This is a genomic window from Mesorhizobium xinjiangense, from assembly GCF_009749525.1.
Lineage (GTDB): Bacteria > Pseudomonadota > Alphaproteobacteria > Rhizobiales > Rhizobiaceae > Mangrovimarina > Mangrovimarina xinjiangensis.
The window spans coordinates 1-53,578 of sequence record NZ_WOAC01000025.1 but is presented as its reverse complement, the minus strand read 5'-3'; the positions used below and the strand labels follow the sequence as shown (position 1 = coordinate 53,578).

Here is a 53,578-nt window from a genome sequence, read left to right as displayed (position 1 = left end):
GATCCGCACCCGCGGCTTCAGCCCCAAGGCGGCGCGCTACGCCGGCATCAACGAAGCCCGGATCGTCGTTGTCACCATGATGATCTCCGGCGCGCTTGCCGGGATGATGGCGCTCAACCCGGTGATGGGAGACCAGCACCGCCTGCAGCTCGATTTCGTGACCGGTGCCGGCTTCGTCGGCATCGCGGTCGCCTTGATGGGGCGTTCGCACCCGGCCGGCATCGTGCCGGCGGCGGTCCTGTTCGGCATGCTCTATCAGGGCGGGGCGGAGATCTCCTTCGTCATGCCGGACATCTCGCGCGACATGATCGTCATTATCCAGGGTCTCGTCATCCTCTTCGCCGGGGCGCTCGAGCACATGTTCCGGCCGGCCGTGCAGACCATCATTGCAAGCCTCAGGCCGTCAGCCATGCGCCTCGGCCCGGCCAAGGGCGAGGGGGTGTAGGCATGGATTTCATCAATCTGATCGTCCAGCTTCTCGACGCCACGGTGCGCGTGTCGGTGCCGCTGCTGCTTGCCTGCCTGGCCGGCCTGTACTCCGAGCGCTCCGGCATTTTCGATATCGGTCTGGAAGGCAAGATGCTGGCCGGCGCCTTCGCCGGCGCGGCCACTGCGGCCGTATACGGCTCGGCCTGGCTCGGCGCGCTGGCCGCTATGGCAATCGCCGTCTTCCTGGCGCTCGTGCATGGCTTCGCCTCAATCACCCATCGCGGCAACCAGATCGTCTCCGGCGTGGCGATCAACTTCATCGCCGCCGGCTCCACCGTCATTCTCGGCCAGGCCTGGTTCCGGCAGGGCGGACGCACGCCGTCGCTGTCGGCCGATGCGCGCTTCAACCCCATTACTCTGCCGGGTGCGGAGGCATTGCGCGACGTGCCGGTTATCGGCCAGATCTATTCCGACATCATCTCCGGCCATTCGCTGCTTGTCTATCTCGCCTTCCTCATGGTGCCGTTCACCTGGTGGGTGCTGTTTCGCACCCGCTTCGGGCTGCGGCTGCGCGCTGTCGGCGAAAACCCGGCCGCCGTCGACACGGCCGGCATTTCGGTCACCTGGCTGCGCTATCGGGCGGTGATCTGCACCGGCGTCCTGACCGGACTTGCCGGAACCTATATGGCGGTGTCGCAGAATGCCGGCTTCGTCAAGGACATGACGGCCGGCAAGGGTTTCATCGCGCTTGCCGCGCTGATCTTCGCCAAGTGGCGGCCGGTGCCGGCGATGTTCGCCTGCCTGCTGTTCGGCTTCCTCGACGCCTTCGCTATCCGCTTCCAGGGCATCGCCGTGCCATTGATCGGCAAGGTGCCGGTGCAGCTCATGCAGGCGCTGCCCTATATCCTGACCGTGGTGCTTCTGGCCGGCTTCATCGGCCGGGCGATCCCGCCCAAGGCCGGCGGTGCGGCCTATGTGAAGGAGCGTTGAGGTTCAGATGCTTACCCCCTCCACCATGCTTCGCATGGTCCCCCTCCCCCGTAAACGGGGGAGGATCGAGCGGTGCCGTCGGCTCCTCCCCTGCGAAGCGGGGGAGGGGGACCGCCGAAGGCGGTGGAGGGGGCATGCGCTTGTACAGCAGGAAACATCAATCCATGTCGCATGACCTCTTCGAAGCTGCCCGCGCCGCAATGGAAAAGGCCCATGCGCCCTATTCCAGATTTCCCGTCGGCGCGGCGATCCGGACCACCGACGGCCGCATCTATGCCGGCGCCAATATGGAGGTCGCGTCCTATCCCGAAGGCTGGTGCGCCGAAACCACCGCGCTCGGCCACTATCTGATGGACGGCGGCGGCGAGATCGCCGAGGTGGCAGTGGTTGCCGAAAAAATGGCCAGGATCACGCCATGCGGCGGCTGCCGCCAGCGGCTGGCCGAATTCGGCCGTCCCGAGACCAGGCTGCATTTGTGCGACGACGCGGGCATAGTCGAAACGACGACGCTTGGCGCGCTGCTTCCCCATGGCTTCAGCGGAGAGACCCTGAAATGAAGGCGGCAGTTGACCGGCTTACCGAAGTGCTCGCCGGGCTGGCGCCCGAAACCGCGCTTGTCCTCGGCTCCGGTCTCGGCGGCCTCGTGGATGAGGTGGAGGGCGCCGTGCGCATCCCCTATGGCGAATTGCCGGGCTTTCCCGAAAGCGGCGTCACCGGCCATGCCGGCCAGGTCGTGGCAGGAAAGCTGGCCGGGACCCCGATCCTCATGCTGGCCGGCCGCTCGCATTATTACGAGCACGGCAATCCCGCCGCCATGCGGCCGGCGCTGGAGGCGATTGCCGGGCTGGGCGTGAAGAAGCTGCTGCTGACCAACGCCGCTGGATCATTGGACCCCGACATGCCGCCGGGATCGGTCATGCTGATCACCGATCATATCAACTTCTCCGGCACCAATCCGCTGTTCGGCGATCCGTCGGACCGCCGCTTCGTCGGGCTGACGGAAGCCTATGACGCGAAAATGCGCCGTGCCATCGAGGATGCCGCCGAGGCGACCGGCACGGCGCTGCACAAGGGCGTCTACATGTGGTTTTCCGGTCCCTCCTTCGAGACGCCGGCCGAAATCCGCATGGCGCGCATGATGGGCGCCGATGCGGTCGGCATGTCGACCGTGCCGGAGGTGATTCTCGCCCGCTTCTTCGGGCTCGAGGTCGCGGCCTGCTCGGTCATCACCAATCTGGCGGCCGGCATGACCGGCGCGGAGCTGTCGCATCAGGAGACCAAGGACATGGCGCCGCTGGGCGGGACGCGGCTCGCCGCGATCCTCAAGCGGGCAATCGGAGAGTTGTGATGTATGTGCGCAAGGAGGAGGGCGTCGCCGCCTCTTGCAAGGGGACATTGGCCACCTCTCGACTGGCACAAGTTCGGAAACGAACGAGAAGAAATGCCGGCATCGGGCAACAGGACGCAGGTCCCGTCTGATGCTTCCCCAGGAGATCATCCGCAGGAAGCGTGACGGCGAAGCCCTGAGCGATGCCGAGATCGCCGAATTCGTTGCCGGCATCACCTCCGGCGCGGTCTCGCAGGGCCAGGCGGCCGCCTTCGCCATGGCGGTCTTCTTCAACGGCATGGCCCGCGAGGAGGCTGTGGCGCTGACGCGCGCCATGCGCGACAGCGGCGAGACGCTTTCCTGGGACGATGTCGACGGCGCGGTGGTCGACAAGCACTCGACTGGCGGCGTCGGCGACAATGTCTCGCTCATGCTGGCGCCGATCGTGGCGGCCTGCGGCGCTTATGTGCCGATGATTTCGGGCCGCGGGCTCGGCCACACCGGCGGTACGCTCGACAAGATGGATTCGATTCCCGGCTATCGAAGCCAACCCGACACGGCGTTGTTTCGCCGCACGGTGAAGGAGGCCGGCTGCGCCATCATCGGCCAGACCGGCGAACTGGCGCCGGCCGACAAGCGTCTCTATGCCATCCGCGATGTCACGGCGACGGTCGAATCGATCCCGCTGATCACCGCCTCCATCCTGTCGAAGAAACTGGCCGCGGGCCTCCAGGCGCTGGTCCTCGACGTGAAGTCGGGCAATGGCGCCTTCATGAAGAAGCCGCGCGATGCGGCGGCCCTTGCGCGCAGCCTGGTCGAGGTTGCCAATGGCGCTGGGCTCAGGACATCGGCGCTTATTTCCGACATGAACGAGCCGCTCGCTTCGGCCGCCGGCAACGCGCTGGAAGTCGTCAACGCGGTGGACTTTCTCACCGGGCGGGCGCGCGACCGGCGGCTGGAAACGGTTACGCTGGCGCTGGCGGCCGAAATGATCAAGGCAGGCGGCCTCGCCGGCTCGCGCCGCGCAGCGGGGCAGATGGCGCGCGACGCGCTCGAAACCGGGCGGGCGGCGGAAGTCTTCGGCCGCATGGTCGCCTTGCTCGGCGGACCGGCCGATTTCGTCGAAAACTGCCGGACCTATCTCCCCGAGGCCCCCGTCATCGTGCCCGTATTGGCCGGACGCGACGGTTTCGTCACGGCGATTTCCTCGCGCGATATCGGCTTGGCCGTGGTGGCGCTCGGTGGGGGGCGCACCAATCCCGACGACTTGATTGACCCGGCGGTCGGCTTGAGCGGCCTTTTGCCGGTGGGCGCACAAACGCGTCGCGGGGAGCCGCTGGCCATGGTCCATGCCAAGAATGCATCCGATGCGGAGGCGGCGGCCGAGGCGGTGCGCGCCGCCTATCGGATCGGCGAGGCGAAGCCCACCGCGGTCGACCCGGTTCTGCGCCGTATCGGCGCGGAATGATCGCCTCTGTATCACTGCTCCAGGAGCAGCGTGTTGTCCGCAACCTCGAAGCGCGCCAGGCGTTTCAAAAAGCTCATGCCGATGAGCGTCGACGAAAGCGCCTCGTCCTCGAGCACGGCGGCGGGCACGTCTTTGACCGCGATGCGCCCGATCTCCACCCGGTCCAGCACGATGCCGGCGGCCATGGCCTGGCCGTTGGCCGTTCCGACGGCATATCTGAAATCGGCGTTCGACAGGGAAATGCCGAGACGCCGCGCCGTCGAGCGGTTCACAGCGACGAGCGTGGCGCCCGTGTCGACCATGGCCTCGACGCGCCGGCCGTTGAGCTTGAATTCGGCCAGGAAATGCCCGCTGGAACCCATCGCCAGTGCGACCTTGCGGCCGGCGGGCGGCGTCTTGTGGGCCGTGGCGTTCTGCCCGTATTCGGTGGAACCGTCCTCGTTGCGGCCGATGAGCGACGCCATGGCCGCGCGCAGCCAGTCGGGATTGGCCTCGTGGAGGGCGGGCACGGCGAGCGACAACCCGATCACTGCGCCCAGAAACGTCACATGTCGCACGGCTTTGGTCCTCGATCCGGACATGTCATGCCGCACGCATGATTGCCGCCGGCTTAAGCCGGCGGACGAATGTTTGCCGTGGTTACGCCGCGGTAAAGCGCTACTTGGTGCCGTACATGCGGTCGCCGGCGTCGCCGAGGCCCGGGACGATGTAGCCCTTCTCGTTGAGCCTTTCGTCGATCGCGGCGGTGAAGACCGGCACGTCCGGATGCGCTTTGGTGAAGCGCTCGATGCCTTCGGGCGCGGCCAGCAGGCACAGGAAGCGCAGACTGGTCGCGCCGCGCTCCTTCAGCTTGTCGACGGCGGCAATCGCCGAATTGGCCGTCGCCAGCATCGGGTCGACGACGATGATCAGCCGGTCGGCTAGGTCGCCGGGCGCCTTGAAGAAATATTCCACCGCCTCCAGCGTCTCATGGTCGCGGTAAAGGCCGACATGCGCCACGCGGGCCGCCGGCACCAGGTCGAGCAGGCCTTCGAGGAGGCCGTTGCCGGCCCTGAGCACCGAGGCGAAGACCAGCTTCTTGCCTTCAAGCGTCGGCGCCTGCATGGTCTGCATCGGCGTCTCGATGCTGCGCGTCGTCAGTTCCAGCTCGCGCGTGACTTCATATCCGAGCAGCAGCGAGATTTCCCGAAGCAGACGGCGGAAACTGGCCGTGGAAGTTTCCCGGTCGCGCATGAGGGTGAGCTTGTGTTGCACGAGCGGGTGATCGACGACGGTGACGCCCTTCATCTGCGCGTGGCTCCTTGTTTCGGGTTTGTCGATCTTCGGTATTTAGCCGCTTGCGCGACGTTGCGAAACCGCCCTCGGCCTCGAAAGCACAGCTTTGTCGCCCGCTGCCTACCGTGACAGGCGGGCAAGCAGCGCCTGCCTCGTCTTTTCGTCGATGAAGGCCGCCTCGATGGCCGTGCGCGTGATATCGCCAAGTGCCGTGTCGTCCATGCCGAAATGGCGTCTTGCCTCCTCGTATTCGCGCCTGATCGAGGTGCGGAAATAGGGCGGGTCGTCGGAGGACAGCGTCACCTTGCAGTCGGCCACCATGAGTTGCGGCAAGGGGTGATTCTCGAAGCCGTCGAATATCTGCAATGCCACATTGGAGCAGGGGCAGCATTCGAGCACGATGCCTTCCCCGGCTATTCTCCTGACGAGGTCGGGATTTTCGACGGCGCGCACGCCATGGCCGATGCGTGCGGGGCGCAAATGGTCGAGCGCCGCCGCCACGCTCTCCCATCCGGCCAGTTCGCCGGCATGCACGGTGATGCCGAGGCCGGCCTCGCGCGCAATGTCGAAAGCGTGTGCGTAGTCGCGCGGGTTGCCGTGGCGTTCTTCGCCTGCCATGCCGAAGCCGGTGACGAGCGGCTCGTCGCAGTCGGCGGCGAAGCGCGCCGCGGCTTCCACCGCTTCCGCGCCGAAATGGCGTACGCCGATGACGATCATGCGCGCCTCGATGCCGCTGGCGGCTTTCGCGCGGCGCACGCCTTCGGCGAGCCCGCCGAGATAGGCTCGCGGCGAGAGGCCGGAGCGCATGGCATGGTCCGGCGAGATGAAGATCTCCGAATAGATGGCTCCCTGGCCGGCCAGACTGGCGAGGTAGTGTTCGGCCAGGCGGGCATAGTCCTCTTCGGTGCGGAAAAGGCTTGCCGATGCGTCATAGGCGGCGAGAAAGCTGGTGAAATCGTGCCAGACGAACGCGCCGTCGCGGATGAAGGGCGACATGTCGGCGCCGTAGATCGCCGCCTGCTGCATCACCAGTTCGGTGTCTGCCGCTCCTTCGATATGGCAATGCAGTTCGGCCTTCGGCATCATTTCGTCTTTTCCTGCAACTGGAATATCACGGCGCGGCGGATAACCGCGCCGCGGACAATAGCGCCCGGCAATTCGATGGGCTATGGTCCGCGCGAAATTCGGGTCAAGGCAATGTCAAACGAGCGCACGACCGCCGGCGGCGGCATGGAGAATTCCTTCGGTTTCCGCAAGGTGGCGGAAGGCGACAAGCAGCCGCTCGTCGACGAGGTCTTCCACAAGGTCGCGCGGCGCTACGACGTCATGAACGATTTGATGTCGGGCGGCCTGCACCGGCTGTGGAAAGACGCCATGGTGTCCTGGCTCAACCCGCCCAAGCGCGCCGGCTGGCGCTCGCTCGATGTCGCCGGCGGCACCGGCGATATCGCCTTTCGCATCATCGAAGCCTCCGGCGGAAGAGCGCACACGACGGTGCCCGACATCAACGGCTCGATGCTGGGTGTCGGCCGCGATCGGGCCGCAAAGCGCGGCCTGACCGACAATGTCGAATTCGTTGAGGCGAATGCCGAGGACCTGCCGTTCGACGACGGCGCGTTCGACGCCTATACGATCGCCTTCGGCATCCGCAACGTGCCGCAGATCGACAAGGCGTTGAGCGAGGCCTACCGGGTGCTCAAGCCGGGCGGACGCTTTCTGTGCCTGGAGTTTTCTGAAGTCGATATGCCGGTTCTCGATCGCGTCTACGAGGCCTGGTCGTTCAACGCCATTCCGCGCATCGGCCAAATTGTCGCCGGCGAGGCGGAGCCCTACCGGTATCTGGTCGAATCGATCCGCAAATTCCCCGACCAGCGCAATTTCGCCGCCATGATCGAGGCGGCGGGCTTCGAGCGCGTGACCTGGCGCAATTTTTCGGGCGGCATTGCGGCACTGCATTCGGGTTGGAAGCTTTGAGGCGCTAGGTGATGAGTACGATCGGCGCCTATTTCCGGCTCGCGCGCGCCGGCTGGATCATGCTTCGCGAAGGCGTGGTTGCGGCCGTGCCGGGCGAACAATTGATCGGCCTGCCGAAGGCGGGCTGGCGCATCGCCAGGCTGATGACAAAGCGCCGTGCCAGCCAGGCCGACCGGTCCGAGCGCCTGTCGAAGGCCGTGGTCAGGCTGGGGCCGTCCTATGTCAAGCTCGGCCAGTTTCTGGCCACCCGGCCGGATGTGGTGGGCGCCGAGGTCGCGCTTGACCTGGCCAATCTCCAGGACCGCATGGAGAAGTTTCCCAAGGAACAGGCGATCCGGCAGATCGAGGAATCGCTCGGCCGGCCGGTGGACGACCTGTTCGCCAAGCTGGGCGAGCCGGTGGCCGCCGCCTCGATCGCCCAGGTGCATCCCGCCATCATTGCCGGCGACGCGGCGCACAAGGTCGCGGTCAAGGTGATCAGGCCGGGCGTGCGCCGGGCCTTCTTCCGCGATCTCGAGAGTTACTTCGTCGCCGCGCGGCTGCAGGAGCGCTTCATCCCCGCGACGCGGCGCCTGAGGCCGATCGAGGTGACCGAGACGCTGGCCCAGGTGACCAAGATCGAGATGGATCTGCGGCTGGAGGCGGCGGCGCTCTCGGAGATCGGCGAAAACACGAAGGACGATCCGGGCTTTCGCGTGCCGCGCGTCGACTGGGAGCGAACCGGCCGCGACGTGCTGACGCTGGAATGGATCGACGGCGTCAAGCTGTCCGATCTCGAGGGACTGCGCGCGGCCGGTCACGACTTCAAGCTGCTCGCCGCCAATCTGGTGCAATCCTTCCTGCGCCATACGCTGCGCGACGGCTTTTTCCATGCCGACATGCATCCCGGCAACCTGTTCGTCGAGCCGGATGGCACCATCGTCGGCGTCGATTTTGGCATTACGGGCCGGCTCGGCAAGAAGGAGCGCCGGTTCCTTGCTGAGATTCTCTACGGTTTCATCACGCGCGACTATCGCCGCGTGGCCGAGGTGCATTTCGAGGCCGGCTACGTGCCGCCGGTGCATGATATCGCGTCCTTTTCCCAGGCGATCCGCGCCATCGGCGAACCGATCCACGGCCAGCCAGCCGAGACGATCTCGATGGCCAGGCTGCTGACGCTGCTGTTCGAGGTCACGGAACTGTTCGACATGCATACGCGGCCCGAACTGGTGCTCTTGCAGAAGACCATGGTGGTGGTGGAGGGCGTGGCGCGCACGCTCGATCCGGCCTTCAACATGTGGCAGACCTCCGAGCCGGTGGTCGGCGACTGGATCGCGGCCAATCTGGGCCCGCGCGGCATGCTCATTGACGCGCGCGACGGCGTGAACGCGCTGATGTCGCTCGCCCGCCAGGCGCCCGATCTGGCCAAGCGCACCGAAAAGCTCACCCGCGAGATCGACGACATGGCTGAATTTGGCGTGCGCCTCGACGAGGCCACGACCCGCGCCATCGGACGCGCCGAGGCGCGCCACACACGCTCCGGCCGCATCGCGCTGTGGATCATCGCAGTGACGCTTGTGTTCATAGCCTGGCGGCTGTTCTGAGCGACAGGTGATGACTGTGTTGCAGTCATTGCTGTCATTGCATGCAGTTCGACTTCGGCTTATCTTTTCGAGGAGGAGAATGGCAATGGGCACGCTGACCATCCGCAATCTCGACGATGATGTGAAGCAGGCGCTTCGCGAACGCGCCGCCGTGCGGGGTGTGTCGATGGAAGAAGAAGCGCGGCGCACATTGGCGTCGAGCATAACTGCGGAAGCGGCTGGTGAGAAGCGCCGTAGGCCACGGCTGGAAGTCCTGCGAGAACTCGCGGTGAAGCCGAAGGAACCTTTCGATTTGAAGAAAATCAGCGACGAAATGTGGGATGAAGGGTCGCTTTGAGCTCCGTTGTGGTCGACACGTCCGCGTTGATCGCGGTGTTGAACCGTGAAGCCGATGCGGAGCGCTTCATACAGGCGTTTCACCTGTCCGAAGCCCTCGTCATCAGCATGGCAACGATTCTTGAAGCCCACTGCGTCGCATCACGCGATGCTTTGCCCCAAGGCCAAACGCGATTGAGGCGGCTGATTGTGGAGTTGAACCCTGAAGCGTCGCCTTTCGATGAGCTGCAATTGGTGTCTGCCCGGCAGGCCTACGCCCGTTATGGTCGCGGGTCTGGCCATCGCGCCAAGCTCAATATGGGCGATTGTTTCTCCTATGCTTTGGCAAAGACGCGCGGCCTGCCCCTTCTTTTCAAGGGCGGCGATTTCATCCATACCGATATCGAGCCGGCATTGACGCCGGGCTGAAACCGGCACGGAGCTTTGATGACCCTTTCCGGCAAGCGCATTCTTCTGATCATCGGCGGCGGCATCGCGGCCTATAAATCGCTCGATCTCATTCGCCGATTGCGCGAGCGCGGCGCGGCGGTGCGCTGCCTGATGACGGCCGCCGCGCAGCAATTCGTCACGCCGCTCTCGGTCGGCGCCCTGTCGGCCGACCATGTCTTCACCGATCTCTTCGACCGCGACGACGAGCACGACGTCGGCCATATCCGCCTGTCGCGCGAGGCTGATCTCGTCGTCGTTGCGCCGGCAACCGCCGACCTGATGGCCAAGCTGGCGCACGGGCTGGCCAATGACCTCGCTTCGAACGTGCTGCTGGCGGCGAACAAGCCGGTTCTGATCGCGCCCGCCATGAACCCGAAAATGTGGGAGCATCCGGCGACCCGGCGCAATGCCGAGCAGCTTGCCAGGGACGGCGTTCGTCTTGTCGGCCCGAATGCCGGCGAAATGGCCGAGAGCGGAGAGGCCGGCGAGGGCCGCATGGCCGAGCCGCTGGAGATCGTCGCGGCGATCGAAGCCATGCTCGACGACAATCCCGGTCCGCTGAGCGGCAAGACGATCATCGTCACCTCGGGACCGACGCACGAGCCGATCGATCCCGTGCGCTATATCGCCAACCGCTCGTCCGGCAAGCAGGGCCACGCCATCGCCGCCGCCCTGGCGCGCCTCGGTGCCGATGTGCGGCTTGTGTCGGGGCCGGTGGCGATCGCCGATCCGCAAGGAGTGAAGACCGTGCATGTCGAAAGCGCGGTTGAGATGCGCGACGCGGTGGAGCAGCTATTGCCGGCCGATGCGGCGATCTTCGTCGCCGCCGTGGCCGACTGGCGCGCCGAGAGCACCGCGGCACAAAAGATCAAGAAGGGGCCCGGCGAGGATGCTCCCGTCTTGCGCATGACGGAAAACCCGGACATTCTCGCCACCGTCGGCCATCACGCCAAGCGCCCGCGTCTCGTCATCGGCTTTGCCGCGGAGACGGATCACGTGGAGAAGAACGCTGCCGGCAAGCTGAAACGGAAGGGGGCGGATATCATCGTCGCCAACGATGTTTCCCACGGGAGCGGTATCGGTCCTTCCGGGGTTATGGGCGGCGACCGCAACAAGGTCGTCATCATATCGCGTGGGGGCGCGGAGGAATGGCCGGAAATGGACAAGCATGGGGTCGCCGAACGATTGGCGGCTCTGGTGGCGGAACGCCTGGAGAGCGCGGAAAGCTGAATTTCCTACAACCTTTCCTGTATGAACGGCGTTTATCCGGTGGGCGGCGGCCGCTGCCGCCGAGTGAGGGAGCCTGCCATGTCTGAATTGCCGTTTGACGAAGCGCCGGTCATCGAAACCGCACGGCTTCGCCTGCGCCATCACCGCATGGATGACCTCGATGCCTATGCCGCCTTGCTGGCCGATCCCGTCGTCACGCGATATGTCGGTGGGCGGCCTTTCACGCGCGAGGAGGCCTGGACGCGCATCATACGCTATATCGGCATGTGGAAGCTCCTGGGCTACGGTTTCTGGATCGTGGAGGAACGCGAAACGGAAAGGCTTGTCGGAGCGACCGGCTTTCACGAGCTCAAGCGCGACATTTCGCCGGCCTTCGAGGGCGAGCCCGAGGCCGGATGGATGTTCAGCCCGGACGTTCATGGCCGCGGCTATGCCAGCGAATGCGTTGCCGCGATCCATGAATGGGGCGACAGGAACTTTCCCGGTTCGACCACCGTCTGCATCATCCATCCCGAGAATGCCGCTTCCCTGCGCGTGGCCGAAAAGTTCGGCTATCGCGAAGTCGCGCGGACCGAGTATGCCGATGCGCCGACCGTTATCCTGCGCCGTCAGCGTCGGTCCGCGGCCGCCGCGGCGGGGTAGAAAGGCGCCGGCCTGGAGCGGGAACGGTCAGTCGGATGCGGTGCACGAAGCCGGCGGTGCGTCCTCGCCCTGCATCAGGTCGTAGAGATCGCCGGTATCGCCCTTGGTCCACCAGACATACCGGCCGCCGGCATATCTCGCCCCGGAGGCGGCGATCACATTGGAGGCGACGACGACCTCGCCCCCTGTCTCGAAGACGGCAAGGGAAACGGAGCCTGCATTGTGATAGGTCACGGTCAGTTCGCTGTCGGGACAGGCATAGGTGACGGTGCTCGTCTCCACATCGGCGTCGCCCGGCAGGTCGATCGTCAGCGCCGAGGCGGCGGCCGGTGAAGCCAGCACACTCAAAACGATGGCGGCAAGGGACAGTTGGCGCATGGGGGCTTCCTCATTCGTCATGGGGCTATCGGTCGGACCAGGCCTTCCGGCAGGCTGGCGCCGCCACTTTGCCACCAAAAGATGCAACCGGCCACCGGCATGCGCGTACGGGCCGGCGCCAGCTATGCCGGCGCCGGCAAGGGGGTCACCCGTTCTCAGGCGCCGGGCTGCTTGGTCTTCCTGAGATAGGGCAGGATCGTCTCGTATGAGCCGAACCGCGCCGTGGCGTCTTCGTTGGAAACGGCGGCCGTGATGATGACGTCTTCACCCTGCTTCCAGTCGGCAGGCGTCGCCACCTGGTGCTTGGCGGTCAGCTGGATCGAATCGATCGCCCGCAGGATCTCGGCGAAGTTGCGGCCCGTCGTCATCGGATAGGTGAGCACGAGCTTGATCTTCTTGTCCGGTCCGATGACGTAGACCGAGCGCACGGTCGCGTTGTCGGCCGGCGTGCGGCCTTCCGAGCTCTCGCCGGCATCCGCCGGAAGCATGTCGTACAGCTTGGCGATCTTCAGGTTGCGGTCGCCGATCAGCGGATAGTCGACCGTGTGTCCGGTCGCGACCCGGATATCGTCCTTCCACTTGTCGTGGCTTTCCACCGGATCGACCGAGATGCCGATGATCTTCACGCCGCGCTTTTCGAACTCGGGCGCGTAGCCCGCCATGACCCCGAGCTCGGTCGTGCAGACGGGGGTGAAGTTCTTGGGATGCGAGAACAGGACGGCCCAGCCGTCGCCGATCCATTCGTGGAAGTTGATCGTGCCCTGCGTCGTCTCGGCGGTGAAATCCGGTGCTGTGTCGTTGATGCGAAGGCCCATGACGCTTCTCCCTTCATGTCGCGCAGTCTTCTCTGCCGGCCATCATAGGCCCAACCCGCGACGGATTCGAGACTATTGATTGCGGAGCCGCCCCGTGCCGGGAACAGGGGTTCACCTGTCTCGGCTTGCCGCGCAATATTTGACTACGAACAATCGTCCCGGTGCGATCAATCGCCTCGCGCCAGCGTCAATAGGCGTAGATCCTTTGCAGACCGTCGAAGCCCTTGAAGGGGATCTCTGCGGCGAGCTCCGGCGCGACACAGAGATGACCCGCCGTCTCATGCGAGGCGACACGCTTGAGCGACAAGGTCGAGGCGGCCGACAGCATCCGCGCGGCATAGTTGATCGGTTGGCCGATCGCGGTGAAATCGAGCCGGTTGGCCCCGCCGATATTGCCGTAGTGAAAACGGCCGGCATGCAGCGCCGAGCGGAAGGCGACCTCCTGGCCGAGGGGTGTTTCGGCCAGCCGGCGCTCTCCTTCCACCAGTGTCGCGCTGGCCGCCCGCACGGCATCGTGCAACGTGGTGGCGCCGTTGTAAGGGAAGATGGCGAAGAAGCCGTCGCCGAGGAATTTCAGCACCTCGCCGCCATGCGCCTCGACCGGCGGCACGACGATGTCGAACGCGTCGTTGAGCAGCGACACGATCTGCGGGCCCGAGCGGCGGTTCGACAGTTCGGTGAAATCGATCAGGTCGGTGAACAGGATCACCGCCTCGATCTCTTCTCCGTCGCCGCGGTGGACACGGCCGTGCAGGATCTGGTCGCCGCTGTTGCGCCCGACATAGGTCGAAATGATCGTCGCCGCATTGAGCCTCAGCAGATAGGTCTCCGCCAGCCGCGCCAGCGGCCGCTGGATCAGGTCGATGGCAGCAATCGCCTCGATGCTGAAACCGTCCGGCTCCTTGGTCGAAAAGGTCACCGCATGAGCCTCGCCGTCAGAAAAGACCAGCGGCAACGCCATGTAGTCGGTGAATCCCTCATCCCTCAGCTCGCCGAGGATCATGAACTCCGTCAGCGCTTCCGGGTCCGTCAGCCGCCGCCGCACCGACACCTGCTGGCGCATGACCAGCGGCAGCGGATTGAGCTGGTAATCCTCGCGCGCAAACAGATCCACCGGCCCCTCGCTCTGCACCACGCCGTTTTCCGGCGTCCAGGCAAAGCGCAGGCCCGACATGTTGGGGTGCAACGTGTCGACGAAGAGCGCGAAGCGTCCGATCGGCACCCCCGCCGCCACGAGCCGGCGGCAGATGGCGTCGATGAAATCATGGGCATTGGCGCTCGGCCGGGCGCCATCGATCATCCAGGCGACGAGCCCGTCGATCGCTGCATGGTCTATGTCCTGCTGGACGGCGAATTGAGCCTGCGGTTCCGGAATACCCATGGTCTGCGCCGCCTTCTGGTTCACGTGGGGACGGCTGCTAGGTAGGTTGGCCGGCAAACGGAGGCAAGGCGCGAATTGTCCATATCCTGACAACGCTGTGTCAGGCGGCCTTCGCTTTCGCCAGAACCTGGTAGTCCTTGACCGCCGCGAAACGCACCGCCTGCCAGCGTTCCGCCTCGTAGTTGAGGCCGAACTCATGCGGCGCCAGGAACACCGGGTCGCCGTCGAGGTCGCGCGCGATGTCACCACGGTGCGCATCGATGAACCGCTGCAGCTCGCCCTTGTCGTCGGCCGAAACCCAGCGGCAGATATTGAACCGCGCGGCCTCGAAATCGACCGGCAGGCTGTACTCCACTCTCAGCCGTTCCTTGAGCACGTCGATCTGCAGCGCGCCGACGACGCCGACGATGGCCGGCGAGCCGTCTTCGGGAGAAAACAACTGCACGACGCCTTCCTCGGCCATCTGCTGCAGCGCCTCCTTGAGCTTCTTCGCCTTCATCGGGTCGCCGAGCCGCACGCGGCGCAGGATCTCGGGCGCGAAGTTGGGCACGCCGCGGAATACGATGTCCTCACCTTCCGTCAGCGTGTCGCCGATCCTCAGCGTGCCGTGATTGGGGATGCCCACCACATCGCCGGCATAGGCGGTGTCGGCCGTCACCCGCGTGCGCGCGAAGAAGAACTGCGGTGCTGAAAGGCTCATCGGCTTGGCCGTCCGTACGAGCTTGGCCTTCATGCCGCGCGAAAGCTGTCCCGAGCACACACGCACGAAGGCGATCCGGTCGCGGTGATTGGGATCCATATTGGCCTGGATCTTGAAGACGAAGGCAGTCATCTTGTCCTCGGTCGCCTCGACCTTGCGTGTGTCGGCCTCCTGAGCGCGCGGCGACGGTCCGAAAGTACCGAGCGCCTCGATCAGGTCGCGCACGCCGAAATTGCGCAGCGCCGAGCCGAAATAGACCGGGGTGAGATGACCTTCGCGGAAGGCCTCGAGATCGAATGGCCGGCAGGCGCCGCGCGCCAGCTCCATTTCCTCGATGAAATCGGGGCGCTCGTATTCCGGCAGCAGCCCGGCGACGCGGTTGGAGTCCGGGCCGTTAACCGGCGTGCGCTCGACCTCGTCGTCGCCGTGGCGCACCGCGTTATCGGCCAGGTGGTAGGTGCCGCAAAACGTCTTGCCGCGGCCGATCGGCCAGGTCACCGGCGCGGTGTCGAGGGCCAGCTTCTCCTCGATCTCGTCGAGGATCTCGAATGGATCGCGTGTTTCGCGGTCCATCTTGTTGACGAAGGTGACGATCGGGATGTCGCGCAGGCGGCAGACCTCGAACAGCTTGAGCGTGCGCGGTTCGATGCCCTTGGCCGCGTCGATCACCATGACTGCGGCATCGACGGCCGTCAGCGTGCGATAGGTGTCGTCGGCGAAATCCTCGTGGCCCGGCGTGTCGAGAAGATTGAAGACATGGTCGCCATATTCGAACGTCATCACCGAGGTGACGACCGAGATGCCGCGTTCGCGCTCGATCTTCATCCAGTCCGAGCGCGTCTGGATCCTGTCCTTCTTCGCCTTGACCTCGCCGGCGAGCTGGATGGCGCCGCCGAACAGAAGTAGCTTTTCCGTCAGCGTCGTCTTGCCGGCATCGGGGTGCGAGATGATTGCAAAGGTACGGCGGCGGGCGACCGCCCGTTCGATAGTGTCTGCCATGTCCAAGAAGTCCGTTTGTGCGGGCTTTTACCAGCGCGCAGGCGGTCTGTCGAATGGAAAAGGGCAAGTGTGGCGAACGCGGTCAGGCGTCTGCTCGTTCAGGTGCTTGCTTGGACGGCTCTTTCGATCAGGCGTCCCGTGCCCAAGCGCGCATCCTCGGTCTCTTCCCACCAATCACCGAGCGCGTCGATGAGCGGCACGAGGCCGAGGCCGGCCGGTGTCAGATCATACTCGACGCGCAACGGATAGCCCTCGAATGTCGTGCGCTGGACGATCCCGGCCTTTTCGAGCTTGCGCAGTTCCTGCGTCAGCATCTTGTGCGACACGGTCGGGTTGTCGCGCCTGAGATCGCTGAACCGCTTGGTGCCGTCCTTCAGGTAATAGAGAAGCAGGGTCGGCCAGCGGCCGCTCAATACCTGCATGACTTCCTCGATCGGACAGCGTGATACGAGTTCCTTCATGGCGATGCTCCGCTCCTGGTTACGAAAAGGTGCGTAATTTACTTGGCGTCCGATCGGCGTAGGTTCCAGTCCCGCTGCGCAGCGTGATCACCACAAATCACGGAGAAACAGACAATGGAACCGATTCTTCTTTACGGCTTTCCCGCCGGAAGCTCGATGGGGCTCGTCGCCGCGCTGGAATGGCTGGGTGAGCCATACCGGTTGTGCCGGGTGGACATGCTGGGCGAGATGCGGGAGCCTGCCTATGCCCGCATCAATGCACGCCACGAGACGCCGGCCTTCATCACCGATGAGGGACGGGTGGTGACCGAGACGATGGCTATTGCCGCCCGGCTGGAGGCAAGGGACATCGAAAGGCGCATCAGCTTCGATCCGCTCTCGCCCGAAGCGGACCGGATGCACCAGTTGATGGCCTTCGTGAATACGGGCTTCACAGGCTCTTTTACCCCTTTGTGGGCGGCCATGGAAATGGACCCGCCGGATCCGCGGCTCCAGGACGCGTTGCGCAAATGGGGCCGCGGGATGGTTGTCGAGCGCCACGACAAGCTCGAGGCGATGATGACCGATATGCCCTTCCTTGTCGGTGAACGGCCGAGCCTGGCAGACGGCCTTCTCGTCGGCGTTGCGCGGTGGCTGGATTTTCACCAGGTCGGCGAACCGGAACGCTGGCCGAAGCTCGCCGCCTGGCGTCGGCGTATCGAGAAGGACCCGGCGGTCATCTACGCGACGGCGCTCGAAGAGGGCGGTCAGCCGCAAGGGTCGGGCGCCTGCCGTGGCCATGTGCTGCTTGAACAGGTGGTCGAACGTTTCGGCCGCTGAACGCCGGCGCCGGGCGTTGCCGAAAGGCGCGCGGCCCGGCGCCCTGCCTCATGCCAGCCCTTCCGCACGCAGAGTGGCCTGAACGGCCGGCCGCGCCTCGATGCGTTCGACGTAGGGCTCGAAGATGTCGGGCGTGGTCATGTCCGACATCTTCGCCCAGCGCAACATCACGTACAAAAAGGCGTCGGCGACCGAAAACCGCTCGCCGAGCAGGTAGTCGTTGGCGAGCCTTTCTGAGAGATAGGAAAAGCGCGAAGCGATGCTGTCGGCAATGATCGGCTTGGCGTCCTCGCCGGGCAGGAAGAACAGGCCGAGGAACGATTTGTGCAGTTCGGTCGAGATGAAGGCCAGCATTTCGTTCTGCCGCGTGCGCGCCATCTCGTCGGCCGGTTTGAGCGCCGGCGCCTGCTGCGCGATCCAGTCGAGGATCGCGATATTCTCCGTCAGCATCGCGTCGTCGTCGAAGACGAGCGCTGGCACGTAGCCCTTCGGATTGATCTCGGCAAAGGGCCGGCCCTGTTCCGTCTGCCGCGTTTCGACATCGACCTTGATCGGCTCGACGGCGATGTCCGCCTCGTTGAGCGCGATGTGGCTGGCCAGGCTGCAGCCGTCTGCGAAATAGTAGAGTTTCATTGCACCAGATGCCTTTCCAGTTGATCGAGCGTCTCGTTCCAGCCGGTCTCGTGGCCGTCGCGCGAAGCCTCGGAAACGAAGAAGGCCTGGTGAAGGGTCAGCAGCGTCTTGCCGTCCTTCTCGGCCAGCGTCACCGTCACCACCGTTTCGTGCTCGCTGTTGCCGTTCTCGTCCTGCCATGCATGGGTGAAGGCGATTTTCTCCGGCGCGACGATCTCCTTATAGGTTCCGCCGAGCCAATGGTCCGTTCCGTCGGGTGCGCGCATGCAGGTGCGAAAGGAACCGCCCGGCCGTATGTCGCCTTCGGAAAAGGGGATGGTGAAGCCGGTCGGGCAACTCCATTTCTCCAGATGCTCGCCCTCGGTCCACATCCTGAAGACCAGTTCGCGCGGCGCGTCCAGGGTGCGCTGTATGTAGAGTTCCGGCCGCGCTTGTGCCTGTGGCATTGCAGTCATTTCTCTCCTCCTTCTTGAACCGTCTTGAGATAGTCGCCCAACTGGTCGAGGCGCTCGTCCCAGAAGCGGCGATAAGCTTCCAGCCACTCATTGACGTCGCGCAGCGGCTCGGGCCGTAGCTTGCGCGGGCGGAACTGCGCCGCGCGTCCCTGTTCCACGAGGCCGGCCTTTTCCAGCACTTTCAGATGCTTCGAGACGGCGGGAAAGCTCATCTCGAACGGCGCGGCAAGCTCGGACACGGTGGCATCCCCCTTGGAGAGACGCGCCAGGATCGCCCGGCGGGTGGGATCGGCGAGCGCTGCAAGCGTCAGGCTGAGGGGGTCGGTCGCGGCCATGTTAATTTAACCATCCAGTTTTGAAACTATATGGTTAAATAAAGACGAAGGCAGGTCGTGTCAAGTGAGACCGGATTTGCCTGCGCTCAAATTGATTCAGTCGAAAGGACAGGGCCAGGAGGCGGGCATTGTCATGCCGGCCGGCAGCTTCGTCGTCTCATCGCCGCAGGCAAGATCGATCTGCTCTTGTTCCAGCCCGGTCGCCGCCGAGAGATCCATGCCCTCGACTCGGGTGAGGAAAAGGAAGGCGCCGTCGAAGTCGATTGGGCCGTCGAACGTGGCGTCCGTGAAGCTGGCGCGCGCGAGATTGGCCAGGGTGAATCGCGTCCCGGACAGCTCGGCACCTGTGAAGTCCGCGCGTCCGGCTTCCGCCTTCTGGAAATCGACGCCTGTCAGCACGGCGTTGCGGAAGTCGGCGCGTTGCAGTTCCGCGCTGGCAAAGGAGGAATCGCGCGCCGAAACATTCGAGAAGTTGGTCCTGTAGGCCTCGACCTTGGTGAAATCGGCCTCGTCGGCCTTGGCGCCGGCCAGCGATGCGCGCACCAGGGTGGCGCTCTCCAGGTTGGCCGCGCGCAGGTCGGATCTGCGTAGGTCGGTCTGCGAGAAATCGGTGTTGCGCAGGTTCGAGTTTGCCAGATTGGCTCCTGTCAGAAGCAGATTGCGCCGCTGGCAGTTTTCCCAGTTCGTTCCCGGTGCCGGTGCGGTCATGCAATTGGCGGCTGAAGCGGTGCCGGCGGGAACGAGAAAGGCCGCCAGGACAAGGCCCAACGCACAGCCGTGCAGTTGTCGTGCCATTGCCGGCCGGCCGTTGCGGGAAATGTCGAGGTGCCAAGCGTGCGATTTCATGAGCGGGCCCACTGTTCCTGAAACATGTCACGCTCCAACGGAGTCGTTTGAGCGAAAGGTTTCAGTATATTATCCGGCGCGCAGTAACTGCGCGCCGGCCCTATGTGACGACGCCGCGCATTGAATTGCAAGTCTTGCGCGAAGCGGCTGGTCCGGCATGCGACGGATTTGGCGGAACCGCTCGCGGCCGGCGGCCTATGTCATCGCCGCTTGTCGACGCGCTCGTACAGTTCACGAACGATACGGCTTGCCGTCGTCTCGAACAGGAAGGGAAGGCACGCATGCACGAGCGCCGCCGCGGCGGCCGTCGCCAGGCGTGAGGAAAACCAGGCCGCAAATGCCATATGAGCGAAGTAGGATTCGCCGATGCTTGCGGGATGGTCTGTGAACAAACGTGCAAGTCGAGCGGACATACAGTCTCCCTGGTTCCCTGGATTCGTTGCTCCCCGTGCCGTCGCGCGGTTTGCCTGCGCGATTGCCGGGTGCATGAACGATATCTGATCGCCACGCAGAACTTGTCCCAATTCATTCTTGTCTTGGATATGATATTGGGACATCATCCCGAAATGACCGAGAAGATCGATGAAGTGGATCGGCGCATACTGGCCGAACTGCAGCGTGACTGCACCCTGACGATCGACGAGTTGTCGGAACGGACGAACCTGTCGCGCAATGCCTGCTGGCGGCGTGTGAAGCTCCTTGAAGACCGCGGTGTCGTCACCGGACGCATCGCCCTGGTCGACCCCGAAAAGCTCGGTCTCGGGCTCAGCGTCTTCATCATGGTGCGCACCACGAACCACGATCCCGATTGGCTGAAGCGCTTTCGCGCTGCCGCGACCGCCATGCCCGAGATCACTGGCGTCTACCGCATGTCGGGTGATCTGGACTATGTGCTGCGCGCCCGCGTGGCAGACGTGAAGGCCTATGACCGGCTCTATCAGCGATTGATCGCCAGGATTCCGTTGTCGGACGTCTCGGCCTCCTTCGTCATGGAGGAAATCAAGGAGACGACGGTCGTGCCGGTCGAGGTCCGATGAGCAAAATCGCCGTCGAATGGCGATTGGGGAATTGACCTCGGGCCCCGCCTGTGGCGATAGGATCGGACCATGACATCCCATCTCGAAACATCGCCTGTCGTCGGCGTGGTTCGCCTGGCTCATTCGCAGGGCCTCGACCTGCCGACCTATGCCACCGAGGGGGCGGCCGGCCTCGATCTCAGGGCGGCGGTCGCCCAGGACCGGCAGATCATCGTGTTGCCGGGCCGACGGGCGCTGGTGCCCACGGGACTGGTTTTCGAGATACCGCACGGGTTCGAGGGGCAGGTGCGCCCGCGCTCCGGCCTTGCCGTCAAGCACGGCATCACCTGCCTCAACACGCCGGGCACGATCGACAGCGACTATCGCGGCGAGGTCAAGGTGCTGTTGGTCAATCAGGGCGAGGAGGATTTTGCCGTCACGCGCGGCATGCGCATCGCCCAGCTCGTCATCGCCCCGGTGACCAGGGCGGTCATCGAGGAGCGTCATCTGACGAGCGGCACGGCGCGCGGCACCGGCGGATTCGGTTCCACGGGCACGGCCTGACCCGTGCCGCCCGATCCGCAAGGGATATGACGACGCCCGGTGAATTTGTTCTGCCCGGCACGGCTTTGACTGCAATATCCCACTTGGCAGATTTTGCGCTTGGACATAGCATCCGCGGCACCCGATCGGTGGGAGGATCGCCATGGACAAGCACACCCGCTTCAGACAGTTGCACGAGGCGCAAGGCGCCTTCGTCATCCCCAATCCCTGGGACATAGGCACCGCCAAGTTCCTGGCTTCGCTCGGTTTCGAGGCGTTGGCGACGACCAGCGCAGGCTTTGCCTTCTCGCGCGGCCTGCCGGATGGCGGCGTCGGGTTCGAGGCAATGATCGCGCATTGCAGGGAAATCGCGGCCGCGGTCGATGTGCCGGTTTCGGCCGACCTCGAAAACGGCAAGGGCGACGCCCCTGACGATGCGGCCGAGACGATCTTCGCCGCTTCGGCCGCCGGGCTTGCCGGTTGCTCGATCGAGGACTCGACCGGCCATGCGTCGTCTCCGATCTACGAATTCCCGCATGCCGTCGAACGTGTGGCTGCGGCCGTCGATGCGGCGCGCTCGTTGAAGGATGATTTCGTTTTCACGGCGCGCGCCGAGAATTTCCTCTGGGGACGCCCCGACCTCGACGACACGATCAAGCGTCTCCAGGCCTTCGAGGCGGCGGGTGCCGACGTGCTCTATGCGCCGGGCCTGCCCGACATCGAGACCGTTCGCACCCTGTGCGCGGCCGTCACGAAACCCGTCAACGTCCTCGCCATGCCCGCAATGAGCGTCGCCGCCCTGGCCGAGGCCGGCGCGCGGCGCATATCGGTTGGCTCGAAGCTCACCAATGCCGCTTTCGCGGCGGTCGAGGCGGCGGCGCGCGAGATGCTCGATGGCGGCACGTTCGAGTTCTCGCGCCAGGTCGTGTCTTTTGCGCGGCTTCAGGAGCTCTTTTCCGGGGGTGAGCGGTGACCGGTGCGCTGCTGGTGGCCGATATGCATACGGGCGGCGAGCCCGTGCGCATCGTCACCGACGGCTATCCCGAGATTCCCGCCGGCACGATCCTCGAGAAGCGCGCCTTCGTGCGCGACAATCTCGATCATCTGCGCAAAATCCTGATGTTCGAGCCGCGCGGCCATGTCGACATGTATGGCGCCCTGCTCGTCGAGCCGGACCTGCCGGGCGCCGACCTCGCCGTGCTGTTCATGCACAATGAGGGCTATTCGACCATGTGCGGCCATGCCGTCATCGCGCTCGGCCGCTTCGCCGTCGACCAGGGCCTGGTCGAGCCGCGCGAGCCGGTGACCACGGTCAATATCGAATGTCCCTGCGGCATGGTGGTCGCCTCCGTTTCGGTCGAGGACGGCAAGGCCGGTGCCGTCTCCTTCGACAGCGTGCCGGCTTTTCTTCTTGCCGGCGACCGATCGTTGCAACTGGACGGCTATGGCGGAATCGGATTCGACATCGCCTATGGCGGTGCCTTCTATGCCGTCGCCGAGGCAGGACAGTTTGGATTGCGTTTCGGCGAAAGCCGGCTGCGCGATTTCGTCGATGCGGCGAACGCACTGACCGCGGCGGCAAGTGCCGCGATCCCGCTTCGCCATCCCGAGCACGACGATCTCGCCTTTCTTTACGGCACGATCCTGACCGATGGCGGCGCCGGCGCAGGGGGAAGCCCGACCAGGAACATCTGCGTCTTCGCCGACGCGCAGGTCGACCGCTCGGCCACCGGGTCCGGCGCGACGGCGCGCATGGCGGCGATGGCGGCCAGGGGCCGCCTTGCACAAGGCGAGACACGCATTTTCGAAAGCATCACCGGCGACCGTTTCGAGGCCGAGGTGACGGCCGCCGAGATGCTCGACGGGTTCGACGCGGTCCGTGTCCGCGTCTCCGGCCACGCCTACTATACGGGGCGGGGCGAATTCGTCGTCGAGGAGGACGATCCGCTCGGCGGCGGCTTCCTGTTGCGTTGAGCGCGGACGCGCTTGCGCTGCGGGGTAAAGTGGGATTTCCTGCTTTGGGCAAAGGTCCGGGGACTGAAACGAAGCTGAGGAGAGTCAGGATGGAGAGGTCGCTGAATGAGGGCCGCGTGCCGGGCCGGGGCCGCATTTACGGGTCCATCACCGAAACGATCGGCGATACGCCGATCATCCGGCTCGACAAGTTTGCCAAAGAAAAGGGCATCGTGGCCAACCTCCTGGCCAAGCTCGAATTCTTCAACCCGATTGCCAGCGTCAAGGACCGCATCGGCGTCGCCATGATCGAGGCGATGGAGGCCGACGGGCGCATCACGCCCGGCCGCACGGTATTGGTCGAGCCGACCTCGGGCAACACCGGCATTGCGCTTGCCTTCGCGGCAGCGGCCAAGGGCTATCGCCTCATCCTCACCATGCCGGAGACGATGTCGCTGGAGCGTCGCAAGATGCTCGCCCTGCTCGGCGCCGAACTGGTGCTGACCGAGGGTGCTAAGGGCATGAAAGGCGCCATCGCCAGGGCCGAGGAACTGGTCGCTTCCATCCCGGACGCGGTCATTCCGCAGCAGTTCGAAAATCCGGCCAATCCGGAAATTCATCGCAAGACCACGGCCGAGGAGATCTGGAACGACACCGCCGGCGAAATCGACATCTTCATCTCCGGCATCGGCACGGGCGGCACGATCACGGGTGTCGGCCAGGTGCTGAAGGCCCGCCGGCCGGGCGTCCAGGTGATCGCCGTGGAACCGAAGGATTCGCCGGTGCTTTCGGGCGGCGATCCCGGGCCGCACAAGATCCAGGGCATCGGCGCTGGGTTTGCGCCCAAGGTGCTCGACACGTCGGTTTATGACGAGGTCGTGACGGTGGCCAATGAAGACGCCTTCGCCAACGCCCGGCTGGTGGCGCGGCTGGAAGGCGTGCCGGTGGGGATTTCATCGGGTGCGGCACTCGAAGCGGCCGCCGTGGTCGGGGCCAGGCCGGAAAATGCCGGCAAGAACATGGTGGTGACCATCCCCTCCTTCGCCGAGCGCTATCTGTCGACCGCGCTCTTCGAGGGGCTGGGCGGGTAGCTCGCTCAGCGAAAGGTATCGATCGTCGGCGTGCCGGTGCGGCGCTGGCAGGCCGGACCGGGGCCGCGCATGTAATAGCGCTCGGGCCTGTAGCTCGGCGCGACGAACTCCCGCATGACGACTGCAAAGCGCACGATGTGTTTCACGAACAACATTGTCCCACTCTCCTGTCCGGATCGTCCCCATCCGAATGGGTGGAGATTAGCGCCCAGACATGAATGCCCCGTGAACCAAGTCTTTAACAGCTGTGTAAAAAGCGCGGCGAAATAGTTCACACAGACGACAAATGCGCCGGTCGATGGCGAATTTGCGGTGGGTTTGGCGCCTGTTTCACGAATTCGCGTTAACTGATGCCGGAATGCAACAGGTGCGCGCGGTCACTGGTCGCGCCAAGCGCCCTCGTGGTTCGACAAGCTCACTATGAGGGCTACTGGGAGGGCCATCGTTGCGCGCGGCAATCATCGACGCCGAATTGGAACGACATGTCATCTGAAAATGTGACAATGCAAGCGGTGACCATTCAGTAGCCCTCATGGTGAGCTTGTCGAACCACGAGGGCGCCTGGCACCTTCAATCCCCGATTTTCAGCGCCTCGATGAAGGCTTCCTGCGGGATGTCGACCTTGCCGAACTGGCGCATGCGCTTCTTGCCTTCCTTCTGCTTCTCCAGCAGCTTGCGCTTGCGCGTCACGTCGCCGCCATAGCACTTGGCGGTCACGTCCTTGCGCAGGGCCGAGATCGTCTCGCGCGCGATCACCGTGCTGCCGATCGCCGCCTGCAGCGGGATCTTGAACATGTGCTTGGGGATCAGCTCCTTCAGCTTTTCCACCAGCGCGCGGCCGCGCCTTTCGGCCGCCGAGCGATGCACCATCATCGATAGCGCGTCGACCGGCTCGCTGTTGACCAGAACGCTCATCTTCACGAGGTTGCCCTCGCGATAGTCGGTCAGATGATAGTCGAAGGAGGCATAGCCCTTGGAGATCGATTTCAGCCGGTCGTAGAAGTCGAACACCACCTCGTTCAGGGGCAGGTCATAGACAAGCATGGCCCGCTTGCCGACATAGGAGAGGTCGACCTGCACGCCGCGCCGGTCCTGGCACAGTTTCAGGATCGGGCCCAGATAGTCGTCGGGCGTGAGGATGGTGGCGCGGATCCACGGCTCCTCGATATGGTCGATCTTGACCACGTCGGGCATGTCGGCGGGATTGTGCAGTTCGACATTTGTGCCGTCGGTCATGTGCAGGTGATAGACGACCGAGGGCGCGGTGGCGATCAGGTCGAGATTGAACTCGCGCTCCAGCCGCTCCTGGATGATCTCCAGGTGAAGCAGGCCGAGAAAGCCGCAGCGGAAGCCGAAGCCGAGCGCCGCCGAGGTTTCCATCTCGAACGAAAAGCTGGCGTCGTTGAGCCTGAGCTTGCCCATCGCGGCGCGCAGATCCTCGAAGTCGGCGGCATCGACCGGGAAGAGGCCGCAGAAGACCACCGGCTGGGCCGGCTTGAAGCCCGGCAGCATCTTCTCGGCCGGGCGCTTCTCCTCGGTGATCGTGTCGCCGACGCGGGTGTCGGCCACTTCCTTGATCGAGGCGGTGATGAAGCCGAGCTCGCCGGGGCCGAGCGCGTCGACCATGACCATCTTGGGCGTGATCACGCCGACGCGGTCGATCTGGTATTTCGCCCCGGTGCCCATCATGCGGACCTGCTGGCCCTTCTTCATCTTGCCGTCGATGATGCGCACGAGCACGATCACGCCGAGATAGGCGTCGTACCACGAGTCGACCAGCATCGCCTTCAGCGGCGCCTCGGCGTCGCCCTCGCGCGGCGGCGGCAGGCGGCGGACGATGGCTTCCAGCACGTCCTCGACGCCAATGCCCGTCTTGGCCGAGATCATCAGCGCATCCGATGCGTCGAGGCCGATCACCTCCTCGACCTGCTCCCTGACCCGGTCGGGTTCGGCCGCCGGAAGGTCGACCTTGTTCAGCACCACGACGATCTCGTGGTCGTTGTCGATCGCCTGGTAGACATTGGCCAGCGTCTGCGCCTCCACGCCCTGGGAGGCGTCGACGACGAGTAGCGAACCTTCGCAGGCGGCAAGCGAGCGCGAGACCTCATAGGCGAAGTCGACATGGCCCGGCGTGTCGATCAGGTTCAGCACATAATGCTCACCGTCCTTGGCGTCGTATTCCAGCCTGACCGTGTTGGCCTTGATGGTGATGCCGCGCTCGCGCTCGATGTCCATGGCATCGAGCACCTGCTCCTTCATCTCGCGCTCTTCCAGCGATCCGGTCATCTGGATCAGCCGGTCGGCCAGCGTCGACTTGCCGTGGTCGATATGGGCGATGATCGAAAAATTGCGGATATGGGAAATCGGTGTGTCGGTCATGCCGCCCATATACGGGCAAAGCGGTTTTTCTGGAAGCGGTGAATTGCGGGCCATGCGCCGGTGCCGGTGTTGCCAAACGGCAAAACCCGGCGCGGATGAGGAGCTGGGCCTTGTATCGTAAGCATGCTCATAATATATGGCGCTCATGACCAACACCGGCGGCACGGACAGGCTCGGCTTTCTGCTGCACGACGCGGCCAGGCTCATTCGCCGGCGCTTCGAGCGGCGCAATGCCGCCTACGGTCTGTCGGCCGCGCAGTGGCGTCTGCTTTTTCGTCTGATCAAGGAGGAAGGCGCGCCGCAGGTCCGGCTCGCCGAATGGCTGGAAATCGAGCCGATCAGCGTCTCCAGGCTGCTCGACCGCATGGAGGAGGGCGGCTGGATCGAGCGGCGTCAGGATGCCAGCGACAGGCGCGTGCGCGTCATCTACGCCACGGACAAGGCGCGCGAGGTCTACGATGCCGTCAAGAGCGTCGCCTTCGAGGTCTATGAGGAAGCGCTGGCGGGCATGGACGATGGCGAGCGCGCTGCGCTGATCGCCGGGCTGCAAAGGATAAGCGCGAATCTCGCCGACGGCGAGGAAAGTCCGCACTGTGCGGCAAACCAGGCAACGGATCGAAACCGATGAATGCGATAGCCAAGCCCGGCGAGGTGGCCGGCACGACAGAAATTGAAGACGATGGAGAGACGCTGCCCGAGGTCGCGCCGGGCAAGCGCCGGCGCCGCGGGACGCGCATTGCGCTGATGATCGCCGTGCCCTTGGCCATGGCCGTCGGCGGGCTCTATGTGTGGGCGACAGGCGGGCGTTACCAGGAGACCGACAACGCCTATCTGCATCAGCCGAAGGTCTCGATCGCCTCGGACCTGCCCGGCCGCATCGTGCGATCGAATGTCAGCGACAATGCCGCCGTGAAGGCCGGCGACGTGCTGTTCGTGGTCGATCCGGAGCCCTACCGCATCGCGATGGAGCAGGCGGAGGCCGCCTTGGCTGCCGCGCGGCTGGAGATCGGCCGGTTGCGGGCCGCCTACAGCGAGGCCGTGGCGCAGGAACGGGTGGCGGCCAGCGAGGTCGACTATAATCGCGGCGAGCTCGAGCGCCAGAAGGACCTGTCCGAGAAGGGCATTTCGTCGCGCTCGACGCTTGATGAGGCAAGGCGCGATCTGACCAGTTCGCTCGAAAGCCATTCCGCGGCCGAGCAGGCCGTGGCCGGTGCGCTGGCGGCGCTCGGCGGCAATGCCGAGATCGAGACCGACAGCCACCCGACCGTGTTGTCGGCATTGGCGGCGCGCGACCAGGCGGCCTATGACCTCGAGCACACCACCGTTCGCGCACCCGCCGACGGCGTGCTCGCACAGGCGTCGTCGTTCAGGACCGGCCAATATGTCGGCGCGGGCAGCGCATTGTTTGCGCTGGTCGAAGTGAACGATGTCTGGGTCGACGCCAATTTCAAGGAAACGCAACTTTCCCACATGCTGCCCGGCCAGAAGGCCGAGATCGAATTCGACACCTATTCCGGCCGGTCGATCGAGGCCGAAGTGGAAAGCATCGGCGCCGGCACGGGCGCGGAATTCTCGCTGCTGCCGGCGCAGAACGCGACCGGCAACTGGGTCAAGGTCACGCAGCGCATTCCCGTGCGGCTGAAGGTGACATCCAGCGATTCCGCACTGGCGCTGCGTACCGGCATGAGTGCCGTCGTGACGGTCGACACCGGCCATGCCCGCGGCCTGCCGAACTTTGCCGGCCTGTTCGGCGCGGCAAGCGCGGCGGAATAGGGCGGATCGCGCCGAGATACGCGCCATGACCAGTGCAACCACGTCCCATACCGAGGTTCCGCATCGCGGCCTGATCACCGTGTCGATCATGCTCGGCACCATCATGCAGGTGCTCGACACCACGATCGCCAATGTCGCGCTGCCCAACATGACGGGCGACCTCGGCGCGTCGCAGGACACGATCAACTGGGTTCTGACCTCCTATATCGTCGCCGCCGCGATCATGACGCCGGTGACCGGCTGGCTGTCGGACCGCGTCGGGCGGCGCGAGCTGTTCCTGATCGCGATTGCCGGCTTCACCGTCATGTCGATGCTGTGCGGCTTGTCGTGGAGCCTGGAATCGATGGTCGCCTTCCGCCTGTTGCAGGGCGTGTTCGGCGCCGCCATCGTGCCGCTGTCGCAGACCTTCATGCTCGACATCAATCCGAAGGAGCGCCACGGCCAGGCAATGGCCCTGTGGGGCGCCGGCATCATGGTGGGGCCGATCATCGGGCCCACGCTCGGCGGCTGGCTGACCGAAACGCTCGACTGGCGCTGGGTCTTTTTCATCAACCTGCCGGTCGGTATCGTGGCCTTCCTCGGCTCGGCGAGCTTCCTGCCGAGGATTGCCCGACGGCTGCGTGGGTTCGATTTCTTCGGCTTCGCCATGCTGTCGCTCGGCGTCGGCGCGCTGCAGCTCATGCTCGACCGCGGCGCCGAGGTCGACTGGTTCTCGGCGACCGAGATCTGGATCTATCTCGGATTGGCGATCACCGGCTTCTGGGTCTTCACCATTCACCTGATGACGGGCAAGGACACCTTCATCGACCCGGCGATCTTCCGCGACCGCAACTTCGTCACCGGCCTCATCTTCATCTTTGTCGTCGGCGTCATCCTGCTCGCCAGCCTGGCCCTCCTGCCGCCGATGCTGTCCAAGCTGTTCGGCTACTCGACCATCCTGACCGGCCTGGTGATGGCGCCGAGGGGCGTGGGAACCATGATCTCGATGATCCTGGTCGGCCGTCTCGTCCGCTTTGTCGACGCGCGGATACTCGTCGTCGCCGGCCTGTCGCTCACCGCCTGGTCGCTGCATATGATGACAGGATTCTCGCCGCAGATGGACGACCATCTCATCATCGTTTCCGGCATCGTCCAGGGTCTCGGGCTGGGCCTTGTCTTCGTGCCGCTTTCCACGGTGGCCTTCGCGACGCTCGATCCCGTCTACCGCACTGACGCGACGAGCCTCTTCAGCCTCGTGCGCAATATCGGATCGTCCATCGGCATCTCGGTTGTCACGCTTCTCCTGACGCGCAACACGCAGATCAATCACGTCGATCTATCGGCGGCGGTCAATCCGTACGGGGCTGCGCTGAAGTCGCTCTCGCCGGCCGCCGCAGCGGGCGATCCTAGTGCGCTCGCGCAGGTCGACCAGCTCGTCAACGCCCAGGCGGCGATGATCTCCTATGTCAATGATTTCAAGCTGATGATGCTGGTGGCGCTGGCCGCGATACCGCTCACGCTGCTGTTGCGCATGCCGAAAGCCGCCCCGGCGGCGGATGGCGCTGCGGCGATGGAATAGGGCCCGTGCGGACGCTGCGCGTCAGTCGTAGTGCAGCTCCGTCGCCTTGCCGCGAAAGACGCCGTAGACATAAAGCGACGAGCCCAGGACCACGGGGAGCACGATGACCGTTCCGACCAGGATGAAGGCCAGGCTGCCGGTCGCCGCGGCGGCCTGCCAGATGGTCAGTTGTTCCGGCACCACATAGGGATAGAAGGAATAGGCCAGGCCCAGGAAGCCGAGCAGGAAGATCGCTGCCAGGCCCAGAAAGGGTTTGAGCGAATGGCTGTCATGCGGGTCGGGCAGCCTCTCGGTCAGGCGCCACAGCCAGTAAAACAGGGCGACCGAGAGGATGGGCAGCGGCGCCAGCCACACCATGGTGGGCATGGTGAACCAGCGCTCGAAGATGCGCGGGGAGGCAAGCGGCGTCGCGGCCGAGATGGCCGCCATGCCGACAACGGCGAAAATCAGCGCCCGGCGCAGCCACGAGACGGCCTTTTGCTGCAGCGCGCCTTCCGTCTTGTAAATCAGCCAGGCTGCGCCCATCGCCGCATAGGAGGCGGCGAGGCAGAAGGCAGTCAGGACGCCGAAGGCGAAGGCGCCGAGACCGGTGCGCAGGCCGAGCACGTAGATGCCGAGCATGTAGCCCTGCGCGACCGCCGCGCCGAGCGAGCCGGCGAAGAAGGCGAAGTTCCAGCGATGCTTGCGATGGACCGGGACCTTGGCCCGGAAGTCGAAGGCCACGCCACGCAGGATCAATCCGACCAGAAGCACGAAGACCGGCAGATAGAGCGCGGTCAGGATGATGCCGTGCGCCATGGGAAAAGCCACCAGCAGCAGGCCGACGGCCAGCACCAGCCAGGTCTCGTTGGCGTCCCAGAAGGGGCCGATGGCGTTGATCATGACGTCCTTTTCGGCATCGTCCGTGCCGGCATAGAAAAGGATGCCGATGCCGAGATCGAAGCCGTCGAGCACGACATAGACGAGGATCGCCACGCCCATCAGCCCGGCGAAGATCAGCGGCAGGACGGTCGGCCAGTCGATGGTCATGCGTGCCTCCTTGCAAGACGTTCCCGGGCCTTCATGCCGGGTGTTTGGGGCGCAGTGAGGGCCGGCCTCATTCCCCCGCCTCCATGGGCTGATCGACCGCGCGGCCGGACAGGGCGGGCCGCGGTTCGGGATCGCCTTCGCGCGCCGCCTTCAAGGCGAGATAGATCAGGACGCCGACATAGACGACGAACAGCACCACATAGAGGATCAGGTAGATCGCAAGCGTCAGCGCCACATGGCTGCCCGGCACGGGGCCCACCGCATCGGCGGTCTTGAGGACGCCGGTGACCAGCCAGGGCTGCCGGCCGATCTCGGTCGTGTACCATCCCGCTTCCGTCGCCACCCAGCCGGCGACCGACATCGGTACCATGACGTAGAGAAGAGGCTTGGGAAGCGCGCGGCCACGCCACAGCCGCCAGGCGCCGTACCAGGAAACGACGAGCATCAGCACGCCAGTGCCGACCATGATGCGAAACGCCCAGAAGACCGGGAAGACCGGCGGGTGCTCGCCTTCGAAGTCGTTAAGCCCCGGCACCACCCCGTCGGCGCTGTGGCGCAGGATCAGGCTGGCTCCGTTGGGGATGGTTATTTCATAATGGTTGGTGCGCGCTTCCTCGTCGGGAATGGCGAACAGGACGAGCGGCACGTTGGCGCGCGTTTCCCAGTTCGCCTCCATGGCGGCGACCTTCTGCGGCTGGTGCTCGAGCGTGTTGAGACCGTGCTGGTCGCCGACCAGGATCTGGATCGGGATCAGGATCGCGCCCATGACGATGCCGGTCTTCAGCGCCTTGTGGAGCGATTCGGAGCGGTCGCCCGAGAGGTACCGCAGTGCCGACAGTCCGGCGATCAGGAAGGCGACGGTCAGCCCCGAGGCGATCAGCATGTGGGCGAGCCGCCAGCCGAAGGACGGGTTGAAGATGATCGCCCACCAGTCGGTCGCAAAGGCGACGCCGTCGCGCATCTCGAAGCCGGCCGGGGTCTGCATCCAGGAATTCAGCACGAGGATCCAGAAAGCCGACAAAACGGTTCCGGCGGCCACGATCAGCGTGGCCAGCGTGTGCACCGCGTTGGACACGCGCCGGAACCCGAACAGCATGATGCCGAGAAAGACGGCTTCCAGGAAGAAGGCCGTCAGTACCTCGTAGCCCAGAAGCGGGCCGGCGATGTTGCCCACCGTTTCCATGAAGCCGGGCCAGTTTGTGCCGAACTGGAAGGTCATGGTGATGCCGGTGACGACGCCGAGCGCGAAGGTCAGCGCAAACACCTTCACCCAGGTGAAATAGACCTGCATCCAGGCGACGTTGCCGGTGCGGTTGTAGGCGAGCTTGAAAAACAGCAGCACCCAGCCCAGCGCGATGGTGATGGTCGGGAAAAGAATATGGAAGGAGATGTTCGCGGCGAACTGGATGCGCGACAAGATGAGCGTGTCCATGACGTGTCCTTCCGTCAATCTGCTGCAGCACGATAGCAGCTGCTGCAGAATAGCCTGTCGACGCCCGTCTCACATGTGGCAGCGCGTCGCGCGGCATCCGCCCGCAGAAGGCCGCATATTTACGCCCCGGCACACCCTCATCCACAACTTAACCGTGCTCCAGGTCGAAGGCAAGTCATTGATTTGACCGCAACTTGCGGGTCATCGCGGCGGCAGGCGCCGGCGCGGACGCCGCCTCCAGGCGAACCAGGCAAGCTGTGCGGCAAGGAGCGTGGAGACCGCAAGCAAGGCGGCGAGTGAGGAGTTGCCGCCACCCAGGCGGGCCGCCGCATAGCCGGCAAAGATCAGGCTGCAATTCCACAGCACTACTCCTGCGAGCAGGGCCGGCAGGAACACGCCGAGCCGGACCTGTACGGCACCGGAGATCGCCGGCGCGATCACGCGCGCCGTCGGCCAGTGCTGGGCGAGGAATGTGAAGCAGCGACCGCCCGAGCGCAGCCGGGCGGCAATCTGCTCGACGCGCTCGCGACCCAGTCCGAAAGGGGCGGCGACCCGGGCCGCCAGTGCGCACAGCAATCGCATGTCGACGTTCCGACCGGCGCCGTAGAGGGCGAGGCCGCCAATCAAGCTGCCGGCGACGCTCAGCTTGGCAGCGGTGGCGAGCGGCCAGTGCCCGGACGCTGCGCCGACGCCCAGCGAGACGAACAAGAGCGACGACGGCAGGATCGGCAGCAGCCGCTCCACCAGGGCGACCGAGAACAGAGCCAGGCAACCATGCGCGGCCATCAGCGCGATCATGAGGGCGAGCGGATCGTGCATCACGACATCGCCGCGTAGGCCTCGGCCAGCGGCAGGTCGCGCGCCCGCCGGCCGGTGGCCGCATATAGCGCGTTGGCGAGCGCCGGTGCCACGGGCGGCACGCCCGGTTCCCCCAACCCGCCCCACGCCGCCCCGCTTTCGATGAACTGGACGTCGATCTGCGGGACCTCGGCAAGCTGCATCAGCCGGTAATCTGAGAAATTCCGCTGCCGCACGGCGCCGTTCTCGATCGTGATCCGTTCGAACAGCGCCGCCGAAAGCGCCATGATGATGCCGCCCTCGACCTGCTGGTGGGCGGTGTCGGGATGACACAGGCCGCCGCAATCGACCGCCGCGACGACGCGGTGCACGCGCGGCGCGCCGTCGTTGCCGAGAGAGGCTTCAACGACTTGCGCTACCCATGTGCCGTAGGCTTCGTGCAGGGCGATGCCGCGCCCACGGCCGCCGGGCAGTGCCTCGCCCCATCCCGCCATGGCGGCTGCGCGCTCCAGCACGGCCAATTGCCGCGAACCCGCAGGCAGGAGGGCGCGGCGGTATTCGAACGGATCGAAACCGGCGGCATAAGCGAGTTCGTCCATGAAGCTCTCGGTCCAGAAGGCGTGCTGGGTGTGGGCGACGGCGCGCCATGTGCCGGTCTGCACATGCGTGGCGAAGTCGATGGAACGCAGTGCCTGGTTCGGGATCGTGTAGGGCAGGTGAAAGGCTTCGTTGCGCGTCGGCGCGGAGAGAAAGCGCTGCGACCAGGCCGTCGGCAGGCCGTCCGGACCAAGAGCGGCGGCAATGTCGGTGGCGAGCGCCGGGCGGTAGGCACCATGCGTGAACTCCTCCTCGCGCGACAGGATCAGCTTCACCGGGCGCGGCGCCATCGCCATGGCGATCGGCACGAGGCGGCGCAGATAGTCGGCCGAAACCGGGATGCGGCGCCCGAAGGACCCGCCGGCCGGCAGGGCGTTGACGACGACCCGCCGGGCGCTGAGGCCGGAAATCTCCATCAACAGGTTCTTGGTGCCGAGTGCGTCCTGTTCGCCGCCCCAGAATGTCAGCGTGCCGTCGGCGAACTGCGCCGTCGCGTTGACCGGTTCCATCGCCGCATGGTGCAGATAGGACACGCGGTAACGCGCCTGCACGATCCGGCCGGCGGGTGCCTGGCCGAGAATTGAATCGGCGTCGCCGGTCTCCTCCAGCAAGGTTCCCTCGCCCGTTTCGAGCGCTTCGTCCTGCAGCGTCTCCACCGACGCATCGGCGAAGCCGTCCTTGCCTTCGCCGGAAAATTGCGGCTCGAGCAGGTCGGCCGCCCGCCGCGCCTGCCACCAGCTCGGCGCAATGACGGCCACGGCATCGTCGAGCTCGATTATTCGCTCGACACCGCTTTGCGGGGCTGGCGCCGGATCCACGGAGACGAGCCGGCCGCCGTGCACCGGTGCGGTGCGAATGGCCGCATGCAGCAGGTCCGGCAAATCGAGGTCGATGCCGTAACCAAAGGTGCCGTTTGTCTTTGCCGGAATGTCGAGCCGGATCGGCGAGGTGCCGACCAGGCGCCACTCGGCCGGGTCCTTCAGGCGCGGACTGGCCGGCACCGACATGCCTGCCGCTGCCTCGGCCAGTTCGCCGAAGCGCGCCTGTCGCCCGGTCTGCCGATCGGACACGATGCCGTCGCGCACCGTCAGCCGTTCGGCCGGCACGCCCCACCGCTCGGCCGCCGCTTCGACAAGCATCTGCCGCGCCGCCGCTCCCACCATGCGCATGCCGATGCGCCCGGTGAAGCGCACCGCTGTCGAGCCGCCGGTGATCTGCAGGCCGATGAAGCGCGCCGCCTCGGTGAAGACGAGGTCGGTCACGCCGTCGGCATAGGCCGGCACGTCGTAGCCCTGCATCACCCAGCCGCGCGCCAGGAAGCGGTTGGCGAAGCTCTTTTCGCCCGGCGCGCGCTCGGTGCTGACCGCCGACCAGTCGGCGTCGAGCTCTTCGGCCGCCATCATGGCGAGCGCGGTATGCGTGCCCTGGCCCATGTCGATATGTGGTACTTCGACGGTCACCCGGTCGTCGGGCCCGATCTTGATCCAGCCGGCCAGCAAATGCTCGCCCGGCCCCTCAACCTGGCGGGCGGCGGCCGCCGCGAAGCTGTGCGACCAGGCACGGTAGCCGATGACGAGGCCGCCTGTCGCGGCGCCGGCGCCGATGAGAAACGATCTGCGTTTCATTGGCTCTTCCTCACGCGTCGTCGGCCACGGCGCGGATCGCCCGGCGCACGCGCGGATAGGTGCCGCAGCGGCACAGATTGGTCATCGCCGCGTCGATCTCGTCGTCGCTCGGGCGGGGATTGTCCTTGAGCAGCGCGGCCGCCGCCATGATCATGCCGGACTGGCAATAGCCGCATTGCGGCACCTGGTTCGCGATCCAGGCCGACTGCAGCGCATGCCGGCCCGCCTCGTCCGCCAGCCCCTCGATGGTGGTGACGGAGGTTTGCGCGACCGCCTCGACCGGCAGCACGCAGGAGCGCATGGCCAGCCCGTCGACATGGACGGTGCAGGCACCGCAGGCGCCGATGCCGCAGCCATACTTGGTGCCGATGAGCTTGAGATCCTCGCGCAGCACCCAAAGCAGCGGCTTGTCGGGGTCGGTGTCGATGGCGACCGGCTCGCCGTTGATCGTCAGCCGGATGTTCATCTGCGCCTCCTGCAGTCGGTTCCCGCTTGACAGTTAGGCGCTGTTGATTGTGATGATAATGGCAGTTAATCTCGATGAACCGTGAAGAGAACCTTCATAATCGATGGAACTGCCGGATAGAGCTCACGGATGAGCCGGAACCAACTTGACGCTGTCGTTGCATTTCTGCACGTGGTCGAGCATCGCAGCTTTCGCGCCGCCGCGGCCGATCTCGGCGTGTCGCCTTCGGCTGTTAGCCAGTTGGTCCGCACGCTGGAAGCCAGCGCCGGCGTCACGCTCCTGTCGCGCACGACGCGCAGTGTCGGCCTGACCGAGGCCGGCGCCCTCTTTCTGGAACGCGCGCAACCGGCCGTCGACCAGCTCGATGACGCCTTCGACGTGGTGCGCGAATTCGGCGGGCGTCCGTCGGGGCTGCTGCGCTTGAACGCGCCGCGCGGGGTGATCCCGTTTCTCATCGGCCCGGTGCTCGATGGCTTCGCCAAGGCCCATCCCGACATCGAGATCGAGCTGTTCGCCGATGACGGATTTGCCGACATCGTCGCCGGCGGCTTCGATGCCGGAATCCGGGTGGGAGAATATCTGCAGGCCGACATGGTGGCGCTTCGCCTGTCGCCCCCATTCCGCTTCTGCATAGCGGCCGCCCCGGATTACCTGGCGGCTCGCGGCACGCCGCAGCGGCCGGAAGATCTCAAGGCGCATGACTGCATCCGTTTCCGCCAGACATCGTCGGGCGCCATCTACCGATGGGAACTCGATGACGGCGAGCGCGAAATCGAGATGTCGGTTGCCGGGCGGCTGATCGTCAACGACACACCGACCATGCTGGCAGCGGCCCGGCGCGGCGCAGGGCTGATCTACGGCGCCGAGCCGACGATCGCCGAGGACCTGGCCGACGGGCGCCTTGTCGGCGTGCTGGAGTCCTATTGGCCTCATTCGCCGGGATTGTTCCTTTATTATCCGAGTCGCGCGCAGGCCCTTCCCAAGCTGCGCGTTTTCATCGACTTCATGCGCGGCGCGGCGGCGGATTTCGCCGCCCAGATGCCGCGAGGGGGTGGCTAATTGTGCAGGACAGGAAGGAATGCCGTTCAATGGGTGTGAAACGCATCGTTGCCAATCTCCAGACCTCCGACCCTGAAAAGGCCAGTGCCTTCTACCAGGACGTCCTCGGCCTCGACCTCGTCATGGATCACGGCTGGCTGCGCACCTATGCCGGCGACGGTGAGGCGCGGGCGCAAGTCGGCATCGCCAGCGAAGGCGGCTCGGGAGCGCCGGTGCCGCTTCTCTCCATCGAGGTCGACGATGTCGACGCGTATTACGCCCGGGCCAAGGCCGCGCAATGCGAGATCGTCTACGACATCGTCGATGAACCCTGGGGCGTGCGGCGGTTCTTCCTGCGCGATCCCTTCGGCAACATCGTCAATATACTGATGCATCATTGACGTCCGCGCGGAACTGGTGATGGAGCCGGTGGCTGGACGCGGCGGCGCGCCCGGACTATGTCGGGCGGGATGAACAAGAAGGCCGACCGCCAGGCGGACGAAAGTTCCGCATTCGAGATTTTGCGCCTTACCCTGCGCAAGCTCTATCACGGGCGCACGAAGGCGGCGATCCGCTTTCAGACGGCGGTCATGGTCGTCGACTTCATCATCATCGCCTTTTTCGTCGCCTCGCCGATGCTGCGCAACGGGCCGGCATATCTGTGGATCGACTACACCGTTGCGGCGATCCTGACGGTCGATATCGTCGCGCGCGGACTGGCCGCCTCCGACTTCTGGCGCTGGCTGCGAAAGTTCACCATAATCGTCGACCTCTTCATCCTCCTGACGCTGCTCATGCCGGCCACGCTGGCCAATCTCGGATTCCTGCGCATCCTGCGGCTGTGGACGCTGTCGACGAGCGGCGTCCTGTGGCGTCCGATCGCCCGGCGCGGCTATGGCGACTGGCGCGAGACCGGCCGTGCGGTGGTCAATCTGGCGACCTTCCTTTTCATCGCGTCCGGATTTGTCTATACGAGCTTCTTTCGCGATAGCGCCGGTCTGGAAGGCTATGTTGACGCGATCTACTTCACGGTGGCGACGGTGACGACGACGGGGTTCGGCGACATCGTGCTGGAGGGCGTGTGGGGCAAGCTCACGGCGATCGTCACCATGATCATCGGCATCTCGCTGTTCGTGCGGCTGGCGCAGGCGCTCTTCCGCCCGACCAAGGTGCAGTTTCCCTGCCCGCAATGCGGTCTGCAGCGTCACGATCCCGATGCCGTGCACTGCAAGGCCTGCGGGCATCTGCTCAACATTCCAGACCACGACAATTAGGCCGTGTGGACAGTTATGGGCCGGCGTGGCGCGGGCCTGTGCCGCCGAGCTGGAGAGATTGGCCCTATGGTCAAGCAGCGCGGCTGTCGCACCATCGCAGCGCGCAATTCGGTTGCGTGCCTGCGACTGCCGCAATTCCAGGAGACCCGCCCGGATTTGCGAACGACCTGAGAACTGGACCGGCGCATCGCTCCCATGAGCCGATCCAACGGACACAACAGAAGGAGAAAGCATGTCCAGCGAACTCGACTATCTGAGCCGTCACCTTGCCAAAGGGTCGTTGTCACGGCGCGATTTTCTCGGCCGGGCTGCCGCGCTCGGCGTGACCGCCGCCTCGGCCAACCTGCTGATGGCCCGCGCCGTGCGGGCGCAGGGGCCGGTCAAGGGCGGCATCCTGAAAGCCGGCATGGTCGGTGGCGAATCGACCAACAGTCTCGATCCCGCCACCTGGGCCAGCCAGGTGCCGTATACGTTCGGCCGTTGCTGGGGCGAGCAATTGCTCGAGGTCTCGCCGACGGGCGAAATCGAGTACCGCCTGGCGGAGGAGTACGACGCCTCCGACGACGCCAAGACCTGGACCTTCAAGATCCGCAAGGGCGTCACCTTCCACAACGGCAAGGAACTCACGCCGCAGGATATCGTGGCGACGATGGAGCGTCACGGCGACGCCGAATCCAAGTCCGCCGCTCTGCCATTCGTGCGCGGGTTCGAGACCGTGAGAGCGGACGGCGATAACGTCGTCATCACGTTGAAGGAGGCGAATGCCGATCTTCCCTATATCGTCGGCGATTATCATCTGATGATCCAGCCGAATGGCGGCAAGGACGACCCGACGGCCGGCATCGGCACGGGGCCGTACAAGGTCGCCGTCAACGAGCCGGGCGTGCGCCATGTGGGCGAGCGTCACGAAGGCTATTGGGGTCTGGACCAGCGCGGCCACGCCGACCAGATCGAGATCATCGTGGTCAACGACGCCACGGCGCGCACATCCGCCCTGCAGGGCGGACAGGTGCACATGATCAACCGTATCGAGCCCAAGATCGTCGACCTGGTCAAGCGCGTGCCGGGCGTCACCCTGCGCAACGTGCCGGGCAAGGGCCATTATGTCATGATCGCCCATTGCGACACGCCGCCCTTCGACAGCAACGATTTGCGCCTGGCGCTCAAATATGCGGTCGACCGCGAGGAGATGGTCGAGAAGATCCTCGGCGGCTACGGCACCGTCGGCAACGACACGCCGATGATCGCGGGCTATCCGCTGTTCGACGACGATATCGAGCAGCGCGTCTACGATCCCGACAAGGCGGCCTTCCACTTCAAGAAGTCGGGCCATGACGGACCGGTCCTGCTCAGGACGTCCGATGTCGCTTTCCCGGGCGCCGTCGACGCCGCACAGCTTTACCAGCAAAGCGCGGCCAACTGCGGCATCACCATCGATGTCAGGCGCGAGCCCGGCGACGGCTACTGGTCGGAAGTCTGGAACAAGCAGCCGTTCTCCATGTCCTACTGGACCGGGCGGCCGACGCAGGACCAGGTCTATTCGCTGGCCTATCTCTCGGACGCCGAATGGAACGACACGCGATTCTTCCGCGAGGATTTCGACAAGCTGATCCTTGCCGCGCGCGGCGAGCTCGACCAGGCAAAGCGCAAGTCTCTCTACCGCCAGGCGGCGATGATCCTGCGCGACGAGGGCGGTGTGATCGTGCCGATGTTCAACAATTACATCGACGCCACGACCGACAAGGTCGGCGGCTGGATCGACGACCCCAACGGCGAGCTGATGAGCGGACACGCCCTCACCAAGTGCTGGCTGACGGCGTAGCGCGCATTCGCTTCAAACGGGATCGTTTGGTGCCAAGATATGCGCGCCGGATCAATGTGTTGGAACATGCACCGGCGGCGGTCCGGCCGCCGCCGGTGTTGCCATCAGATGCGGCCTGCTTCGAAGACCATCGCGCAGGTCCGCGATTCGACCCGTTCAACCAGGGTCTCGATCCGTCCCACCTGATCGGAATGGGCCGTGCGTCGCGACCAGGCCTCTTGTGCGGCAAGCGATTCGAAGACGGCCACGACGATGGCCGTCCTGCCGTCCAGCGACCGGTGAAGCCGGCTGCCGCGCCAGCCCGAGGCGGCGGCCGTCGCCGCCATTCGATGCTGTTCCAGCAATTGCAGCTCGATGAACTCGTCGAGCTTGCCCGGCTTGGCATGGAAGGTGTTGACGAGCACGACGGGGCCATCCGGCTCGAGGATGCGGTCGTCGGGCTCAGACACCAGTGTATCGTTCATCGTGGTCTCCTGCAGGTGTTGTCCGGACCTTCCCTGGGGCGATTGACCCGGGGCGTATGAGCCAAGGACGTTCGAAGGTCGGCGTTTCGGACATGCGGGTCAGGCGGCGATGCGATGCCAGGGCCGCTCGGTCCGCGCGCGTCGAAGCGCCTCGGCCCACCAGTGCAGCCGGTCGAGCAGGATGGCGATCGCCTCTTCACCCCGTTTCGGATCGACGAGGCTGCCGTCGGGCGCGAAATGGTCCCATGCATTGGCGAAGGAGACCGTGTCGCGGATCGTCATCGCGTGAACTTCGGCGAAGACCGGGCGCAGGTGCTCGACCGCCCTGAGGCCGCCTGAAATGCCGCCATAGAACATGTCCCGCTCAAACGGAATCGTTTGAGCGAAAGGTACATGTTCCAACATATTGATCTGGCGCGCATATCTTTGCTTCAAACGTTTCCGTTTGAAGCGAACGCGCGCTAGGAGATGAAGGCGACCGGTTTGGCCTGCCATTCGGCCGCGACCGAATCGATGAGGAATTTCAGTGCCGCCGGAAAGGAATGGTTGTATTCCGGCGTCACCACGACAAAGGCGTCGGCCCCGGCGAGCCTGGCCTTGAGCCGGTCGAGCCCGGCATGGTCCGTGCCGGTGTGGCGGGCCGGCAGGTCGAATTCGAGCGGGTCGACAATGTCGCATTCAAAATCGGCGCGCCGCCGGATCATCGATGCCGCCCAATTCACGACGATATCGCAGAAACGGCCTTCGCGTGTGCTGCCATAGATGATGGCGAGTCTGATGTTATCCTGCATTTTCAATGGGCTCCCGTGGCGTTGCAATTCAGAAGCCGGCCTTATAAAACCTCAACCAATATTGAGGTCAAGGAGGCAGGGCGTGGCAAATGCACGATCGGCGGCAAAAATGCCGAAGCGCGAACTCTCGGTCGGCGAGGTTGCCGCACGCAGCGGCGTGGCCGTCTCGGCACTGCATTTCTACGAGGCGAAGGGGCTGATACGTTCGGGGCGCAACCGCGGCAATCAGCGCCGCTATTCGCGCGACGTGCTGAGGCGTGTGGCCATCATCAAGGTGGCGCAGCGCGCCGGCGTTCCGCTCGCCACCATCGCCGAGGCGCTGCATGCGCTGCCCGACGCGCGCACGCCCACCGCCGCCGACTGGACGCGCCTGTCAGCCCGCTGGCGCGACGAGCTTGACCAGCGCATTGCCCGGCTGACCCGGTTGCGCGACGAGTTGAACGGCTGCATCGGCTGCGGCTGTCTTTCGATGCGCGACTGTCCGCTGCGCAATCCGTATGATGCGTTGGGCGAGGCCGGGGCTGGGCCGCGGCTGCTCGATCCCGCCTGAGCCGCGCCGCGGCGGAACTGGCGGATCGAGCCGGACGCGAATTCGCGCGCAAGGGCGCAAGAGGTGATATAAGGGGCGCCGCTTCCGGGCGGAGCGCAGAGTTGTGGACAGCGCGCCGCCACCACTCTAATTTGTCCCAACTTCTGACGTGGCAACTCAATATTGCGCGACGATGCCCGACCGCCCGTTCCCCAAGGCCCCAGCACATCCCTTTGCCATCGGCGTCAGGGGCGTTCACCACAGCCAGATCAGCCAGATCAACCAGCGGGCCGTGCTGACCCTGGTCGGCACGCATCCGGGCATCACCAATGCGGAGATCGCGCGCCGCTCCGGGCTTGGCGCGCAGACCGTCTCGCGCTTCCTGCTCGAACTCGAGCAAAAGGGCCTGATCCGCAGGGGCGGCGTGTTGCGGGGCCATCTGGGCCAGCCGGCGACGCCCTATTTTCTCGTCTATGACAGCGCCTGCGCGATCGGCATCGAGATCGGGTGGCGCCGCCTGGATATCGTGCTCACCGATATGAGCGGCGAGGCGCGCCGCGCACGCTGGGCGAAGATCGATCCGCGACAGGATGGGGTGGTTCCCGAGCTGGCACAGCGCCTGTGCGCCGATCTGTTGACCGTTCTGACGGCGCGTGAACGCCAAAGCGTGGCCGGCATCGGCATCGCCGTCCCCAGCGAGACGCCCGGGGGCGATGCGGACGGCGGCGCGCAGCATTTCCGCCACCTTGCCGCCGCGACCGCGGCGCGACTGCAGCGCGAAGCCGGTCTGCCGGTGCTCCAGGCCGAAAGCGGCAATGCCGCCGCATGGGCCGAGCATGTCGGGCCCGAAAGCCAGTGGAACGGCAGCCTGCTTCATGTTCATCTCGACACGTTCATTGCTTCGGGCTGCGTCATCGACGGCGTGTTGTGGCGCGGCGGCACCGGCGATGGCGCACGGCTCGGCATGCTGCGGTGCGGCGAATACAGCCTGGATGATATCGCCTCGCTTGGCGCGCTCGACAGGCGCCTCGGGCGTGCCGGCCGCGACATCCTGCCGGACGATCCCGGCTACTGGTCCTGGGATGGGCTGACGGAACAGGGTGAGGCGTGGCTCGAGGCGGCTGCCGCCGCGCTGGCCGAGGCGATCCTGAATGCCGAGGCGCTGATGGGGTTTCGCCACGCATTGGTCGGCGGGCGGCTGCCGCCGGCAATCGCCGAGCGCATCGTCCAGCGCATTCTCGACATCTGGCAGCCGCAGATCGCGCGCGGCGCCACACTGCCCAATATCGAGGTCGGGCGCATCGGGCCGTCGGCCCCCGCCATGGGCGCCTCTTTCCGGGTCATCCATGACCGCCTGTTTTCGCGCGACATGCCGATCGCCTGACGCCAAGTGCCGGCCAGTCGGCGCAGTGCGCGACTGCGTCGCCTTTATCACCTGGCGTGCTGGTGAGTGGCGATGTGCGGCGTCGTCGCGCCCGCCACCAGCGGCGATATCCTGCTGCAGCCGACCAGGTGCTGGCGGAAATTGTCGATCATCCAGCGCGTGGCCGGTCCGGGTGGGTTTGCCGTATGATGGAGCACGAAGAGCGGCCGGGCGACAACCGGATAGGAGGGAAGCTCGAGCGCCACGAGGCGGCCGGCCTGAATGTCGTCATGCACCATCGAGCCCGGCAGTCCGCCCCAGCCGAGCCCGGCGAGGATCAGGGCGTGTTTCATCCCCATGTCGGTCATGCGCCAGGTCCTGAACGACAGAACGCCGAAATCCTTTCCCCGCGTGTGCTCCGTCAGGTCGGTGACGACGAGCTGCGCGTGCTCGCGCACGATTTCGAGCGGGATTGGCGGCGGAATTCTTGCCAGCGGATGGTCGGGTGACGCGACGGGCATCATGGCGGTCGCGCCGATCTCGGTCGCGATGACCAGGTCGTCGCGAAGCGAAGGCTGGCCGCCAATGCCGATATCGGCCTGGCGGTTGGAGACCAGGTCGAAAACCGCACCCAGCGCGCCCGCATGCAGATTGACGCTGACGGCGGGAAAGCGGTGCTGGAAGTCCTTGAGCGTATGGACCAGCGCCGAATCCGGCACCGTCACGTCGACCGCCAGCGAGACCTCACCCTCCAGGCCCTCCGAAAGACCGCGCGCCTTGGCGCGCAGGCCTTGCAGGCCGGCCACCACACGCCGCGCATCTTCCAGCATGGCGGTTCCCGCCTCCGTCAGCCGCGGCCGGCGGGTGCCCTTGCGTTCGAAAAGGCTGACCTGAAGCTGCGCTTCCAGATTGGCGATCGTGTAGCTGATGACGGATTGCGAGCGGTTGAGCTTGCGCGCGGCGGCGGAGAAGCCGCCATTGTCGGCCACCGCCACGAACACCTGCAACTGGTCGAGGGTCGGATTCGCTTCCATCGGAATTCTCGATAATTACTAGCGATATTTTCGCCGTTTTCTGGATGGGTGTCGAGTCCCATCTTCGCACCGAACGCCGTCCGTTTCCCGCTTGGCATCATCACGACCCAAAGGAGCATACAAATGTCCAACATCCTTCTTGTCACGTCCAGCCCGCGCGGCGAGGCGTCCTATTCGACACGCGTGGCCAAGGAACTGGCTGCGAAGTTGCGCGATGCTGCGCCCGGCTCGACGCTGGTTCATCGCGACCTCGCCGCTGCCCCGCTGCCGCATATCGGCCAGGACTTCGCCGTTGCCGTCAAGGCGCCCGCCGAGACATTGACCGAGGAGCAGGCGGGCCTGCTGGCCGCGTCCGAAACGGCCACCCAAGAGCTTCTCGATGCCGACACGGTGATCATCGCGGCCGGACTGATCAATTTCTCCGTTCCCTCGACGCTGAAATCGTGGATCGATCATGTCGCCCGGGCCCACAAGACGTTCCGCTACACGGCTGAAGGCCCCGAAGGCCTTGCCAGGAACAAGAAGGTCTATGCCGTCATCGCGTCGACCGGCATCTACACCAATGACAGCCCGGCCGCGGCCTTCGATCATGCGCGCCCCTATCTGAAGTCCGTGCTCGGCTTCATGGGCATGACAGATGTCGAGTTCATCGATGTCGAGGGCGTCGGCCTCGGCCTCGAGCCCGACGAGACGATCCTCGAACGCGCTCTCGGCGAGACCAGGCAGATCGAGCTCTCGGCCGTGGCCTGACCCTGAACGGCAAGGCCTCAATCCGCGATATCGACACCGGTCTCGCCCGTTCGGGCGGGGCCGGCAGCTGTGCGCCGTTGCAGCACCAGCAGGGCAACGGCCACGGCGAAGACCGCGAGCAAAATGCCCGGCACGGGCGACCCTCCGCCGAACAGCACCTCGTGCATGATGCGTCCCGGCAAAAATGTGAACAGGCCGGCGATGACGAGTGCGCCGGCGAATGTCGATTGCATCGTTCGGCGATGCGCCTCGATCTGGCGGCGCATGGCGAGCCAGACACCCGAGCCGAGCGAAAACAGCGTAGTGACCGACAACAGGTGGATGGGGCTCCACGGTCCCCAAAGCCTGATCGTATGGATAAAGAAGGACGACAGGCAGACGAGCAGCATCAGCGCGACCCAGATGCGGCCGCCGATGCGGTGCAGCCGGTCCCCCTTTCTGCGAGACAGAACGATTGAGCCGAGGCCGAAGGCCGCGACGGCGGCGGCGACGTGGATCTGGATCGCAGGCGAGGCGGCGAGAAGCGGTTCGAGCGTCACTGGACTGTCCTTTCCAATTAGATCTTCTGCGGGCTGAGCCGTTGCCGGCCCGCATGGACATTGCCTGCCTCGTGACTACACTCCGGCGCAAAAGCCGATCCGCAAGCAACCGGAATGATTCGTGACCGACGGCCCGTTGCAATTCACGAAGCGCGAACTGCAGCGCCTCTTTTTCTCACCACGCTTCTGGGCGTGCCTGGCCGGCGCGGCGGTGCTGCTCGGATTGGCCGGTCCCTTCGGCACCTATGAGGCGCTCGCCCTGCCGGCCCGGCTGGCCTATTGGGCCGCGATCGCCGCGGCGACCTATTTCACCGGCGTTGCCTGCGTCTTCTTTCTCGCCAGGACGATGTCGCCGAGGGCGTTTCCGAGGCATTTGCATTTCGTCGCCGCCGGGGCGCTGGCCGGCATCCCGGTGGCGGTCGTCGTCACCGCCGTGAATGCCGCCGTTTTCCCTGCACGCGACGACGTCCTCGCCTTCGTGCCCCTGGTTTTCTACACGATGGCCATTGCGGCCGTCGTTTCCGCACTCGTGCCTTCCCTGGCCGGGGCGCACGTTGCAGCCGCCCAACAAGGGGTTGCGACAGGATCAGTGGGTGGCGAACGGGAACAGCCGCGTCCGCGTATCGTCGACAGGATGCCGGCCGATGCGCGCGGCGAACTCAGCCACATGACGGTCGAGGACCACTATGTGAATGTGCGCACGACGCGGGGTGGCGGGCTGGTGCTGATGCGCCTTGGCGATGCGATTGCGGAGACGCAGGGCGTGGAAGGCATGCGCATCCACCGCTCGCACTGGGTCGCAAAGAATGCGGTCCGCGACCTCGTGCGCAGCAAGGGGCGGCTCTTCGTCCGGCTGAAGGACGGCACGATGCTGCCCGTCAGCCGCACCTATCGCTCGGAGGTCCGCTCGGCCGGGTTCGGCTGATCCTCGCCGGTCTCTGCCGTTTCCTCTTCACCTTCATCTGCCGAATCGGGCTCCTGCGCTTCGTCGTCGCTCCATTGCAAGACCTTGTAGTCGAAGCCGTAGACGAGCGTCGGCTTGACGATCTCGAAATAGGGCGAGAGGTCGAAGTCGCGCGGCGTGTAGAGCGAATGGTGACGGATATGCAGGATCTCGCCGCGTGAATAGGCCGATTCGGCGGATGCGCGACCGGGTGCGCGGGTGACCTCGGGCAGGATCGGATAGCGGATCAGGCCGTAGGCCTCGGCGATCAGGGACGAGCAGATGGCGCGCGTCGGATCGCCCGAACCGAGCGCGATCATGCGGCGGCGCCAGCGAACGGGTACCGGCGGTGTCGGCAGGAACCAGCGCAGGAGGTCGAACAGGTTGCGGGTGTCGTATTTCAGTCCCAGCTTGCCGATCATGAAGGCGACGACCTTGTCGCGATCCTCCGGTGTGAGGCCCGAGGCACGACAGATGCGGGTATTGTAGGTGCTGTATTTCGACAGCGGAACGCCCACGCAGCCCGCGCCGAGATTGACCTCGATCAGGCGCGGGCGCTCCGATCCGTCCTCGGGCTCGGGCAATGCATCACCGACATAGAGCGCGGAATGCGACCAGGTCGATTGCGTGAGATATTTGATCGCCGCCGAGACGCGCTGGTTGCCCTCGACCAGGAGGATATCGCCGGCGCGCAAGGTGCGCCGCAACGTTTCCGGGTCGGAAGGCGTGTAGGGCTCGTAGCCCGACGATTCCTTTTCAAGCAGCCGCGCCAGGGCGCGACCCAGCCGGTCGGCAATCGTATCCCCTGCAGAACTCATCGTCACCTCCGACCATAACTATGGTGCGGGCCGACGTGATTTTGAAGCATCGCCGGTTCGGCAGATTGTCGCTTCGCTCATGCCGGCATCTCCCGTTGGCTGGGAGTTGACATTTGATCAATCGAATGATTAAAGATTGCCCATGAAATCGAACGAACCCACGAACCGGCCCGCTTCCGCGCCCAGTGCCGAGCAAACCCGCAAGGCGCTCATCGGCGCGGCCTTGAAGCTTTTCGGCGGCAAGGGCTTCGACGGCACCTCGACGCGCGAACTGGCCGCCGCCGCCGGTGCCAATATCGGCTCCATCGCCTATCATTTCGGCGGCAAGGAAGGCCTGCACATGGCCGCCGCCGATCACATCGTCGAGACGGTCCAGACCATGGCCCGGCAGGCGCTGGGCGACTTCGACGCGCCGCGCGCGGCGCCACCGGACGCCGAAACGGCGCGCGAGCAGCTTTTCCAGGTTCTCGAACGCATGATCCACTTTGTCGTCGCGCGGCCTGAATCGGGCGAGATCGTGCAGTTCCTGCTGCGCGAGCTGGCGCATCCGAGCGCCGCCCTCGACCGGATCTATGCCGGCGTCTTCGAGCCGGTGCACAAGCGGCTGTGCACCTTGTGGGAACTGGCCACGGGCGAAGCCGCCGAGAGCGAGGAAACGCGCTTGATCATGTTCACCCTGATCGGCCAGGTGGTCTATTTCCGCATCGGCCGCGAGGCCGTGCGCCGCCGCATGGGCTGGTGCGATCTCGGCACCATGGAGGCCGAGCGCATTGCGGCGATCGCCAAGGCCAATCTGGCTGCCATCCTGGCCGTGCGCGAGGAACTGGCGAAATGAGCCTGCTGTGCAGCATTCCCCTGGCCGCCTGGCTGTTTTCGGCCTGTGCCGGCGCCGCGCCGCTTGCCGTCGGCTATGTCGAGGGCGAGTTCGTGCTGCTGGCGCCGATCGAGACGGCGAACGTGGAAACCGTAAAGGTTGAGCGTGGCGCGCGCGTCGAAGCCGACATGCCGGTGGCCGTGCTCGAGCGCGACGATGCCGAGATCGCGGTCGCCGAGGCAGAAGCGGCGCTGGCGCGGGCCGAGGCGCAGCTTGCCGATCTCAAGCTCGGCAAGCGGCCGGAGGAAATCGCGGTGCTGGAGGCGGAGGTGCGCTCGGCCAAGGCCCGGCTCAGCGACGCCAACCGCACATTGGACCGGATCAAAGGGCTTGCCGGGCGGGGCATCGCCGCCCAGGCGCAGCTCGACGCGGCACAAACGGCGCAGGAAACGGCCGAAGCCGCACTCGGCCAGGCCGAAGCCAATCTGGCCGTCGGCAAGCTGCCGGCGCGACCGGAGGAGATCCGCGCCGCCGAGAGCCAGGTCCGGCAAGCCGAGGCGGCGCTGCGCGAGGCCCGCTGGCGGCTGGACAAACGTGTCATCAAGGCACCCGCGGCCGGTCGCGTCGACGACATCATCCGCAATCCGGGCGACGTCGCCGGGCCTTCGGCTCCCGTTGTGTCGATGCTGCCGGACGGGGCGGTGAAGCTGAAGCTGTTCGTGCCCGAACCGCTGATGTCGAGCGTTGCGGTGGGCTCGCTGCTCGACGTGCGCTGCGACGGCTGTCCCGCCGGTCTCCAGGCCCGCGTCAGCTATGTTGCGTCGGACCCCGAATTCACCCCGCCCGTGATCTACTCACTCGAGACGCGCCAGAAGCTCGTCTATCTCGTCGAGGCGCGGCCGGAAGGCGCGGCGACGGCGCTGCAGCCGGGGCAGATCGTGGATGTGGTGTTGGGGGAGGCGGTTGCGGGTAGGGAGCAGGGAATAGGGGAATAAGGGAATAGGGGAGTAAGGATCGATGACGATGGGCTGACGATTCCAGCGATATCCCCTACTCCCCTACTCCCCTATTGCCTAACTGGCCCATTGCCACAGGGAACCGCTCAATGAACGCCATCGACGTTACCGGCCTCGTCAAGCGCTTCGGCGAAAAGACCGTCGTCGATCAGGTGTCGATGCAGGTCGGCGAGGGCGAGATCGTCGGCTTTCTCGGGCCGAACGGCTCCGGCAAGACGACGACCATCCGCATCATGTGCGGGCTCCTGACGCCGGACGAGGGCGAGGGCCGCGTGCTCGGCTTCGATCTCAGGACCGAGAGCCTGAAGATCAAGCGCGAGGTCGGCTACATGACGCAGAAGTTCTCCTTCTACGAGGACCTGACCATCGCCGAGAATCTCGAATTCGTCGCCCGGCTCTACGGGCTCTTTCCGGTCCGCACCCATGTGCGCCGCACGCTCGATGATCTCGGCCTGACAACGCGCCGCAACCAGCTCGCCGGGACGCTGTCGGGCGGCTGGAAGCAGCGTCTCGCGCTCGCCGCCTGTATCATGCACCATCCCAAGCTGCTGCTGCTCGACGAGCCGACGGCCGGCGTCGATCCCAAGGCCAGGCGCGATTTCTGGGACGAGATTCACCAGCTCGCGCGCGGCGGGCTGACAGTGCTCGTGTCGACCCACTACATGGACGAGGCCGAACGCTGCCACCGCATATCCTACATCTCCTATGGCCGGATGCTGACCACCGGGACGGTGAACGAGGTGATCCGCAATGCCGGGCTGACGACTTTCGTGGTCGCCGGCGCCAGGCTCAACGAGGTGGCGGCGGCGCTCGAGGGAAGGCCCGGCGTCGAGCAGGTCGCGCCCTTCGGCGCAACGCTGCATGTCGTCGGCTCGGACGCCGAGGCGCTGCGCCATTCGCTGGCCGAGTTCGACGGGCGTGAAGGGATAACGGTGACCCCCGGCGAAACGAGCCTGGAGGATGTCTTCATCCAGTTCATGGCGGACGCGAAGGACAATATGGGATGAAGCTGAGCTCCACGAGCATGGTCTTCTCTTGGCCTCGCCTTGCGGCGCTGCTGATCAAGGAGTTCATCCAGATGCGGCGCGACCGCATCACCTTTGCCATGATGCTCGGCGTGCCCTTGATGCAGCTGGTGCTGTTCGGCTACGCCATCAACAACGATCCGCGGGGGCTGCCGGCCGCACTCGTGGCGCTCAGCAACGATCATTACACCCGCGCCATGGTGACGGCGTTGGAAACGACCGACTACTACCGCTTCGGCCATGTCGTCGAAAGCGCGGCGGAGGCCGAGCGGCTGATGGCCTCAGGTGCCGTCTCCTTCGTCGTCACGATCCCGTCCGACTTCGCCCGTCGCGTCGACCGCGGCGACAATCCGCAGATCCTGATCGAGGCCGATGCCACCGATCCCGCCGTGGCGAGCGGTGCCATCTCGACACTGTCGACCGTGGCGAGCGAGGCCTTGCTGCGCGAGCAGGGGCGCCAGCAGGTGGCGGACGAGGAGGCGCGCTCGCGCCTCGAGGTAATCGTTCATCGCCGCTACAATCCGGAACTGATCTCGCAGTTCAACATCGTCCCCGGCCTGCTCGGCGTGATCCTGCAATTGACCATGGTCATGATGACGTCGATCGCGCTGACCCGCGAGACCGAGCGCGGGACGATGGAAAACCTGCTCGCCATGCCGGCCAGCCCGCTCGAGATCATGCTGGGCAAGGTGCTGCCCTATCTCGTCGTCGGCGCGGTGCAGGTGGTCGTCGTCCTGGCCGCCTCGAAGCTCCTGTTCTCGGTGCCCTTCGTCGGCTCGCTCCTGCTGCTGCTTTCGGCCATCCTGGTCTTCGTGCTCGCCCTCGTCCTGCTCGGCTACACCATCTCCACCATCGCACGCACCCAGATGCAGGCCCTGCAGCTCACCGTCTTCTTTTTCCTGCCGTCGATCCTGCTTTCGGGCTTCATGTTCCCCTATCGCGGCATGCCCGGCTGGGCGCAGCTGCTCGGCGAGCTCCTGCCGCTCACCCATTTCCTGCGCGTCATTCGCGCGGTGATGCTGAAGGGCGCGGGCCTGCAGTCGATTGCCCCGGAAATCGTGTGGCTCGTGGGCTTCGTGGTCTTCTTTGCCGCCATCGCGCTGGCACGGTTCCGCCGGACGCTGGACTGATCACTTACCGGCTCGTGCTTCCCGCATGCTTCGATGGTGCCGGATTGCGCAGCACATCGGCCAGTTTTCGGCGGATCTGCTCTTCCGCCGCGCGCGAGATGCGTTTGCGGTCGCCGCCGGGCTCGAACGCTATCGGCTCTCCGAAATGGACCTCGGCGTCCATGCCGCCTTCGGTGATGAGACTGCCGATATGGGGAACCAGGTCGCTGTCGCCGATCCAGGCCGCGTGGGGGCGATGCTGGCGTCCCATCGGCATGCCGTGCAGCCGCGTATAGGCAATGGTGACGGGTTGGATCACAACGCGTTCCAGCCCGTCACCGTTGCCGAGGGCGTGCTGGGCGGCGCCGAACAGCGTCGACTTGAACGGCAGCATGACATTGCCGTCCGAGGTCGTGCCTTCGGCGAAAAGCACCATGACATCGCCGGCCTCCAGCCGCCGCGCCAGCGCGCTTGCCTGTTCGCCGGATTTGCGCCGGCGCTCGCGTTCGACGAACACGGTGCGCTGGAGCTTCGCCAGAAGGCCGAAGAGCGGCCAGCCCGCCATGTCGGACTTGGCGACGAAGGAAAGCTCGGCAATCGCGCCGAGCACGCAGATATCGCTCCACGAGACATGGTTGGCGACGATCATGAGGGGGCGCGCCTGTTCGGGACGGCCATGCACGTGAACCCGGATGCCGAGCAGCTTCAGCGCCATGCGGTGCCACAGGCGCGGGATCAGGCCGGGCGGCGGAAAGCCGGTCTTCACGGCCAGCATCTGTATCGGAATGCCGACCAGCGTCGTGCAGGCGACCGCGGCGATCGCCAGGCTGGCCCGGATCCGTCCCGGCAGGGGATGCGTAGCCATCGCCGGTACCTAACGGCTTGCGTTCTGGGGCACTGATGGAGTGACACGCACCACACCCCCCTCTGGCCTGCCGGCCATCTCCCCCGCAAGGGGGGAGATTACGCCTTCATCGACCTGCGCCGCCAATCGCCAAAGCTGCAGAAAGAGCGGTGGTCGGGACGTGAGCCAATCTCCCCCCTTGCGGGGGAGATGGCCGGCCCCTCGACAAGCTCGGAACCAGAGGGGGGTGTCGAGGTGCATCTGGGCCGGCTCCTTCACAACCCGGTCGTTCTCGGCCCGCGTCAGCGCAGATCGCGGCGCATGACGAGCGCGTTGGATCGGCCGCGTTCGGCGAGTTCGTAATAGCCCGGCCGTTTGCCGACTTCCTGGAAGCCGAGCCGCCGGTAGAGCGAACAGGCCGGCAGGTTCGTCTCGTCGACCTCCAGAAACAGCGATTCGGCGCGCTGTCCGTGCAACTCGCGCAGCACCGCGTCCATCAAGAGCCAGCCGAGGCCCTGCCGGCGTCGGGCGCGCGCCACGGTGATGGTGAGGATCTCCGCTTCGCCGGCGGCCTGCCGTGCCAGGACAAAGCCGGCCGGATCTCCTTTCGGTTGGCCCACCTCGCGCGCGGCAAAGCCGAACACCGGTTCCTGTTCGAGCAGGACCGAAAACTCGCCATCCGTCCACGCGCGGGTGAATTCCCCCGCATGCAGGCGTGCCAGCGCCGGCGCATGGTCCGGGCGCAACATCTCGATGGCGAATTCGCGTTTGCGCGTCGTGCCGAAGGGCAGCTTCATGAGGCGGTTTTCCTTGGCAGCGCAAAGCCGGATTGCGGCCGCACATCCGCCCCGCGCAGATAGAGTGGCGCCGGTTTCGCGCCGTCGAAACCCTTTTGGGCCGCGACTGCCGCGAAGCTGGCAATATCGGCGGTCTGGCCGCCGCCGGCGACATCCAGCGTCCCATCGGCCACGCCGGCGACGACCTCGGCGGCCGAGCCGACCAGAACCGCATCATGCTCGCGGGCGATCGCCGCGGCGTCTTTCGCGTCGGTGACCATCGGAGCAAGCACCGCAGAACCGTCGGCGCCGTGGAGCGCGGCATAGATTTCCTCGCGCTTGGCGTCGAGGACCGGAAGCACCGAGCGTCCGGGGAAAGCGTTCTGCGCTTCGAAAGCCAGCGCCTCGAGCGTCGTCACGCCGGCGCAGGGAATGTCCTGCGCAAGCGCCAGGCCGCGTGCGGCGGCGACACCGATACGGATGCCGGTGAACGAGCCCGGTCCGACCGAGACGGCGATCGCGTCGAGGTCGCCATAGGTCAGGCCGGATTGTTCGAGCGCCGCCGCAATCACGCCCATCAGGCGCTCGGCATGGCCCTTGCCGATCTCCAGCGTCTCGCGCCCGAGCACGATTGCGTCCGCGCTGTCATAGAGGCAGGCGGCGCAGAATGCGGCGGCGGTGTCGATGGCCAGGATCTTCATGTCCAACCGCATAGAGCAATTCCAGGAGAAGTGGAATCCGGTTCTCCGTCCGAAATTGCGCCAAGTCGAGAACCGATCTAGCAGGTTGCTGAAAAACTCCAACAATGGCACGGGAATTGTGATTCACTCGGCTGGGAGCGATGGAGTGATTTGCGATGCGCGG

The 53,578-nt window shown here is 65.4% G+C and carries 61 protein-coding genes and 1 pseudogene (1 of these 62 cut by a window edge); 33 read left to right on the top strand and 29 right to left on the bottom strand.

Features of this window, described 5'->3' with window-relative positions:
• From GM909_RS21760 to deoA, 5 genes are all read left to right on the top strand, one after another.
• Nucleotides 1-445, top strand: the final stretch of a protein-coding gene (locus GM909_RS21760) for an ABC transporter permease (protein WP_157019320.1). It extends 695 nt beyond the left edge of the window; only the last 445 of its 1,140 coding nucleotides appear in the window; its start codon lies beyond the left edge, outside the window; it ends in the stop codon at nucleotides 443-445.
• A 2-nt stretch (nucleotides 446-447) separates the two neighbouring features.
• Nucleotides 448-1,419 (top strand): ABC transporter permease, encoded by a 972-nt coding sequence (locus GM909_RS21755; protein WP_157019319.1) that lies wholly within the window; start codon nucleotides 448-450, stop codon nucleotides 1,417-1,419.
• A 164-nt stretch (nucleotides 1,420-1,583) separates the two neighbouring features.
• The gene (locus tag GM909_RS21750; protein WP_157019318.1) at nucleotides 1,584-1,976 is read left to right on the top strand and encodes a cytidine deaminase; all 393 of its coding nucleotides are present in this window, start codon (nucleotides 1,584-1,586) and stop codon (nucleotides 1,974-1,976) included.
• Nucleotides 1,973-2,767, top strand: coding sequence for a purine-nucleoside phosphorylase (locus GM909_RS21745; RefSeq protein ID WP_157019317.1), 795 nt, complete (start codon nucleotides 1,973-1,975; stop codon nucleotides 2,765-2,767). Before GM909_RS21750 ends, GM909_RS21745 begins: the two co-directional genes overlap by 4 nt.
• Before the next feature lie 130 nt (nucleotides 2,768-2,897).
• Nucleotides 2,898-4,214, top strand: a complete 1,317-nt coding sequence (deoA, locus tag GM909_RS21740) for a thymidine phosphorylase (RefSeq protein ID WP_157019316.1) — start codon at nucleotides 2,898-2,900, stop codon at nucleotides 4,212-4,214.
• Between the two features lie 11 nt (nucleotides 4,215-4,225).
• Here deoA and GM909_RS21735 read toward each other — a convergent pair whose 3' ends face one another.
• The 3 genes from GM909_RS21735 to GM909_RS21725 all read right to left on the bottom strand — a co-directional run bounded on the left by GM909_RS21735 (nucleotide 4,226) and on the right by GM909_RS21725 (nucleotide 6,572).
• Nucleotides 4,226-4,771: a TIGR02281 family clan AA aspartic protease gene (locus GM909_RS21735; protein ID WP_235912011.1), complete on the bottom strand. Its 546-nt coding sequence runs from the start codon at nucleotides 4,769-4,771 to the stop codon at nucleotides 4,226-4,228.
• Nucleotides 4,772-4,871: 100 nt separating this feature from the next.
• On the bottom strand, nucleotides 4,872-5,501 hold the full coding sequence (gene upp, locus GM909_RS21730; protein ID WP_157019314.1) for a uracil phosphoribosyltransferase: 630 nt from the start codon (nucleotides 5,499-5,501) through the stop codon (nucleotides 4,872-4,874).
• A 108-nt stretch (nucleotides 5,502-5,609) separates the two neighbouring features.
• Nucleotides 5,610-6,572, bottom strand: a complete 963-nt coding sequence (locus GM909_RS21725; RefSeq protein WP_157019343.1) for an adenosine deaminase — start codon at nucleotides 6,570-6,572, stop codon at nucleotides 5,610-5,612.
• A 114-nt stretch (nucleotides 6,573-6,686) separates the two neighbouring features.
• Here GM909_RS21725 and ubiE point away from each other — a divergent pair, with 114 nt between their 5' ends.
• The 6 genes from ubiE (at nucleotide 6,687) to GM909_RS21695 (ending at nucleotide 11,683) form a co-directional block, all read left to right on the top strand.
• Nucleotides 6,687-7,463 carry a bifunctional demethylmenaquinone methyltransferase/2-methoxy-6-polyprenyl-1,4-benzoquinol methylase UbiE gene (gene ubiE, locus GM909_RS21720; RefSeq protein ID WP_157019342.1) on the top strand — a complete coding sequence of 259 codons (777 nt, stop codon included), beginning with the start codon at nucleotides 6,687-6,689 and terminating at the stop codon, nucleotides 7,461-7,463.
• A gap of 11 nt (nucleotides 7,464-7,474) precedes the next feature.
• Entirely contained in the window at nucleotides 7,475-9,046 is a 1,572-nt protein-coding gene (ubiB, locus tag GM909_RS21715; RefSeq protein ID WP_157019313.1) for a 2-polyprenylphenol 6-hydroxylase, read from the top strand.
• 85 nt (nucleotides 9,047-9,131) lie between these two features.
• Nucleotides 9,132-9,383 (top strand): FitA-like ribbon-helix-helix domain-containing protein, encoded by a 252-nt coding sequence (locus GM909_RS21710; RefSeq protein WP_157019312.1) that lies wholly within the window; start codon nucleotides 9,132-9,134, stop codon nucleotides 9,381-9,383.
• An 8-nt stretch (nucleotides 9,384-9,391) separates the two neighbouring features.
• The gene (locus GM909_RS21705) at nucleotides 9,392-9,790 is read left to right on the top strand and encodes a type II toxin-antitoxin system VapC family toxin (protein WP_328600472.1); all 399 of its coding nucleotides are present in this window, start codon (nucleotides 9,392-9,394) and stop codon (nucleotides 9,788-9,790) included.
• 18 nt (nucleotides 9,791-9,808) lie between these two features.
• Nucleotides 9,809-11,041, top strand: a complete 1,233-nt coding sequence (gene coaBC / locus GM909_RS21700) for a bifunctional phosphopantothenoylcysteine decarboxylase/phosphopantothenate--cysteine ligase CoaBC (RefSeq protein WP_157019310.1) — start codon at nucleotides 9,809-9,811, stop codon at nucleotides 11,039-11,041.
• Nucleotides 11,042-11,119: 78 nt separating this feature from the next.
• On the top strand, nucleotides 11,120-11,683 hold the full coding sequence (locus GM909_RS21695) for a GNAT family N-acetyltransferase (protein ID WP_157019309.1): 564 nt from the start codon (nucleotides 11,120-11,122) through the stop codon (nucleotides 11,681-11,683).
• Nucleotides 11,684-11,710: 27 nt separating this feature from the next.
• Here GM909_RS21695 and GM909_RS21690 read toward each other — a convergent pair whose 3' ends face one another.
• The 5 genes from GM909_RS21690 to GM909_RS21670 form a co-directional block, all read right to left on the bottom strand.
• Complete coding sequence (locus GM909_RS21690; RefSeq protein ID WP_157019308.1) at nucleotides 11,711-12,061, bottom strand: MliC family protein; 351 nt, start codon at nucleotides 12,059-12,061, stop codon at nucleotides 11,711-11,713.
• A 155-nt stretch (nucleotides 12,062-12,216) separates the two neighbouring features.
• Complete coding sequence (locus tag GM909_RS21685; protein WP_157019307.1) at nucleotides 12,217-12,876, bottom strand: peroxiredoxin; 660 nt, start codon at nucleotides 12,874-12,876, stop codon at nucleotides 12,217-12,219.
• A gap of 187 nt (nucleotides 12,877-13,063) precedes the next feature.
• Entirely contained in the window at nucleotides 13,064-14,281 is a 1,218-nt protein-coding gene (locus GM909_RS21680) for an adenylate/guanylate cyclase domain-containing protein (protein WP_198174344.1), read from the bottom strand.
• Nucleotides 14,282-14,357: 76 nt separating this feature from the next.
• Nucleotides 14,358-15,956 carry a peptide chain release factor 3 gene (locus GM909_RS21675; RefSeq protein ID WP_157019305.1) on the bottom strand — a complete coding sequence of 533 codons (1,599 nt, stop codon included), beginning with the start codon at nucleotides 15,954-15,956 and terminating at the stop codon, nucleotides 14,358-14,360.
• A gap of 98 nt (nucleotides 15,957-16,054) precedes the next feature.
• Nucleotides 16,055-16,417, bottom strand: coding sequence for a winged helix-turn-helix transcriptional regulator (locus GM909_RS21670; RefSeq protein ID WP_157019304.1), 363 nt, complete (start codon nucleotides 16,415-16,417; stop codon nucleotides 16,055-16,057).
• Between the two features lie 114 nt (nucleotides 16,418-16,531).
• On the opposite strand from GM909_RS21670, the gene GM909_RS21665 reads away from it, so the two are divergent.
• Nucleotides 16,532-17,236: a glutathione S-transferase family protein gene (locus GM909_RS21665; RefSeq protein WP_157019303.1), complete on the top strand. Its 705-nt coding sequence runs from the start codon at nucleotides 16,532-16,534 to the stop codon at nucleotides 17,234-17,236.
• Nucleotides 17,237-17,284: 48 nt separating this feature from the next.
• Here GM909_RS21665 and GM909_RS21660 read toward each other — a convergent pair whose 3' ends face one another.
• From GM909_RS21660 to GM909_RS21640, 5 genes are all read right to left on the bottom strand, one after another.
• Nucleotides 17,285-17,869 carry a glutathione S-transferase N-terminal domain-containing protein gene (locus GM909_RS21660; protein WP_157019302.1) on the bottom strand — a complete coding sequence of 195 codons (585 nt, stop codon included), beginning with the start codon at nucleotides 17,867-17,869 and terminating at the stop codon, nucleotides 17,285-17,287.
• Complete coding sequence (locus tag GM909_RS21655) at nucleotides 17,866-18,324, bottom strand: SRPBCC family protein (protein ID WP_157019301.1); 459 nt, start codon at nucleotides 18,322-18,324, stop codon at nucleotides 17,866-17,868. The genes GM909_RS21660 and GM909_RS21655 overlap by 4 nt, the downstream gene beginning before the upstream one ends.
• A complete protein-coding gene (locus tag GM909_RS21650) occupies nucleotides 18,321-18,659 on the bottom strand; it encodes an ArsR/SmtB family transcription factor (RefSeq protein WP_157019300.1) in 339 nt (112 codons plus the stop codon). Before GM909_RS21650 ends, GM909_RS21655 begins: the two co-directional genes overlap by 4 nt.
• A 96-nt stretch (nucleotides 18,660-18,755) precedes the next feature.
• A complete protein-coding gene (locus GM909_RS21645; protein WP_157019341.1) occupies nucleotides 18,756-19,454 on the bottom strand; it encodes a pentapeptide repeat-containing protein in 699 nt (232 codons plus the stop codon).
• Nucleotides 19,455-19,705: 251 nt separating this feature from the next.
• The gene (locus GM909_RS21640; protein WP_157019299.1) at nucleotides 19,706-19,918 is read right to left on the bottom strand and encodes a DUF6356 family protein; all 213 of its coding nucleotides are present in this window, start codon (nucleotides 19,916-19,918) and stop codon (nucleotides 19,706-19,708) included.
• 153 nt (nucleotides 19,919-20,071) lie between these two features.
• On the opposite strand from GM909_RS21640, the gene GM909_RS21635 reads away from it, so the two are divergent.
• From GM909_RS21635 to cysK, 5 genes are all read left to right on the top strand, one after another.
• Nucleotides 20,072-20,542: an Lrp/AsnC family transcriptional regulator gene (locus GM909_RS21635; RefSeq protein ID WP_157019298.1), complete on the top strand. Its 471-nt coding sequence runs from the start codon at nucleotides 20,072-20,074 to the stop codon at nucleotides 20,540-20,542.
• Between the two features lie 69 nt (nucleotides 20,543-20,611).
• Entirely contained in the window at nucleotides 20,612-21,085 is a 474-nt protein-coding gene (gene dut, locus GM909_RS21630) for a dUTP diphosphatase (protein WP_157019297.1), read from the top strand.
• Nucleotides 21,086-21,227: 142 nt separating this feature from the next.
• Complete coding sequence (locus tag GM909_RS21625) at nucleotides 21,228-22,037, top strand: isocitrate lyase/PEP mutase family protein (RefSeq protein ID WP_157019296.1); 810 nt, start codon at nucleotides 21,228-21,230, stop codon at nucleotides 22,035-22,037.
• Between the two features lie 23 nt (nucleotides 22,038-22,060).
• Entirely contained in the window at nucleotides 22,061-23,038 is a 978-nt protein-coding gene (locus GM909_RS21620; RefSeq protein WP_157019340.1) for a proline racemase family protein, read from the top strand.
• Between the two features lie 89 nt (nucleotides 23,039-23,127).
• Entirely contained in the window at nucleotides 23,128-24,108 is a 981-nt protein-coding gene (gene cysK / locus GM909_RS21615; RefSeq protein WP_157019295.1) for a cysteine synthase A, read from the top strand.
• 5 nt (nucleotides 24,109-24,113) lie between these two features.
• Here cysK and GM909_RS25850 read toward each other — a convergent pair whose 3' ends face one another.
• The gene (locus GM909_RS25850; RefSeq protein ID WP_198174343.1) at nucleotides 24,114-24,263 is read right to left on the bottom strand and encodes a hypothetical protein; all 150 of its coding nucleotides are present in this window, start codon (nucleotides 24,261-24,263) and stop codon (nucleotides 24,114-24,116) included.
• A 415-nt stretch (nucleotides 24,264-24,678) separates the two neighbouring features.
• Nucleotides 24,679-26,487 (bottom strand): translation elongation factor 4, encoded by a 1,809-nt coding sequence (gene lepA, locus GM909_RS21610; protein WP_157019294.1) that lies wholly within the window; start codon nucleotides 26,485-26,487, stop codon nucleotides 24,679-24,681.
• Nucleotides 26,488-26,623: 136 nt separating this feature from the next.
• Between lepA and GM909_RS21605 the strand changes: the two genes are divergently transcribed.
• From GM909_RS21605 to GM909_RS21595, 3 genes are read left to right on the top strand one after another with little or no spacing between them, the layout of a single operon-like run.
• Nucleotides 26,624-27,115 (top strand): MarR family winged helix-turn-helix transcriptional regulator, encoded by a 492-nt coding sequence (locus GM909_RS21605; RefSeq protein WP_157019293.1) that lies wholly within the window; start codon nucleotides 26,624-26,626, stop codon nucleotides 27,113-27,115.
• A complete protein-coding gene (locus GM909_RS21600) occupies nucleotides 27,112-28,260 on the top strand; it encodes an HlyD family secretion protein (RefSeq protein WP_157019292.1) in 1,149 nt (382 codons plus the stop codon). The genes GM909_RS21605 and GM909_RS21600 overlap by 4 nt, the downstream gene beginning before the upstream one ends.
• A gap of 25 nt (nucleotides 28,261-28,285) precedes the next feature.
• Entirely contained in the window at nucleotides 28,286-29,818 is a 1,533-nt protein-coding gene (locus GM909_RS21595) for a DHA2 family efflux MFS transporter permease subunit (protein WP_157019291.1), read from the top strand.
• A gap of 21 nt (nucleotides 29,819-29,839) precedes the next feature.
• On the opposite strand, the gene GM909_RS21590 is transcribed toward GM909_RS21595, so the two are convergent.
• The 5 genes from GM909_RS21590 to GM909_RS21570 form a co-directional block, all read right to left on the bottom strand.
• On the bottom strand, nucleotides 29,840-30,847 hold the full coding sequence (locus GM909_RS21590) for a cytochrome d ubiquinol oxidase subunit II (protein ID WP_157019290.1): 1,008 nt from the start codon (nucleotides 30,845-30,847) through the stop codon (nucleotides 29,840-29,842).
• A gap of 67 nt (nucleotides 30,848-30,914) precedes the next feature.
• Nucleotides 30,915-32,279 (bottom strand): cytochrome ubiquinol oxidase subunit I, encoded by a 1,365-nt coding sequence (locus GM909_RS21585; protein ID WP_157019289.1) that lies wholly within the window; start codon nucleotides 32,277-32,279, stop codon nucleotides 30,915-30,917.
• Nucleotides 32,280-32,480: 201 nt separating this feature from the next.
• Nucleotides 32,481-33,098, bottom strand: coding sequence for a DedA family protein (locus tag GM909_RS21580; protein ID WP_157019288.1), 618 nt, complete (start codon nucleotides 33,096-33,098; stop codon nucleotides 32,481-32,483).
• Nucleotides 33,098-35,299, bottom strand: coding sequence for a xanthine dehydrogenase family protein molybdopterin-binding subunit (locus GM909_RS21575; RefSeq protein WP_157019287.1), 2,202 nt, complete (start codon nucleotides 35,297-35,299; stop codon nucleotides 33,098-33,100). Before GM909_RS21575 ends, GM909_RS21580 begins: the two co-directional genes overlap by 1 nt.
• Nucleotides 35,300-35,309: 10 nt before the next feature.
• Nucleotides 35,310-35,765, bottom strand: a complete 456-nt coding sequence (locus GM909_RS21570; RefSeq protein WP_198174342.1) for a (2Fe-2S)-binding protein — start codon at nucleotides 35,763-35,765, stop codon at nucleotides 35,310-35,312.
• Nucleotides 35,766-35,894: 129 nt separating this feature from the next.
• Between GM909_RS21570 and GM909_RS21565 the strand changes: the two genes are divergently transcribed.
• From GM909_RS21565 to GM909_RS21550, 4 genes are all read left to right on the top strand, one after another.
• A complete protein-coding gene (locus tag GM909_RS21565) occupies nucleotides 35,895-36,824 on the top strand; it encodes a LysR family transcriptional regulator (protein WP_157019286.1) in 930 nt (309 codons plus the stop codon).
• Between the two features lie 29 nt (nucleotides 36,825-36,853).
• Nucleotides 36,854-37,204 carry a VOC family protein gene (locus GM909_RS21560; protein ID WP_157019285.1) on the top strand — a complete coding sequence of 117 codons (351 nt, stop codon included), beginning with the start codon at nucleotides 36,854-36,856 and terminating at the stop codon, nucleotides 37,202-37,204.
• Between the two features lie 69 nt (nucleotides 37,205-37,273).
• Nucleotides 37,274-38,077 carry an ion channel gene (locus GM909_RS21555; RefSeq protein ID WP_157019284.1) on the top strand — a complete coding sequence of 268 codons (804 nt, stop codon included), beginning with the start codon at nucleotides 37,274-37,276 and terminating at the stop codon, nucleotides 38,075-38,077.
• A 232-nt stretch (nucleotides 38,078-38,309) separates the two neighbouring features.
• On the top strand, nucleotides 38,310-39,899 hold the full coding sequence (locus tag GM909_RS21550; RefSeq protein WP_157019283.1) for an ABC transporter substrate-binding protein: 1,590 nt from the start codon (nucleotides 38,310-38,312) through the stop codon (nucleotides 39,897-39,899).
• 104 nt (nucleotides 39,900-40,003) lie between these two features.
• On the opposite strand, the gene GM909_RS21545 is transcribed toward GM909_RS21550, so the two are convergent.
• The 3 genes and pseudogenes from GM909_RS21545 to GM909_RS21535 form a co-directional block, all read right to left on the bottom strand.
• Complete coding sequence (locus tag GM909_RS21545) at nucleotides 40,004-40,363, bottom strand: antibiotic biosynthesis monooxygenase family protein (RefSeq protein ID WP_157019282.1); 360 nt, start codon at nucleotides 40,361-40,363, stop codon at nucleotides 40,004-40,006.
• A 99-nt stretch (nucleotides 40,364-40,462) separates the two neighbouring features.
• A pseudogene (locus GM909_RS21540) lies at nucleotides 40,463-40,714 on the bottom strand (NADPH-dependent FMN reductase); the annotation flags it as partial.
• A 110-nt stretch (nucleotides 40,715-40,824) separates the two neighbouring features.
• Nucleotides 40,825-41,154: an NADPH-dependent FMN reductase gene (locus GM909_RS21535; protein ID WP_157019281.1), complete on the bottom strand. Its 330-nt coding sequence runs from the start codon at nucleotides 41,152-41,154 to the stop codon at nucleotides 40,825-40,827.
• A 109-nt stretch (nucleotides 41,155-41,263) separates the two neighbouring features.
• Here GM909_RS21535 and soxR point away from each other — a divergent pair, with 109 nt between their 5' ends.
• Nucleotides 41,264-41,704 (top strand): redox-sensitive transcriptional activator SoxR, encoded by a 441-nt coding sequence (gene soxR, locus GM909_RS21530; protein WP_157019338.1) that lies wholly within the window; start codon nucleotides 41,264-41,266, stop codon nucleotides 41,702-41,704.
• A gap of 172 nt (nucleotides 41,705-41,876) precedes the next feature.
• Complete coding sequence (locus tag GM909_RS21525; RefSeq protein WP_157019280.1) at nucleotides 41,877-43,067, top strand: ROK family protein; 1,191 nt, start codon at nucleotides 41,877-41,879, stop codon at nucleotides 43,065-43,067.
• 47 nt (nucleotides 43,068-43,114) lie between these two features.
• Here the strand turns inward: GM909_RS21525 and GM909_RS21520 are convergent, their stop codons facing one another.
• Nucleotides 43,115-44,080 (bottom strand): LysR family transcriptional regulator, encoded by a 966-nt coding sequence (locus GM909_RS21520; RefSeq protein WP_157019279.1) that lies wholly within the window; start codon nucleotides 44,078-44,080, stop codon nucleotides 43,115-43,117.
• A gap of 123 nt (nucleotides 44,081-44,203) precedes the next feature.
• Here GM909_RS21520 and GM909_RS21515 point away from each other — a divergent pair, with 123 nt between their 5' ends.
• Nucleotides 44,204-44,830, top strand: coding sequence for an FMN-dependent NADH-azoreductase (locus GM909_RS21515; protein WP_157019278.1), 627 nt, complete (start codon nucleotides 44,204-44,206; stop codon nucleotides 44,828-44,830).
• 17 nt (nucleotides 44,831-44,847) lie between these two features.
• Here the strand turns inward: GM909_RS21515 and GM909_RS21510 are convergent, their stop codons facing one another.
• Entirely contained in the window at nucleotides 44,848-45,369 is a 522-nt protein-coding gene (locus tag GM909_RS21510) for a DUF2306 domain-containing protein (protein WP_157019277.1), read from the bottom strand.
• Between the two features lie 121 nt (nucleotides 45,370-45,490).
• On the opposite strand from GM909_RS21510, the gene GM909_RS21505 reads away from it, so the two are divergent.
• Nucleotides 45,491-46,294 (top strand): LytTR family DNA-binding domain-containing protein, encoded by an 804-nt coding sequence (locus GM909_RS21505; RefSeq protein WP_157019276.1) that lies wholly within the window; start codon nucleotides 45,491-45,493, stop codon nucleotides 46,292-46,294.
• Here GM909_RS21505 and GM909_RS21500 read toward each other — a convergent pair.
• The gene (locus GM909_RS21500) at nucleotides 46,258-47,130 is read right to left on the bottom strand and encodes a C40 family peptidase (protein ID WP_157019275.1); all 873 of its coding nucleotides are present in this window, start codon (nucleotides 47,128-47,130) and stop codon (nucleotides 46,258-46,260) included. The two genes, GM909_RS21505 and GM909_RS21500, sit on opposite strands and share 37 nt — an antisense overlap.
• Nucleotides 47,131-47,272: 142 nt before the next feature.
• On the opposite strand from GM909_RS21500, the gene GM909_RS21495 reads away from it, so the two are divergent.
• The 4 genes from GM909_RS21495 (at nucleotide 47,273) to GM909_RS21480 (ending at nucleotide 51,115) form a co-directional block, all read left to right on the top strand.
• Complete coding sequence (locus tag GM909_RS21495; RefSeq protein WP_157019274.1) at nucleotides 47,273-47,965, top strand: CerR family C-terminal domain-containing protein; 693 nt, start codon at nucleotides 47,273-47,275, stop codon at nucleotides 47,963-47,965.
• On the top strand, nucleotides 47,962-48,939 hold the full coding sequence (locus GM909_RS21490) for an HlyD family secretion protein (RefSeq protein WP_157019273.1): 978 nt from the start codon (nucleotides 47,962-47,964) through the stop codon (nucleotides 48,937-48,939). The genes GM909_RS21495 and GM909_RS21490 overlap by 4 nt, the downstream gene beginning before the upstream one ends.
• 110 nt (nucleotides 48,940-49,049) lie before the next feature.
• A complete protein-coding gene (locus GM909_RS21485) occupies nucleotides 49,050-49,967 on the top strand; it encodes an ABC transporter ATP-binding protein (protein ID WP_157019272.1) in 918 nt (305 codons plus the stop codon).
• Between the two features lie 17 nt (nucleotides 49,968-49,984).
• Nucleotides 49,985-51,115 carry an ABC transporter permease gene (locus GM909_RS21480; protein ID WP_157019337.1) on the top strand — a complete coding sequence of 377 codons (1,131 nt, stop codon included), beginning with the start codon at nucleotides 49,985-49,987 and terminating at the stop codon, nucleotides 51,113-51,115.
• A gap of 4 nt (nucleotides 51,116-51,119) precedes the next feature.
• Here GM909_RS21480 and GM909_RS21475 read toward each other — a convergent pair whose 3' ends face one another.
• The 3 genes from GM909_RS21475 to tsaB all read right to left on the bottom strand — a co-directional run bounded on the left by GM909_RS21475 (nucleotide 51,120) and on the right by tsaB (nucleotide 53,415).
• Nucleotides 51,120-51,959 carry a lysophospholipid acyltransferase family protein gene (locus tag GM909_RS21475; RefSeq protein ID WP_235912010.1) on the bottom strand — a complete coding sequence of 280 codons (840 nt, stop codon included), beginning with the start codon at nucleotides 51,957-51,959 and terminating at the stop codon, nucleotides 51,120-51,122.
• Nucleotides 51,960-52,240: 281 nt separating this feature from the next.
• The gene (locus GM909_RS21470; RefSeq protein ID WP_157019271.1) at nucleotides 52,241-52,735 is read right to left on the bottom strand and encodes a GNAT family N-acetyltransferase; all 495 of its coding nucleotides are present in this window, start codon (nucleotides 52,733-52,735) and stop codon (nucleotides 52,241-52,243) included.
• Nucleotides 52,732-53,415 carry a tRNA (adenosine(37)-N6)-threonylcarbamoyltransferase complex dimerization subunit type 1 TsaB gene (tsaB, locus tag GM909_RS21465; protein WP_157019270.1) on the bottom strand — a complete coding sequence of 228 codons (684 nt, stop codon included), beginning with the start codon at nucleotides 53,413-53,415 and terminating at the stop codon, nucleotides 52,732-52,734. Before tsaB ends, GM909_RS21470 begins: the two co-directional genes overlap by 4 nt.
• Between tsaB and GM909_RS25945 the strand changes: the two genes are divergently transcribed.
• On the top strand, nucleotides 53,399-53,578 hold a 180-nt coding region (locus GM909_RS25945; RefSeq protein WP_210252585.1), incomplete at its 3' end, for a hypothetical protein. The two genes, tsaB and GM909_RS25945, sit on opposite strands and share 17 nt — an antisense overlap.

Coding starts and splice junctions, on each gene's coding strand:
- GM909_RS21755 (WP_157019319.1), top strand. CDS start 448: ATGGATTTCATCAATCTGATCGTCCAGCTTCTCGACGCCACGGTGCGC.
- GM909_RS21750 (WP_157019318.1), top strand. CDS start 1,584: ATGTCGCATGACCTCTTCGAAGCTGCCCGCGCCGCAATGGAAAAGGCC.
- GM909_RS21745 (WP_157019317.1), top strand. CDS start 1,973: ATGAAGGCGGCAGTTGACCGGCTTACCGAAGTGCTCGCCGGGCTGGCG.
- deoA (WP_157019316.1), top strand. CDS start 2,898: ATGCTTCCCCAGGAGATCATCCGCAGGAAGCGTGACGGCGAAGCCCTG.
- upp (WP_157019314.1), bottom strand. CDS start 5,501: ATGAAGGGCGTCACCGTCGTCGATCACCCGCTCGTGCAACACAAGCTC.
- GM909_RS21725 (WP_157019343.1), bottom strand. CDS start 6,572: ATGCCGAAGGCCGAACTGCATTGCCATATCGAAGGAGCGGCAGACACC.
- ubiE (WP_157019342.1), top strand. CDS start 6,687: ATGTCAAACGAGCGCACGACCGCCGGCGGCGGCATGGAGAATTCCTTC.
- ubiB (WP_157019313.1), top strand. CDS start 7,475: ATGAGTACGATCGGCGCCTATTTCCGGCTCGCGCGCGCCGGCTGGATC.
- GM909_RS21710 (WP_157019312.1), top strand. CDS start 9,132: ATGGGCACGCTGACCATCCGCAATCTCGACGATGATGTGAAGCAGGCG.
- coaBC (WP_157019310.1), top strand. CDS start 9,809: ATGACCCTTTCCGGCAAGCGCATTCTTCTGATCATCGGCGGCGGCATC.
- GM909_RS21695 (WP_157019309.1), top strand. CDS start 11,120: ATGTCTGAATTGCCGTTTGACGAAGCGCCGGTCATCGAAACCGCACGG.
- GM909_RS21690 (WP_157019308.1), bottom strand. CDS start 12,061: ATGCGCCAACTGTCCCTTGCCGCCATCGTTTTGAGTGTGCTGGCTTCA.
- GM909_RS21685 (WP_157019307.1), bottom strand. CDS start 12,876: ATGGGCCTTCGCATCAACGACACAGCACCGGATTTCACCGCCGAGACG.
- GM909_RS21675 (WP_157019305.1), bottom strand. CDS start 15,956: ATGGCAGACACTATCGAACGGGCGGTCGCCCGCCGCCGTACCTTTGCA.
- GM909_RS21670 (WP_157019304.1), bottom strand. CDS start 16,417: ATGAAGGAACTCGTATCACGCTGTCCGATCGAGGAAGTCATGCAGGTA.
- GM909_RS21665 (WP_157019303.1), top strand. CDS start 16,532: ATGGAACCGATTCTTCTTTACGGCTTTCCCGCCGGAAGCTCGATGGGG.
- GM909_RS21660 (WP_157019302.1), bottom strand. CDS start 17,869: ATGAAACTCTACTATTTCGCAGACGGCTGCAGCCTGGCCAGCCACATC.
- GM909_RS21655 (WP_157019301.1), bottom strand. CDS start 18,324: ATGACTGCAATGCCACAGGCACAAGCGCGGCCGGAACTCTACATACAG.
- GM909_RS21650 (WP_157019300.1), bottom strand. CDS start 18,659: ATGGCCGCGACCGACCCCCTCAGCCTGACGCTTGCAGCGCTCGCCGAT.
- GM909_RS21645 (WP_157019341.1), bottom strand. CDS start 19,454: ATGGCACGACAACTGCACGGCTGTGCGTTGGGCCTTGTCCTGGCGGCC.
- GM909_RS21640 (WP_157019299.1), bottom strand. CDS start 19,918: ATGTCCGCTCGACTTGCACGTTTGTTCACAGACCATCCCGCAAGCATC.
- GM909_RS21635 (WP_157019298.1), top strand. CDS start 20,072: ATGACCGAGAAGATCGATGAAGTGGATCGGCGCATACTGGCCGAACTG.
- dut (WP_157019297.1), top strand. CDS start 20,612: ATGACATCCCATCTCGAAACATCGCCTGTCGTCGGCGTGGTTCGCCTG.
- GM909_RS21625 (WP_157019296.1), top strand. CDS start 21,228: ATGGACAAGCACACCCGCTTCAGACAGTTGCACGAGGCGCAAGGCGCC.
- GM909_RS21620 (WP_157019340.1), top strand. CDS start 22,061: ATGCATACGGGCGGCGAGCCCGTGCGCATCGTCACCGACGGCTATCCC.
- cysK (WP_157019295.1), top strand. CDS start 23,128: ATGGAGAGGTCGCTGAATGAGGGCCGCGTGCCGGGCCGGGGCCGCATT.
- GM909_RS25850 (WP_198174343.1), bottom strand. CDS start 24,263: ATGTTGTTCGTGAAACACATCGTGCGCTTTGCAGTCGTCATGCGGGAG.
- lepA (WP_157019294.1), bottom strand. CDS start 26,487: ATGACCGACACACCGATTTCCCATATCCGCAATTTTTCGATCATCGCC.
- GM909_RS21605 (WP_157019293.1), top strand. CDS start 26,624: ATGGCGCTCATGACCAACACCGGCGGCACGGACAGGCTCGGCTTTCTG.
- GM909_RS21600 (WP_157019292.1), top strand. CDS start 27,112: ATGAATGCGATAGCCAAGCCCGGCGAGGTGGCCGGCACGACAGAAATT.
- GM909_RS21595 (WP_157019291.1), top strand. CDS start 28,286: ATGACCAGTGCAACCACGTCCCATACCGAGGTTCCGCATCGCGGCCTG.
- GM909_RS21590 (WP_157019290.1), bottom strand. CDS start 30,847: ATGACCATCGACTGGCCGACCGTCCTGCCGCTGATCTTCGCCGGGCTG.
- GM909_RS21585 (WP_157019289.1), bottom strand. CDS start 32,279: ATGGACACGCTCATCTTGTCGCGCATCCAGTTCGCCGCGAACATCTCC.
- GM909_RS21580 (WP_157019288.1), bottom strand. CDS start 33,098: ATGCACGATCCGCTCGCCCTCATGATCGCGCTGATGGCCGCGCATGGT.
- GM909_RS21575 (WP_157019287.1), bottom strand. CDS start 35,299: ATGAAACGCAGATCGTTTCTCATCGGCGCCGGCGCCGCGACAGGCGGC.
- GM909_RS21570 (WP_198174342.1), bottom strand. CDS start 35,765: ATGAACATCCGGCTGACGATCAACGGCGAGCCGGTCGCCATCGACACC.
- GM909_RS21565 (WP_157019286.1), top strand. CDS start 35,895: ATGAGCCGGAACCAACTTGACGCTGTCGTTGCATTTCTGCACGTGGTC.
- GM909_RS21560 (WP_157019285.1), top strand. CDS start 36,854: ATGGGTGTGAAACGCATCGTTGCCAATCTCCAGACCTCCGACCCTGAA.
- GM909_RS21555 (WP_157019284.1), top strand. CDS start 37,274: ATGAACAAGAAGGCCGACCGCCAGGCGGACGAAAGTTCCGCATTCGAG.
- GM909_RS21550 (WP_157019283.1), top strand. CDS start 38,310: ATGTCCAGCGAACTCGACTATCTGAGCCGTCACCTTGCCAAAGGGTCG.
- GM909_RS21545 (WP_157019282.1), bottom strand. CDS start 40,363: ATGAACGATACACTGGTGTCTGAGCCCGACGACCGCATCCTCGAGCCG.
- GM909_RS21535 (WP_157019281.1), bottom strand. CDS start 41,154: ATGCAGGATAACATCAGACTCGCCATCATCTATGGCAGCACACGCGAA.
- soxR (WP_157019338.1), top strand. CDS start 41,264: ATGCCGAAGCGCGAACTCTCGGTCGGCGAGGTTGCCGCACGCAGCGGC.
- GM909_RS21525 (WP_157019280.1), top strand. CDS start 41,877: ATGCCCGACCGCCCGTTCCCCAAGGCCCCAGCACATCCCTTTGCCATC.
- GM909_RS21520 (WP_157019279.1), bottom strand. CDS start 44,080: ATGGAAGCGAATCCGACCCTCGACCAGTTGCAGGTGTTCGTGGCGGTG.
- GM909_RS21515 (WP_157019278.1), top strand. CDS start 44,204: ATGTCCAACATCCTTCTTGTCACGTCCAGCCCGCGCGGCGAGGCGTCC.
- GM909_RS21500 (WP_157019275.1), bottom strand. CDS start 47,130: ATGAGTTCTGCAGGGGATACGATTGCCGACCGGCTGGGTCGCGCCCTG.
- GM909_RS21495 (WP_157019274.1), top strand. CDS start 47,273: ATGAAATCGAACGAACCCACGAACCGGCCCGCTTCCGCGCCCAGTGCC.
- GM909_RS21490 (WP_157019273.1), top strand. CDS start 47,962: ATGAGCCTGCTGTGCAGCATTCCCCTGGCCGCCTGGCTGTTTTCGGCC.
- GM909_RS21485 (WP_157019272.1), top strand. CDS start 49,050: ATGAACGCCATCGACGTTACCGGCCTCGTCAAGCGCTTCGGCGAAAAG.
- GM909_RS21480 (WP_157019337.1), top strand. CDS start 49,985: ATGGTCTTCTCTTGGCCTCGCCTTGCGGCGCTGCTGATCAAGGAGTTC.
- GM909_RS21475 (WP_235912010.1), bottom strand. CDS start 51,959: ATGGCTACGCATCCCCTGCCGGGACGGATCCGGGCCAGCCTGGCGATC.
- GM909_RS21470 (WP_157019271.1), bottom strand. CDS start 52,735: ATGAAGCTGCCCTTCGGCACGACGCGCAAACGCGAATTCGCCATCGAG.
- tsaB (WP_157019270.1), bottom strand. CDS start 53,415: ATGAAGATCCTGGCCATCGACACCGCCGCCGCATTCTGCGCCGCCTGC.